The following is a 45,968-nucleotide window of genomic DNA, read 5'->3' on the forward strand; positions in this document are numbered from 1 at the left end:
CGCCGCCCCTGGTGGCGCTGTCGCGCTGGGCCGGGCGCCTGCCCGCCTCGGCCGCGATGCTCGACACCGTCGACGCCAGCACCGCCTGCGATATCGACTTCCGCCCCGGCACCGTGTCGGCCGACGCGCAGCGGCTGTTCGGCGCGACGCGCCTGGCGCGCCGCCATGCCGGCGCCGAGGCGGCCAGCCTGACCGACTACGGCGACCCCAGCGGCGACCCACGCGTGCGCGAGCAGCTCGCCACCTACCTGCGCCGTTCGCGCGGCGCGCGCTGCGAGGCCGACGAGCTGGTGCTGACCACCGGCACGCATCAATCGCTCGACCTGCTGTTCCGGCTGCTGCTCGACGAGGGCCGCACGCATGCCACCGAGGATCCCGGCTTCCCCGCCTCGGCGCGGCTCGCGCGGCTGGCCGGCGCGCGCCTGCACGCGATCGAGGTCGATCGCGAGGGCCTGCGCGTGGACACGCTGCCGGCCGGCCTGAGCACGCTCTACTGCACGCCGAACCATCAGTTCCCGCTCGGCGTGCCGCTCTCGGCGCCACGTCGCGCGGCCCTGCTGGCGCGCGCCGCCGCCGACGGCTTCGTGATCCTCGAGGACGACTACGACTGCGAGTTCCATCACGGCGCCGCGCCCGCGCCCTGCCTGCAGTCGGAGGACCGCGACGGCCGGGTGGTCTATCTCGGCTCGGTCGCCAAGCTGCTGGCGCCGGCGCTGCGCATCGGCTACGTGGTCGCGCCGCCCTGGCTGCGCGAGAGCCTGGTCAAGGCCAAGACGGTCGTGGACCGGCAGACCTCGGCGCACGCGCAGAACGCGCTGTTGCCGCTGCTGGCGAGCGGCGATTTCGCCACCCACCTGCGCCGCATGCGGCGCGAATACGGCCAGCGCCGCGCCCGCCTGCTGGCGGCGATGCGCGGCCCGCTGGCGCGCTGGCTGGCGCCCTGGGCCACCACCTGCGGCCTGCACCTGGCCGCCTCGGTGCGCGCCGGCTACGAGGCCGCCGCGCTGCAACGGCTGGCCGCCTCGGCCGGCGTCGCGGTGCATCGCGCCAGCCGCTTCTCGATCCGCGGCAGCGCGGCCGACGTGCTGGTCTTCGGCTTCGGCCATCTCGAGCTGGCGCGCATCGACGCGGGCGTCGAACGGCTCGCGCGCGCCTGGCACGCGGGCCTGGCGCCGGCGCTCGCCGAGCATTTTTGAGCGGGGCCGGACCACAACAGGGCAAAATACGGGTTTTTCGAGCCCGTGCCGGGCTCCTTCCTTTCCTGCCGCGCCCCTGAGCCGCCGCGCCCCGAGCGCGCGCCGCCGTGCCGGCAGGGCAGCTCGCGCCTCGCCGCGAGCCCACCGGAGTTGTGTGTCATGCCTGAATCGAATCTGTCCTTGCTGGGCCGCCTGTCGGTGGCCATCGGCTCGTTCTTCGCCATCCTCGGCAACGGCAAGCTGGCCGCCGAGGTGCGCGACCTGCGCAATGGCGTCACGCCCGCCGCAGCGCCCGTGGCTCCTGCCGCGCCGCAACCGGCCCCGGCCAAGCCGCAAGCCCCGGCCCCCGTCGCGGCGCAGCCGGCACCGGCGCCCGTGATCGCCGCCGCGAGCCCCGACGCGGCACTGCAATTGCTCGGCCTGCTGCAGAAGAACGCGCGCTTCGTCGATTTCGTCGAGGAAGACATCGCCGCCTATGCCGACGCCGAGATCGGCGCGGCCGCGCGGCTGGTCCACGAAGGCTGCCGCGCCACGCTGCGCGAGCACTTCACGATCCGCCCGGTGCGCGGCGAGGCCGAGGGCGCGCGCGTGACGCTGCCCGCCGGCTTCGACGCCACCGCCAACCGCGTGACCGGCAACGTGGTGGGCGCCGCGCCCTTCACCGGCACGCTGAGCCATCGCGGCTGGCGCGCCGACGAGGTGAAGCTGCCGAAGCTGGTGGCCACGCACGACCTCACGGTGATCGCGCCGGCGGAGGTGGAGCTGTGAGCGAGGCACGTTATTCGATCGGCATCGACCTCGGCACCACCCACTGCGCGCTGTCCTACGTGGACCTGGCCGCCAGCGACGGCGACGCGGCCGCGCAGCAGGTGCTGCCGATCGCGCAGCTCAGCTCGCCGGGCGCGGTGGCCTCGCCCGAGCTGCTGCCCTCCTTCCTCTACCTGCCGCACGAAGGCGAACTGGCCGCGGGCGACCTGAGCCTGCCCTGGACCGCGAGCCGCGACTACGCGGTCGGCGAGATGGCGCGTAGCCGCGGCGCCGGCACGCCGATCCGGCTGGTGTCGAGCGCGAAGAGCTGGCTGTGCCACCCCGGCGTGGACCGCCGCGCGGCGATCCTGCCCAACGACGCGCCGCCCGAGGTGGCGCGCGTCTCGCCGCTGGAAGCCTCGGTGCGCTACCTGAACCACCTGCGCGAGGCCTGGGACCACGCGCATCCCGATGCGCCCTTCGCCGCGCAGGACGTGACGGTGACGATCCCCGCCTCGTTCGACCCGGCCGCGCGCGAGCTGACGGCCGAGGCCGCGCAGGCCGCCGGCTACACCCGCATGACCCTGCTGGAAGAGCCGCAGGCCGCGCTCTACAGCTGGATCCAGAAGAGCGGCGGCGGCTGGCGCAAGGACGTCAAGGTCGGCGACATCATCCTGGTGGTGGACGTCGGCGGCGGCACCACCGATCTCTCGCTGATCGCGGTGGTGGAGCGCGAAGGCAATCTCGAGCTGCATCGCGTGGCGGTGGGCGAGCACATCCTGCTCGGCGGCGACAACATGGACCTGGCCTTGGCCCACGTGGTGGCCCGCAAGCTGGCCGCGCAGGGCACCCAGGCCGATCCGTGGCAGTTGCGCGCGCTGACCTATGCCTGCCGCGGCGCCAAGGAGACCCTGCTGTCCGATCGCAGCGTCGAGACCGTGCCGCTGGTGGTGCCCAGCCGCGGCTCCAAGCTGATCGGCGGCTCGATTCGCACCGAACTGACGCGCGCCGAACTCACTCAGATCCTGCTCGAAGGCTTCTTCCCGCAGGTCGAGGCGAGCGAGCGCCCGGCCGTGCGCACGCGCGCCGGCCTCACGCAGCTGGGCCTGCCCTATGCGCAGGACGCCGGCATCACGCGCCACCTGGCCGCCTTCCTCGGCAAGCAGGTGGGCGCGCTGGCCGAACTCGACGGGCTGCCGGCCGCCGCGCACCACCCCGGCGCGAGCTTCCTGCACCCGACCGCCGTGCTGTTCAACGGCGGCGTGTTCAAGTCCGAGCTGCTGACCGAGCGCATCCTCGCGATCCTGAACGGCTGGCTGGCTGCCGACGGCGCCGCGCCCGCGCGCCTGCTCGGCGGCGCCGATCTCGACCTCGCGGTGGCGCGCGGCGCGGCCTACTACGGCTACGTCAAGCGCGGCCGCGGCGTGCGGATTCGCGGCGGCACGGCGCGCGCCTACTACGTGGCGATCGAATCGGCGATGCCGGCGATCCCCGGCATGGAGCCGCCGATCTCCGCGCTCTGCGTGGCGCCCTTCGGCATGGAGGAAGGCAGCGACGCGGCCCTGCCCGAGCAGGAATTCGGGCTGGTGGTGGGCGAGCCGGTGCAGTTCCGCTTCTTCGGCTCCTCGGTGCGGCGCCAGGACCAGGTGGGCGACATGCTCGACTACTGGTCGCCGGAGGAACTGCAGGAGCTGGAGGCGATCCAGGCCACCCTGCCCGCCGACGGCCGCACGCCGGGCGAGGTGGTGGCCGTGCGCCTGCATGCGCGCGTGACCGAGGCCGGCACGCTCGAACTCGAGGCCGTGCCGCGCGGCAGCGAGGCGCGCTGGAAGGTGGAATTCGACGTGCGCGGCGGCGTGGACGCCTGATGGCGCGATACCACGTCGGGATCGACCTCGGCACCAGCAACACGGTGGTGGCCTATGTCGAGGCGGGTGGCGCGAACGAGGCGGCGATCCGCGTGTTCGAGATCGAGCAGTTGGTGGGGCCCGGCGAGATCGGCGCGGCGCCGCTGCTGCCGTCCTCGCGCTATCACCCGGCGCCGGGCGAACTCGCCGCCGAGGCGCTGGCGCTGCCCTGGCCGGCTGGGGAATCGGCAAATCGCGCAACGGATCGCGCCGCCGGGCAGGCCGCCGGCGGCAGCGCGCCGCCTGCCGCGCCGTCCCCTGTAATCGGCCGCCTGGCCCGCCAGCTCGGCGCGCAGGTGCCGGGGCGCCTGGTCAGCAGTGCCAAGAGCTGGCTGTCGAACGCCTCGGTCGACCGGCTCGCGCCGATCCTCCCCTGGGGCGCGCCCGACGAGGTGGAGAAGGTCTCGCCGGTGGCCGCCAGCGCCTCCTATCTCGCGCATGTGCGCGCCGCCTGGAACCATCGTTTCCCCGAAGCGCCGCTGGAACGCCAGGACCTGGTGCTGACCGTGCCCGCCTCGTTCGACGACGGCGCGCGCGCGCTCACGCTGGAGGCCGCGCGCGCCGCCGGGCTGCCCGCGCCGCGCCTGCTGGAGGAGCCGCAGGCGGCCTTCTACGACTGGCTCTACCAACACCGCGACGGGCTCGACGCCGAGCTGGCCGGCTCGCGGCTGGCGCTGGTCTGCGACGTCGGCGGCGGCACCACCGATCTCACCCTGATCCGCGTCGAGACCGACGAGGGAGGTGCCCCGCGCCTGACCCGGATCGGCGTCGGCAATCACCTGATGCTCGGCGGCGACAACATGGATCTCGCGCTCGCGCACCTGGCCGAGAGCCGGCTCGCGGGCAAGGAAGGCGGCGGCGCGCGCCTGTCGGCGGCAAGCCTGTCGCAACTGGTCGAGCGCTGCCGCGTCGCCAAGGAGCAACTGCTCGGCGAGGCCGCGCCCGATTCGGTGCCGATCACCCTGCTCGGCGCCGGCTCGAAGCTGATCGGCGGGGCGCGCAGCATCCAGCTCGGCCGCGAGGAGGTCGAGCGGATCGTGGTGGACGGCTTCTTCCCGGCCGGCCGCGCCGACGAGCTGCCGCGCCGCTCGCGCGCGGCGATCGTCGAGTTCGGCCTGCCCTACGCGGCCGATCCGGCCGTCACGCGCCACGTGGCGGCCTTCCTGGCACGCTTCGCCGCGTCCTCGAACGAAACCGCTGCGCCCGCAAGCAATGCGCCGGCCGCGCCGCTCGCGATGCCCGACACGCTGCTGCTCAACGGCGGCGTGTTCCGTGCCCAGGCGCTGGCCAAGCGGCTCGCCGACACGCTCGGCGCCTGGCGCGGCGCGCCGCTCAAGCTGCTCAACAACGACCAGCCCGATATCGCCGTGGCGCGCGGCGCGGTGGCCTATGGACTGGCGCGCGCGGGCCGCGCGCCGAGGATCGGCGGTGGCGCGCCGCGCAGCTACTTCCTGGTGCTCGACGAGAACGGCGACACGCGCGGCGCCGGCAAGGGCGGCCAGACGGCCCAAGCCGACGAGGCAGACAACTCGGCCGCCGCTGCCGCCCCCGCGCCGCGCGGCGTCTGCGTGCTGCCGCGCGGCACGCCCGAGGCGCAGGACGTGCGGCTGGACGATCGCACCTTCGCGCTGCGGCTCGGCCATCCCGTGCAGTTCCACCTGGTCTCGACGGTGGCCGAGACAGCCTGGCGGCCCGGCGAGATCGCCGAGCTGTCGGGCGCCGATTTCGTCTGGCTGCCGCCGGTGGCGACCGTGGTGCGCCGGCAAGGCGGCGAACGCCAGCGCGAGCGCAAGGTGCGCCTGACGACGGCGCTGACCGAGCTCGGCACGCTGGAGATGCACTGCGTGGCCACCGACGACGAGGCGCAGCGCTGGCAACTCGAATTCAAGCTCAGGCAGGACGCGCGCGAGGACGGCGGCGAGGCGCTAGACGAAACGCGTCATCCGCGCCTGGACGAGGCGATCGAGTCGATCGATGCGGTGTTCGGCGCGCCGTCAGCGCGCGTCGACCCGAAGGCCGTGAAGCGCCTGCGCGCGCAACTGGAGCAGACGCTCGGGCCTCGCCAGGACTGGGACCTGGCCCTGCTGCGCGAGCTGTTCGGCGCGCTGTGGGAACGCGCCGGCAAGCGCCGCCGCTCGGCCGACCACGAACGGCTCTGGCTCAACCTGGCCGGCTGGTGCATCCGCCCCGGCTTCGGTCATCCGCTCGACGGCTGGCGCGTCGAGCAGCTCTGGACGCTGTTCGACGACGGCATCCAGCACCTCAACGACGCGCAGGTCTGGTCGGAATGGTGGACGCTGTGGCGCCGCGCGGCGGGCGGCCTGCCGGCCGAGGCGCAGCAGCAGGTGCTGGAGGCGCTGAGCTGGTTGGAGCAGGCCGCCTCGCAGAAGCACCACGGCCTGCCCTTCGATCCCTCGAAGCTCGGCCAGGCCGATATGACGCGCCTGTATGCCTCGCTCGAGCAGATCCCCGCCGAGCGCAAGATCGTCATCGCCGAGGCGCTGCTGGCGAAGCTGGAGCGCGCGCCGGGCAACCGCCAGGACTGGTGGGCGATCGGCCGGCTCGGCGCGCGGCTGCCGTTCCACGGCAGCGCGCACGAGGTAGTGCCGGCCGAGGTCGCCACGCGCTGGCTGGAGGCGATCCTCGCGCTCGACTGGAAGAAGGTGGAGCCGGCCATGTTCGCGGCCGCGCAGATCGCGCGCATGACGGGCGACCGCTCGCGCGACCTGCCCGATGCCGTGCGCGAGACGGTGCTGCGCCGGCTGGAGGCCGCGCATGCCTCGCCGAGCTGGGTGGCGATGGTGCGGGACGTGGTGACGCTGGATAGCGCCGATACCGGGCGCGTGTTCGGCGAGGCGCTGCCGGCGGGCTTGAAGCTGATCGGGTAGACGAACGATCGGATGAAGGGGCGCTCGCCTGCCCGCCTTCGCTCAGCCGATCCGCGAGGCATGCCCCGCGATCACGCGCCAGCGCTGCCCGGAAGCGCGCCAGAGCCGCGTATAGGCGAACTGCCCGTCGATCGGCGTGGAGCCGAAATGCCCCGACAGCTCGGCCTTGGTGACCGTCACCACCATCTCGCCGACGCGCCGCGAGCGCGTCTCGATGATGTCGAGCCGATGCAGGCGCAGCAGCCGCGCGCGATGCGCGTCCAGGTCGTCGTCCTTCGACAGCACCTGCCCGTCCGGCGCCGTGAACACCAGGTCGTCGTCGATCAGTTCGGACAAGGTCATGACATCGTTGGCCAGCATCGCGTCGCGCAATGCCGCTTCGTAGCGGGCGATGGTCTCGATTCCGTTCATGCGAGGCTCCTCGGCGGGCGGAGGCTGCGGGTGGTCGCAGCGTACACGAATCCGGGGAGCGCCGTGGAGGCTCCGGACATCGGCGGATACCCTGAGTGATCGGATGAGTGAGGTAAGTGGGTGCTGGCTTTGGCGGGGCTTGTTGCGTGGTGCGAAACAAAACCGCTCGATCATCAGGATTCGACCCATTTGAGATTCAAACCGCCGCTCGCCATCCATGCATCACCCCTCCCGCACCTGCCCCCTGAACACCCGCCGCACGCTCACGAACAGCAGCGGCACGAAGAAGATCCCCAGCACCGTGGCCGCGATCATCCCGCCCAGCACGCCCACCCCGATCGCGTTCTGCGCGCCCGAGCCCGCGCCTCTCGCGAGCGCCAGCGGCAGCACGCCGAGGATGAAGGCGAACGAGGTCATCAGGATCGGCCGCAGGCGCTGCCGCGCGGCGTCGAGCGTGGCTTCCAGCAGGCTCGCGCCGCGCGCCTCGCGTTCCAGCGCGAACTCGACGATCAGGATCGCGTTCTTGGCCGCCAGGCCGATGGTGGTCAACAGGCCGACCTTGAAATAGACGTCGTTGGTCTGCCCGAACAGGAAGGCCCCCGCCAGCGCGCCGGCGATGCCCACCGGCACCGACAGCATCACCGCGAACGGGATCGACCAGCTCTCGTACAAGGCGGCCAGGCACAGGAACACCACCAGCACCGAGATCGCATACAGCGCCGCGGCCTGGTTGCCCGACAGCCGTTCCTCGAAAGACAAGCCGGTCCACTCATGACGGAAGCCCGCCGGCAGCGAGGCCACCAGCCGGTCGATCTCGCGCATCGCGTCGCCAGAGCTCACGCCCGGCGCGGCCTCGCCCTGGATCTCCAGCGCCGACATGCCGTTGTAGCGCTCCAGGCGCGTCGCGCCGAAGCTCCAGCGGCCCGCCGCGAACGAGGAGAACGGCACCATCTCGCCGCCCGAACCACGCACGTACCAGTGATCGAGATCGCTCGGGTGCATGCGAAAGCCCGCGTCGGACTGCACGTAGACGCGCTTGACGCGGCCGCGGTCGATGAAGTCGTTGACGTAGTCGCTGCCCCAGGCCACCGACAGCGTGGTGTTCACGTCGGCCAGGTTCAGCCCCAGCGTGCTGGCCTTCGACTGGTCGACCTCGACGGCGAACTGCGGCGTGTCCTCCTGCCCGTTCGGGCGCGTGTTGGCCAGCAGCGCGCTCTTGCCGGCGGCCGCCAGCAGCCGGTCGCGGATCGCGTTGAGTCGCTCGTGGCCGGCACCGTTCACGTCCTGCAGGAAGAAGTCGAAGCCGTTCGAGGTGCCCATGCCGTCGATCGCGGGCGGCAGCAGCGCATAGACCTGCGCGTCGCGAATCGCCGAGAACGCGGCCTGCGCGCGCTGCGCCACGGCTTGCGCGGACCAATCCGCCTTACGCCGATCCTTGAAGTCCTTCATGCGGATGAAGGCGATGCCGACGTTCTGCCCCGAGCCGCCGAAGCCGTAGCCGGCCACCGTCATCACGCCCTCGACGGCATGCTTCTCGTCCTTCAGGTAGTAATCGGTGACGCGCGAGAGCACCTGCTCGGTGCGATCGCGCATCGCGCCGGCCGGCAACTGCACGGCGGTGATCAGGGTGCCCTGGTCCTCGACCGGCAGGAACGAGCCGGGCAGGCGCACGAACATCCAGCCGGTCACGGCCACCAGCAGCACGAACAGCAGCAGGAAGCGCCGGCCGCGCGCGAGCACGCCCTGCACGCCGCGCCGGTAGGCCAGCGCGCCGCGGTCGAAATTGCGGTTGAACCAGCCGGCCAGGCCGCGCTTGGCGGCATGGTCCTCGCCGCGCCTGAGTAGGGTCGCGCAGAGCGCCGGCGTGAGCACCATCGCCACCAGCACCGACAGCAGCATCGCGGTGACGATGGTCACCGAGAACTGCCGGTAGATGATGCCGGTCGAGCCCGAGAAGAAGGCCATCGGCACGAATACCGCCGACAGCACGGTGGCGATCCCCACCAGCGCGCCGGTGATCTCGCGCATCGACTTGCGGGTGGCCTCGCGCGGCGAGAGCCCTTCCTCGTGCATCACGCGCTCGACGTTCTCCACCACCACGATCGCGTCGTCCACCAGCAGGCCGATCGCCAGCACCATCGCGAACATGGTGAGCGTGTTGATCGAGTAGCCGGCCAGCGCCAGCACGCCGAGCGTGCCGAGCAGCACCACCGGGATCGCCAGCGCCGGGATCAGCGTGGCGCGCACGCTCTGCAGGAACACGAACATCACGATGAACACCAGCACCACGGCCTCGATCAGGGTCTTGACGACCTCCTCGATCGACAGCGTGACGAAGGGCGTGGTGTCGTAGGGATAGAACACCTGCACGCCCTTGGGCATGGTGCCCGCGAGCGAGGCGATGGCGGCCTTCACGGCGCGCGCGGTGTCGATCGCGTTGGCGCCGGGCGCGAGATTGACGCCCAGCCCCGAGGCCGGCATGCCGTTGTAGCGCGATTCGTAGGTGTAGGTTTCCGCGCCCAGCTCGATGCGCGCCACGTCGCGCAGCCGCACGATCGCGCCATCCGCGCCGCTCTTGACGATCACGTTGCCGAACTGCGCCGGCGTCTGCAGGCGGCTCTGCGCGGTGACGGTGGCATTGAGCTGCTGGCCCGGCACGGCCGGCTGCGCGCCGAGCTGGCCGGCCGCCACCTGCGCGTTCTGCGCGCGCAGCGCGTCCTCGATGTCGCCCGGCATCAGCGCGTAGCGGTGCAGCTTCGCGGGATCGAGCCAGATCCGCATCGCGTAGGCGGCGCCGAACAACTGCGTGTTGCCCACGCCCGGCACACGCTTGATGGTGTCGTTCATCGCGCTGACCACGAAGTCGTCGAGGTCGGCCGAATCGAGCTTGCCGTCGGTCGAAGCGAAGCCCACCACCATCAGGAAGCTCGCCGAGGACTTGGTGACGGTCAGGCCCGAGGTCTGCACGATGGTCGGCAACTGCGAGGTGACCAGTTGCAGCTTGTTCTGCACCTGCATCTGCGCGACGTCCGGGTCGGCGCGGTTGGTGAAGGTCAGGCGGATCTCCACCTCCCCCGTCGATTCCGACGAGGCCGACATGTATTGCAGGTTGTCCACCCCGGTCATGCCCTGCTCGATCACGCGCGTGACCGAGTTCTCGACCGTGCGCGCATCGGCGCCGGGATAGGTGGCGAAGATCGAGATGGTGGTGGGCGCAATCTCGGGGTACTGCGCCACCGGCAGCGTGCGCAGCGCGAGCAGCCCGCCCAGCATCACCGTGATCGCCAGCACCCAGGCGAAGATCGGGCGGCGAATGAAGAATTCCGACATCGATGCGGCCTCAGCTGACGGCGACGGCCGAGGCGCCGCGTGCCATCGCGTAAGGGAACGGCGACGGCAGCAGGGTCAGCATTGGGCGCGTGGGCACCGGGTGATAGAGCTTTTCGTCGGCGGCCGAGGCCGTGGCGGCCGGCGCCGCCGACGGCGACTGCGCGACGGGCGGGGCTGTCGTGCCGGCCTGCGGCACGGGCTTCTCGCCCGGGTTCGCGCTGGGGCTCGCGCTCGGACTCGGCAAGGGCCCGGCCGGCGCGGCGGCGGCCGGCACCGTGGCCACCGCCGGCTTGATGCCCGCTGTCTCGGCCTGCGCCACCGCCGTGACGCGCCCCGTGGCCGGGTCGATCGCCACCAGGCTGGCCTTCACCGCGTCGCCGTCGCGCACCGCCAGGCTGCCCTCGACGATCACCTGGTCGCCGTCATGCACGCCGCGCTCGACGATCAGGTCGTTGCCGTGCTCGCGCGCGCCTTCCAGCACCTGCTCGACCACCTTGCCGTCGCGCACGAACAGCGCGGTGGCCTCGCCGCGCGGATTGCGGCCGATCGCGCGCTGCGGCACCAGGAAGGCGTCGCGCACCGCGCCGGTCTCCAGCACCGCGCGCGCGTACATGCCGGGCAGCAGCAGCCGCTGCGGGTTCGGGAACACCGCGCGCAGCGTGACCGTGCCGGTGGCCGCGTTGACGCTCGATTCCGAGAACTGCAGCGTGCCTTCCAGCGGGTAGCTCGCGCCGTTCTCCAGCCGCAGGCGCACCCGCACCTTGCCGCCCGAGGGGCTCACGCGGCCCGCGTCGATCGCCTGGCGCAGGTTCAGCAGGTTCGCGCTGGATTCGGTCAGGTCCACGTTGATCGGGTCGATCAGGCGGATGGTGGTCAGCGCGGTGCCCTGGCTCTCGGTGACGAGCGCGCCCGGCGTCAGCGAGGACTTGTCGATGCGGCCCGAGATCGGCGCGCGGATCGTCGTGTAGGCGAGGTTGATGCGCGCCGTCTCGAGCGCGGCGCGCTCCACCGCCACGCTCGCGCGCGCCTGCGCCAGCGTCTCCACCGAGGTTTCGTACTCCTGCTTGCTCATCGCCTGGGCGCGCGTCAGGATCGCGTTGCGATCGGCGCGGGCCAGGGCCGTCGGCACGGCTGCCTCGGCGCGCTGCAGCGCGGCCTTCGCGCTGTCGTAGGCGGCCTGGTAGGGCGCCGGATCGATCCGGTAGAGCGGCTGGCCGGCCTGCACGTCGCTGCCCTCGACGAACAGGCGCTCGCGCACCACGCCCGAGATCTGCGGGCGCACCTCGGATTCGAGCGAGGCCACCACGCGGCCCGCCAGCTCGGTGCTGAGCGGCACGCTCTGGCGGTGCAGCGCGATCACGCTGACCGGGGTGGCCGGCGCGGCGGCGGCGCCGTCGGCGGGATGCCGGTCGCGGCAGGCCGCGGCGCCCAGCAGCAGGGCCAGCGCGGGCGCGGCGAGAGAAAGGATACGCAGGCGATTCATGATGATCGGGACACGGTGGGTGAGGCGGGCTGGCCACGCTGGCCGCCGGCTGCGCCGCAGTCGGGCGCAAGGAGGCGATGCCGCCAGACTGCCGATCATCGGGCCCCACGATTCAGCGTTTGTGGAGAAGCGATGGAGGTTCGATGGACCCGCGCCTCGCGCCCGCGCGAGGCCGCGACGCGCCGCGCTATCATGTGCCGGCCATCCTTCCATGGCTTCCTGCCCCCGCACGACCACCATGAACGCGCTGATCCTGATCGCCGAAGACGAACCCGAAATCGCCGAGATCCTCGATGCCTACCTGACGCGCGAGGGCTTTCGCACCTATCGGGTGGCCGACGGCCAGACCGCGCTCGACGTCCATCCGGTACTCAAGCCCGACCTGGTGCTGCTCGACGTGAAGATGCCCGGCCTGGACGGCTGGGCGGTGCTGACCGAGCTGCGCCGGCGCGGCGCCACGCCGGTGATCATGCTGACCGCGATGGACCAGGACATCGACCGCCTGCAGGGCCTGCGCTTTGGCGCCGACGACTACATCGTCAAGCCCTTCAATCCGGTGGAGGTGGTGGCGCGCACCCAGGCCGTGCTGCGCCGCGCCGGCACGCAGGGACGCTCGCAGGTGATCCGCGCCGGGCGCATCGAGATCGACACCGAGAGCTACGTGGCGCGCGTGCTCGGCGCGGGCGCGGCGCAAGCCGGGGCCGCCGCGAACGCGGGCGACGTCACGCTGGCGCTGACGCTGACCGAGTTCCGCCTGCTCGCGCACATGGCGAAGTCGCCGCAACGCGTGTTCAGCCGCGGCGAGCTGGTCGATGCCTGCCTGCCCGGCGGCGACGCGCTGGAGCGCACCGTCGACAGCCACGTCAGCAACCTGCGCAAGAAGCTCGAACAGGCCGGCGCCTGCGGGCTGCTGGCGGTGGTGCGCGGCGTGGGCTACCGGCTCGAGAGCGGCGCATGAACCCGCGCCGGCGCCTCGGCCGCCAGATCGTCTGGTCGATGGGGCTGGTGTCGGTGATCACCACCCTGATCGCCTTCGTCGGCTCGTACCTGATCTACGGCCTGCTGTTCACCTACCTGCCGCAACTGCAGCAGCCCGAGGATTCCTGGGTGCCGCGCACGCCCGACTACCTGATCTTCGCCGGCACGCTGCTGGTGGCGCTGGTGGCCGCGATCGTGATCGCGCTGCGCCTGGCGAGGCGCATCCTGGCGCCGCTCAATTCGCTGGCCGAGAGCGCACGCGCCATCGCGGCCGGCGACCTGGCCGCGCGCGCCATCCCCGGCGATCGCACGCTCGGCGAGACCGCCCACCTGGTGGACGACTTCAACTCGATGGCCGGCAAGCTGCAGACCATGGCGGCCGACATGGCGCAATGGAACGCCGCGATCGCGCACGAGCTGCGCACCCCGCTGACGATCCTGCAGGGGCGCCTGCAGGGCCTCGCCGACGGCGTGTTCAAGCCCGACGACGCGCTGATCCGCGGCCTGCTCTCGCATGTCGAGGGGCTTTCGCGGCTGGTCGACGACCTGCGCATCGTGACCCTGCAGGACAGCGGACATTTCGAACTCCGAAGCGCGAGCGCCGATCTTGGCGAGGAAGCGCGCCGCGCGGTGGAATCGATCCGGCCCGCGCTGGAGGAAGCCGGCTTCGTGCTGGAGCTGCGGCTGGCCTCGGCGGTGGCGCGCTGCGACGGCGCGCGCGTGCGCCAGGCCCTGATCGCCCTGCTCGACAATGCCCGTCGCTACGCCACGCCGGGGCCGCTGCGGGTGGCCGTGGCGCGGGCCGGCGAGCTGGTGGTGCTGTCGGTGGAGGATGCGGGGCCGGGCCTTGCCGCCGAATTCGCCAAGCAGGCCTTCGCGCCCTTCACGCGCGCCGACGCCTCGCGCTCGCGGCAGTTGGGCGGCTCCGGGCTGGGGCTGTCGGTGGTGCGCGCCATCGCGATGGCGCACGGCGGCTGGGTACAGTACCGCACCTCCGCGCAAGGCGGGGCCGTGTTCGAGATCGAGCTGCCGATCAAGGGGCGCTGAGGCGGGATCGTCACCTTGTCCTGCGCGAATGCAGCCACGCGAGCGCGACGGCGATCCGCATCCCGCCCTACACTGTCAAGGTTCTCACTCGACGGAGACGCACACGATGCATTACGAACTCTATTACTGGCCCAGCATCCAGGGGCGGGGCGAATACGTCCGCCTGGCCCTCGAGGCCGCCGAGGCCGACTACACCGACGTGGCCCGCCAGCACGGCCGCCAGGGCGACGGCATGTCGGCCATGATGGAACTGCTCGACGCCGAGCTGCCCACGCCGCCGTTCGCGCCGCCCTTCCTGAAGGCGGGTGAGCAGATCATCGGCCAGACCCCGAATATCCTGCTGTTCCTCGGCCCCAAGCTGCACCTCGCGCCGAAGGACGAAGCCGGCCGCCTGTGGGCACATCAATTGCAACTGACGGTGGCCGACTTCGTCACCGAGATCCACGACACGCATCACCCGATCGCGTCCAACCTCTACTACGAGGACCAGAAGGCCGAGGCCTCGATGCGCTCGGAAGACTTCATTCGTCACCGCCTGCCGAAGTTTCTCGGTTATTTCGAGCGTGTGCGCGAGCAGAATCCGCATAAAGGCGGCTTCATGGTGGGCGGGCAGCTCAGTTATGTCGATCTGTCGATCTTTCAGTTGATCGAAGGATTGCGCTACGCGTTTCCGAAGGCGATGGCGCGGGCGGAGAAGAAGTATGGGGGGTTGGTGGAGATTCGTGATCGGGTCGCCGCGCATCCGCCGATTGCGAGTTATCTGGAATCGGACCGGCGGATTGCGTTCAATCAGGAAGGGATTTTCCGTCACTATCTCGAGCTGGATCGCTGAGGGGCTGTGATGAGGCCGTGGGGCGCCGGGGTGTGTCGCTGGCGCCGCGGTTTTGGGATTTTCTACCGGCTCAGCGTAATTGGCTTTGGTTGTAGCTCGATGGCGGCTGCCGGCCATAAACGGTCCTTCACAATCCGTTTGCGAATGTCAACTGTCGGAAGTCGAGCGGCCCTTCGTGGCATCTCCATCACCGCCGGATTGGGCGATCTGCCCTAATATGCTGAATTCGTCAACGCAGCGCTGTGCCAAAACTAGCGCCCAACTTCGCGACCGAGCATGAGCCGAAAGATTCCGAACAAACCCAATAGCCATCTCACTTACCAGGCCGCCGAGAAGTTCAAGGATGTCGCCCTGCTGAACCAGCAGTCGCTGTTCCTTCAGGATAAGACGCTTTGGGTACCCGAGCATTTTGAGCCCCTGCTGACCCATTACGTGCAGGATCCCATCGTAGGGGACGACGAGCGTGGATCAAGTTTCTGGCAGAAGCTGCCGCACCAGATCGGGCGCTGCGCGCCGAAAAGTGTGGCACTAGCCGCCGAAATCTACTGGGTGTTGACGCTCGCCTCGAGCCTGCTCAAGCCTAAGTCGAAGCTTGCCCGGATTGACGAAATCTGGGCCATGGCCGATCCCACCTTACCGCCGATCGACAAGTCGTCCTTCTACTTGCAAGAGCCAACGCTCGAAGGTGTAGGTAGTACTGGGACAGCCTACAATTTGCTTTTGTGGATGGAGTTGGCCTACGGCATCAAGCTATTCAAGGCCCTGGCCGAGAAGCCACGAGCTCAGCGTGACGAGCTGCTCAGCGATCCTTGGGCCTTTGCTACTTGGCTTGACGAGATGGACGAGACCGGAGGCCGTCAGTTCTACCACATCCTTACTCACGCGCTTTTTCCCGACCACTTCGAGCGGATATTTTCAGAAGGCGGCAAGGAGCAGATCGCCCGCGACTCCTCGCTCGGCGTCCCCAAGTCGGCCAGGGCCAGTCGGCCGGAGCGTGACAAGGCGCTCGTCACAGTACGCGAGCGACTCGAGAAAGAGCACCCCGAAACGACGATCGACTACTACATCTTCCCGCCGCTGCTAAAGCGCGACGAAACCACGGCCAAAAAGAAGCGGGCGCAATCTGGTGCTATCGGCTCGACGCCAGGCATGTCGGGCAGTGGTAACACTGGAGTTGGCCTGGACCCCGGTGGGCTCGAAGACGATAGCGACGAGCCACAAGACGGTGCAGATGTCTCCAGCAACCGAGCCTGGAAACCCCGCAATCGTATCTTTTTTGGGCCACCAGGCTCCGGCAAAACGCGGGCGATGGAACTCATCCGCGCTTACCGCTATATGAGGGGCGAGAGTGTCGAGTTCGTCTCATTTCATCCTTCCTACTCCTACGAAGACTTCGTCGAAGGTTACCGACCGGCGCCGGGACAGGGTGGTCGGCTGAGCGAGAAGCCGGTCGCAGGTCCCTTCCGGCGGTTCTGCGAAAGCGCGCACAAGCACCCAGACGTGCGCCACACGCTCTTTGTCGATGAAATCAATCGAGCGAACGTGGCTAAGGTTTTCGGCGAACTCATTACGTTGCTCGAACCAAGTAAGCGCTGCACTCCAACACCCGATCTCGATTTCTCCGAGATCCGTTCGGCCGTGCGGCTGCAATACAGTGGTGACATGCTAGCGGTACCGGCGAACCTCGATATCATCGCGAGTATGAATACGGCGGACCGCTCGGTGCAGTCGATGGACCGGGCGCTGCGCCGCCGCTTCGAGTTCATCGAGACGGCGGCGGACCCCAATGTATTGCCGGCCGAGAAGATTGACGGCGTGGACTTGCGCGCTTTGCTCAAGGCGATCAACGACCGCATCGAATTTCTGATCGACGGTGACCATGCGATTGGGCACGCGCTACTCATGGGAGTTCGCAACCTCTGGGACCTGCGCCGTGCGATTTCGCGCCGCGTGATCCCATTGCTGCAGGAGTACTTCTTTGAGGACCTCTCGAGGGCAAAGCTGGCACTTACAGGATCCTCGAAGCCATCAATCTTCTTTGACGAGCGCAAGCTTGACGCGACAGAGCTATTTGACCCGTCGACGGACGTTCATGCCCTTGACTCGCGCAAGTCCATCCGGGCCGCGGCCGACCAGTCATTGTGGACCGCGGCCGACTTCATCCGGCTCTACCTGCGGGGGGACGAGGCCCAAGCCGCGATCGACTCCTTACCTCCTGCGGTCGCCGTCGACGAGGAGGACGGCGTGGACGAGGAGTTCGAAGACCTCGATGAGCTGGAAGATCCCCCGGGTGAAGGAGCTAACGCCGCCTCTGGACCTTACTAGATGAGCGCCCCACCACTGGTCGCCTTTGAACGCGAGACCATCCGGATCGCTCCCGATGCCGAGGTGGCCGAGCTGCGCCGCTTAGCGCAGCTGTCCGCTGCCGGCCTCGCCTCCGAGGTGAATGCTGGCTTCGACGTCAGCGGCGGGCGGGACGGCTTCGGGCGCCTCGTCGTGACCCAAGCTGAGGCGACAGCCTTGGAGCTACTCAATGTGACGCGTGAGGGATTTTGCTCGCGGACCGCTGGTGGCCTTGCGCTCTCGAAGTACTGCGGGATTGTTCGGATTGGCTCGGTGAGTAGGGCAGGCTCGCTTGCCGATGGCCTCGCCATGGAGATCCTCCCCAAGGTATGGGGTGTCGACGTCGAACCTGGCGCGGAGAGCGCTGGAACGCGAGCTGCCAGCATCGGAGCCGCCAGGCGTGCCTTGCTGCGCATGCTCGCCTTCGCCAACGGACTTCCGATCTCAGAGCTCGACATGGCGCCCCAGTCAGTGGCCGACGTCACGCTTCTAGATCTCTTCGTGCGTTCGTTCCTGCGCGAGGCCCTACGGGTGGCCAAGGGCGGCCTGCTGACGCGCTACGTCGAGGCCATTGACGACCTCAACGCGCTACGAGGTCGGATCCTGCTTGCCGAGACCGAGCGCCTCATCGCTACGCGGCCGGGGCTCTACCGCTGTGCCCACGACGAATTGATCATCGACAACCCCTACAACCAGGTGCTGCTCGCGGCAATCGAAATCTGCCGTTCTCGGATCCTGAAGGCGTCGACCGCGCGCCTCTGGGGTGAAGCGCGCGCCTTCTTTTCGGGCGTGTCCTTCGTCCGAATGCGTGCCCATCAGGTCGCCGCCTTGAAACGCGGCCGCGAGACGGTTAGGTACGGCGAAGCGTTGCGATGGGCCGAGTTACTCTTGGGCCTGCTTTCGCCGTCGCTAGCCGCGGGAACATCGGACGCCCCCGCGCTGCTGTTCAACATGGAGGCGCTTTTCGAGCGCTGGGTCGAGCGCCACGAACGGGGAAACGCCCCCGAGGGCGTGTTGGTCCGCTTCAAGGGTGTCTCTCGAGATCTGGCCCGCGTCGAGCATGATCGAGTCGTTGCTGGAACGCTCGTCTCCTCCAGCGGGCGAACCAGAAGTGCATTTCGCCTTATGCCCGACGTACTGCTCTGGTGCGAAGGCGAAGACCTCGATACGGGCTCGCCCACAGCCATTGTCGATGCGAAATGGAAGGTACTCGATCCGCGTCGACGCGACTGGGGGGTCGACGAGAACGATGCTCACCAGATCTTGGCCTACCTCACTCGCTACGGCTGCCGCGTGGCCCGGCTGGCTTATCCAGTCCTAAAAGTAGCTGTGCCGGCGGAGGGCCCGCCAACCTTCAAAATCGATCTGCCGGGTGGCGACGTCGCAACGATTGGGGTGGAGCTAGTTCCCATCGACGCTTAAGCGCTTAGGCCACACCAGCGTAGGCTTTTCCATCCCTTCGGTATCGAAACTGGACTTTGGATCGATCCCACTCAGCCCCTTTCGTTTTCAAGCGCTTAGAGTTTGGCCGCTCGCCGGGTGAGGGAGGTGGAAAGGTCGTGCCGGCCACTAAATGTCGCCCCCACCCTATAGCTAGCTTTAGGATTGACAGTCGGAAATTGCTCAGTTAGCCGACCTTCACAGGACAACCGCATATGCCCGAGAGGCGTCGGCTAAGGCCGATCACTTCGAACCACCACCCGTTATGAGCGGCAACTAGCGAACGGCCGCGTCTAATCATTGCAAATTGATCGAGTCTGTATGAACCCAATGATGAACGACACCAAGTGGGAGGAACTGCGTGCAGCCATGCACGCGCTTTCCGATGCCCCCCAATGGCGAAACAAGATTGTCGGCACGGGCTATGTGTCACCTTGGGACGGCGAGTGGTTCCATCACTTCAGGAACGGAGGCTACGCCGACCTTGAATGGGTAGAAATCAAGGTGAACTCCCTGTCACAAGAGCAGGCAGTTCTCGCGGCATTGAAGGCGATTCATCTTCCCGGCCATCGCACCGACGTCGGTTTCAAGATCTACGGGCACTTGAAGCCCGGTCAGTTCATAGACTACGTCTGACGACTGCTCCCGAGCGTCCGCAAGGGTCAGCGGAATGGCTGCAATGGGTCGGAAGTTGCCCTTTACATCTACTGGCCGCAACCAATCGCGCCCAACGACATCCTCCTACTTCGACACCGCAGTAACCCACTCGCCCGAACTCCGGCGCCCTGCGCGCCACCCCTCCCCTTCATTCCCCCTACAAACCTTTCCCCATGAAATATTAGAAGCCCACCTTGCAAGTTTGCCTTCCTTTTTATACGATACCGCCCATGACGACCTCCGCCGAATCCGAACGCTCGCTCGAAGCCACCGTTGCCGACCTCACGCTGGCGATCGGGCAATTGGTGCGCCGCGTGCGCTCCGAAGTCGACCCGAGCGACTACAACCTGTCCCAGCTCAGCGTGCTCTCGCGCATCGAACGCCATGGCGCGCTGACCACCGCCGATCTCGCGCGCGCCGAGTCGATGAAGCCGCAATCGATGGGCACGCTGGTGGTCGGGCTCGAACAGGCGGGGCTGGTCGAACGCCAGCCGCATCCGAGCGACGGCCGCCAGTGGCTGATCGCGCTCACGCCGGCCGGCGCGGCCGTCTCGCAGCAGCGGCGCAGCGCCAAGCGCGCCTGGCTTCTGGAAGCGGTGCGCCAGCTAAGCGACGAGGAGCGCCGCGCACTGCGCGCGGCCACGCCCTTGCTGCGCAGGCTCGCCGAACGCTGACGCTGCCGTCCCCACGCACGGCGCGATAACCACGCCATGCATCCCCCCGAGGCGCGGCGCATGCACGCCGCGTCGTTCCACCGAGCCACCGGCTCGCCCCCGTCAACGGCCCCAGGCCGAAGGAGCTTCCCCATGACCGCCACAGTCCTCGATTCCAAGACCGCACTGATCGTCGTCGACCTGCAGAAGGGCATCGTCGCGCTGCCCGTCGCGCACTCGCCGGCCGGCGTGGTCGAGCAATCGGTCAAGCTGATCGATGCGTTCCGCGCGCACCACCTGCCGGTGGTGCTGGTCAACGTCACCGGCATGGCGCCGGGCCGCAACGAGCAGCCGCACAGCGGCGGCGCGCTGCCGGCCGACTGGGCCGAGCTGCTGCCCGAGCTGAAGCAGCAGCCCGACGACCTGCTGGTCACCAAGCGCAGCTGGTGCGCCTTCACCGGCACCGATCTCGACGCGCAACTGAAGCAGGCCGGCGTCACCCAGGTGGTGCTGTGCGGCATCGCCACCAGCATCGGCGTGGAATCGACCGCGCGCGTCGCGCATGCGCTCGGCTACAACGTCACGCTGGCCGTCGACGCGATGACCGACCTGAAGGCCGAGGCGCATGCCAACAGCCTCGAGCGGATCTTCCCGCGCCTCGGCGAGACCGCTACCGCGCAGGAAATCGTCGCCCTGCTCGACGCCCGTCGTGCCTGATCGCACTTCCGGCGGCGGCTCCGCCGACACGGCAAGGCCGTCGCGCGCCGCCGCCTCGCCCGCGCGGCGCGAACCGCCCGAACGCCTGGACCCCTCGGTCTGGCGGATCTGCGCGGTAGCGATGCTCGGCGGCCTGCTCGCGCAGCTCGACGCGACCATCGTCAACGTCTCGCTGTCGAGCCTGGCCGGCGTGATGCGCACCAGCCTGTCGACCATCCAGTGGGTCACCAGCGCCTACCTGCTGGCGCTCACGCTGGCCCTGCCGCTGAGCGGCTGGCTGGTCGACCGGCTCGGCGCCAAGCGCGTCTACCTCGGCTGCTTCGCGGCCTTCACGCTCACTTCCGCCTTGTGCGGCCTGGCCTGGTCGGCCAGCTCGCTGATCGCGTTCCGCGTGCTGCAGGGCGTGAGCGGCGGCCTGCTCGCGCCGATGGCGCAGATGACGATCGCGCGCGTGGCCGGCAAGCAGATGGCGCGCGTGGTCGGCTACACGGCGGTGCCGGTGCTGTTCGCGCCGATCGTCGGGCCGGTGCTGGCCGGCGCGCTGCTCGACTACGCCTCGTGGCGCTGGCTGTTCCTGATGAACCTGCCGATCGGCCTGCTCGGCCTGGCGCTGGCGGTGCGCTTCCTGCCCGCCGACGTGCGCGGCGCCGAACCACGAAGGCTCGACTGGATCGGCTTCGCGCTGCTGTCGCCCTCGCTGGCCCTGCTGCTGTTCGGCTGCGAGCGCCTGGCGCGCCCTGAAGGCGTCGCCTCGATCGCGGCCGGTGCCGTGATGCTGGCTAGTTTCCTCTGGCGCGCGCGGCGCATCGGTCAAGGTGCCCTGATCGATCTCGCGCTGTTCCGCCGACGCGTGTTCGCCACCGCGTCCGTCACGCAATTCGTCTGGAACGGCGCGCTGTTCGTCGGCCAGATGCTGGTGCCGCTCTACCTGATCGACGGCGTCGGCCGCACGCCGGGCGAGATGGGTTGGCTGCTCGCGCCGACGGGGCTCGGCATGCTGGTCACCTATCCCGCGATGGGCGCGCTGACCTCGCGCTTCGGGCTGCGCCGCGTCTCGGCCAGCGGCGCGCTGCTCGCGCTGGCGGCCACGCTGCCGATGATCTGGATGCCGCTGCAAGGCTTCCAGCTCGGCCTGCTGCTGGTCACGCAGTTCCTGCGCGGCATGGGGCAGAGCGCGATCGGCGTGCCGACCATCACGGCCGCCTATGCCGCCGTGCCGCGCGAATCGCTGCCGATGGCCACCACCGCGCTCAACATCGTGCAGCGGCTGGGCGGCCCGGTGCTGACCACGCTCTGCACCACGCTGGTCGCGTGGCGCCTGGCGGGTACCTCGGCGCTATCGTCGAGCGCGGCGCTCGCGCATGCGCCCGCTTACGCCTGGGGCTTCGCGATGCTGGCGGCGATGTACGCGCTGCTGTTCGTCGGGGCGATGAACCTGCCGGCGCGATCGGAAGGCGCGGCGCAGCCGGGCGCGCGATAATCGCCCTTCCCCGAACCCGCCCCGGAGCCCCGCATGACCCCGATCGTCCTCATCCCCGGCCTGCTCTGCACGGCCGAGGTGTTCGCGCCGCAGATTCCCGCGCTCTGGCCATATGGCCCGGTGACGGTCGCCTCGACGCTGGAGGGCGACAGCATCGCCGCGATGGCCGCCGCGATCCTGGCGAGCGCGCCGCCGCGCTTCGCCCTGGCCGGCTTCTCGATGGGCGGCTATCTCGCGCACGAGATCCTGCGCCGCGCGCCCGAGCGCGTGACGCGCCTCGCGCTGCTCAGCACCTCGGCGCGCGCCGACCAGCCGATCCAGGTCGAGATGCGCCGGGGGCTGCTGGAGGCGGCCACGCACGGCGATTACGACACCGTGCTGGCCAACGCCACGCTCAACACCGCCCATGTCTCGCTACGCCGCGATCCGGTGTTCGCGGCCACCAAGCGGCGCATGGCCGCCGACATCGGGCGCGCGGCCTTCGCGCGCCAGACCGCGGCCGTGATCGGCCGGCCCGACTCGCGACGCGAGCTGCCTTCGATCGCGGTGCCGAGCCTGGTGCTGGTGGGCGACAGCGATCCCGTCACGCCGCCCGAGTTCGCGCGCGAGATGGCCGAGGCGATTCCCGGCGCGAAGCTCGTGATCGTGCCCGAGTGCGGCCACACCTCGCCGCTCGAACGTCCCGAGGCGGTCAACGCGGCCTTGCGCGACTGGCTCGCCGCCTGACCCGCGATACCGGGACAAACGGCCCGCCGCTCGCGAAGATTTCTCGCCGACCTGCACAGATGGCGGGATTTCATACCGCAACAGGGCCACGGGTAATTTTCAGTAACACACTCGTGCCCGCGCGCCGATTCACGCCCGTGATGCGTGAATTTCCCGCTAATTCGCGCGATTCGCCAACTTCAGGCGGGACAGCGAATCGCGGGCCGCAACAATCGCCGCGGTCGGTATCGTTTACGCGGGCCGTCGCGGCGGCGCCGGCCGCTTCGCATGCGAATCGCGGGCCCGCCTCACGTATATGCCGGCGCTCTGCTCGTGTATCGTGGCGACGTAACAGGCCATTCCGGAACACCGATGACAAAGATCGATACGACATCGACGACCCATTCCAAGCTGTCCGAAGCGGTATCCAGCACGAACCTGAGCAGATCGAATCCGGCCCACGCCATCCCGCGTCGCGCCTTCCGGCGCCATGCCGCGCGCGCGGCCGTCGCGCTCGCGACCGGCGCCACGCCGCTGCTCTGTCGTGCCGAAGCCGGCGAACTGGGCGGCGTCGGCATGATCGCGATCGTCGCGCTGGCGGCAGGCTGGGTGCTGTTGACGCTATTCCTGTTCACGATGCTGCGGCGCGTGCGGCCGCGCACGCGCTATCTGGCCAGCGGCCTGTTCCTGGCCGCGCCCTTCCTCTGGCTCGCCGTCACCTTCGGCTGGTTCATGATGACCGAGCCGCGCGGCCTCACCCCGCAGGGCTCGGCCACCACGCGCACGGCCGAGGCGCCGGTGCCGATGGGCGGCGCGACCTTCCCCGCCGGCAGCCACGTGCAGTACGCGCCGGTCGACGATCACGGCGAGGCCTCGCAGCCCAGCGCCATCAGCAGCGACCAGCCGGTCGCGCTCGGCACGCTGTCGATCCGCGGCATCGAGCATCGCGACAGCGACGACGACAGCACCTTCGATGTCGCGCTGGCCTATGAGCAGAGCATCGACGGCTGGCCCTGCGCGGCCGTCACCGACATCGGCACGCGCATCGACATCGGCGACGCGCATGCGCCCACCCCGCACCTGATCCAGTGCCGCCTCGCGAAGACGGTGACGATCGGCGACATCGCCTGGCCGCCCGCCACGGTGGTCACGCGCGCCGCCGATTCGCGCGGCTGGTCGCTGCTCTGGTATCACGGCACGTTCTCGCAGGTCGAGCGCGCCAAGGGCTTCTCCTTCGACGTCGATTCGATGTCGGCCGACTACGACGAGGCCCACGCGCTGCAGTCATGGCAGGGCACGCTGGCGGTGGACGGCGATGTCGGCGTGGGCAGCGTCACCTTCGCCGGCGATCCGAAGCCGGAGCTGCACTGGAACCGCCTGGACGGCACCGTGCAGGTGACGGGCCATCGCGCCGGCCCCGCCTCGGGCGTCACGGCCTGCGTGGCGGTGGCCAGCACCAAGCCGCGCTACCGGCCCTGCGCGGTACCGGTGAAACCGGCCACGCGCCCGGCATCGAGCTGAGGCTCGCGGCACCCTCGCGCCATCGTTCGCAGCCCAAATGAAAATCGGGCATCCAGCCTGAGCTGGATGCCCGATTTTCAATTCGAGGCGCCGTGCCGCCTAAGGCCGGCTCAATGCAGCGCCGCCGCGGCGGCAGCAGCGGCAGGCGCATCGCTGGCCGCCACGCGCGCCTGCGACAGGCGCCGGTAACGCGCCAGCGCCCACAGCGGGAAGTAGGCGGTATAGCCGTGGTACTTGAGGTAATAGATGCGCGGGAAACCCGGCGCATTGTGCGAGCGGTGCCACCAGAAGCCGTCGCCCTGCTGCACCGACAGCAGGTAGCGTATCCCGCGCTGCACCGATTCCGATTGCCAGTCGCCGAAGGCCATCTGCGCCAGCAGCGCCCAGGCCGTGAAATTGGAGGCGCTCTCGCCGCCGTTGGTGCCGGCCAGCGCCGGGTCGACATAGCTGTCGTTGGTCTCGCCCCAACCGCCGTCGGCGTTCTGGCGCGCGCGCAGCCAGTCGATCGCGCGCGCGATGTAGGGCTGCGAGCGATCCTCGCCGGCCAGCGCGAGCCCGGCCAGCACGCTCCAGGTGCCGTAGATGTAGTTGGTGCCCCAGCGGCCCCACCAGCTGCCGTCCTCGCGCTGGGTGCGCTTCACGTAGTCGATCGCGCGCGCCAGCGCCGGCCGGTCCTCGGCGCGGCCGGTCACGCCGAAGCACAGCAGCACGCGGCCCGAGACGTCCTCGGTGGGCGGGTCGAGCAGCGCGCCGTGATCGGCGAAGGGGATCAGGTTCAGGTAGAGGCGATCGCAATCGGCATCGAAGGCGCCGAAGCCGCCGTTGCGCGACTGCAGCCCGCGGATCCAGTCCAAGCCCCGCGTGACCACCTCGGCATAGGGATCGGTGCCGGTCAGGCGCGCCATCGCGCGGCCGCGCTGGTGCAGCATGGCTGCCACCACGGCGCTGTCGTCGATGTCGGGATAATAGGGGTTCTCGTACTGGAAGGCCCAGCCGCCCGCCGGCGTCTCGGCCGGCGCGTTCTCGATCCAGTCGCCCTTGAGCTCGGTCACCTGCTTGCCGGCCATCCAGTCGTAGGCGCGCGTGATGCCGGCCTGCAAGTCCGCCTCGGAGACGGCCGGCCGATCGCGCGTGTCGGGCACCGCGCGCGCCTGCTCGAGCGCCATGGTGGCCCAGGCCGTGTCCCAGACCGGCGACAGGCAGGGCTGGCAGTACATGCTGCCGTCGGGTCGCTCGACCAGCAGCTTCTCCAGCGCGTCCTCGCAATCGCGGCGCAGCGGGTGATCCTCGGCGTAGCCGAGCACGTCCATCATCTGGTAGCTGTAGACGATCGGCGGGAAGATGCCGCCCATGCCGTCCTCGCCGTTCATGCGCTCGGCGCACCAGGCTTCGGCATGGCGGATCGCGCGGCGGCGCAGCGCCTTCGGGATCAGCGCGTCGAGCGGGCGCAGCGTGCGGTCGATGCCGAGGAACAGGTTGCGCACGAAACCACCTCGCGCGAAGTAGTTGCGCTCGTCCTCGGGCGCGGTCACGAACAGCTCGCGGATCGCGATGCCGCGCGGGTTCTTCGCGCGCGCCTTCAGCGAGCAGAGCACCAGCAGCGGCACCATGGTCGTGCGCGCCCAGTAGGCGACCTTGTACATCGAGATCGGCACCCACTTCGGGAACAGCACGAATTCGATCGGCATGAAGGGCGTGGCGCGCCACGGCACCTGGCCGAAGGTGGCCAGCAGGATGCGCGTGAACACATTGCATTTGGCGGCGCCGCCCAGGCGCAGGATGGTGTCGCGCGCACGCGCCATGTGCGGCGCGTGCTCGCTGTCGCCGGCCGCCTTCAGCGCGAAATAGGCCTTGACGCTGGCCGACACGTCGGGCGCGCCGTCCACGTACAGGTCCCAGCCGCCGTGCGTGGCCAGCCGCTGGATCTCGCGCAGGTAGCGCGCCATGCGGGCCTGGCGCGCATCGTCGATCTTCCCCATGAAGTGCATCATCAGGATGTATTCGGCGGTGATCGTGGCGTCGGATTCGAGCTCGAAGCACCAGCTACCGTCGGCATTCTGGCGCTGCGCGAGCGCATCCCGGCCGCGCAGGATCGCGGCATCGAGCATCGATGGAAGGGGAAGATCGGAATTTTTCATCGGCCGGATCATACCATCCGGCCGGATTGTTTGGATGGGAACGACGATGCTAAGATGCGCGGATGAATCCCATCCGGCCTTCCGCGCCCGGCACGCCGCCCGACAGCCGCGCCGCCGCGCCCGCCTCCTCCTCGCCAGCGCCGGGTCCTGCATCCGCCGCCGCGTCCGACGACGCCGCCTTCGCCCCGGCTTCCGCCTCCAGCCCCGCCGCTTCCGCCAACGCAGCCTCCGCCGCCGACCCGCGCGCAGCCGCCGGCGACGACGCGCGCGGCAACCGCCGCAAGAAAGCCCCGGCGCACGTGCGCGCGCAACTGCTGCAGGCCGCCGCCGAGATCGCCACCGAGCTGGGCGTGCAGGCCGTCACGCTCGACGCGGTGGCCGAGCGGGCCGGCGTCAGCAAGGGCGGGCTGCAATACCATTTCCGCAGCAAGCAGGCGCTGTTCGACGCGCTGTTCGGCCAGACCCTGGAGCGCTTCGAGCAGACCATGCAGGCGCACCTCGCGAGCGATCCGCATCCGCCGGGCGCGAACGCGCGCGCCTACCTGCACGCGGCGATGAACGAGACCTCGCCGGCCGCCAGCACCAACCTGCTGCGCGTGCTGGTCTCGTCGATGATGACCGATCCCGAGGCGCGCGAGCGCTGGGCCCAGCCGATGCGCGAGATCGCGCGGCCCGATCCGCTGCCGCTCGAGCAGGCCGCGCGGCTGATGATCTGCCGGCTCGCCGCCGACGGGCTGTGGATCTCGGAGCTGCTCGGCTACCAGAACCTGCCGAGCGGGCTGCGCGACGAGATCGTGCGCCAGCTCGAGACCATGACCCTGTCGGGAGCCTGAAAGCCGGGCTGCCGCGCCGTCCTTCCCCGCTGTCCCGCCTTGCCGGCGCCACGCGCCATGAAGCCCCCCCGTCCCACCCGCATTTGACTTTCTCGTTTCCGGAGCCCGCCGATGTCTACCCCGATCCCGTTCGACACGATCCGCGCGATCGCCTTCGATTTCGATGGCGTGATCCTCGATTCGGTGTGGATGAAGGTCCACCTGTTCTTCGAGTGCTACGACGAGCCGATCAGCGAGGCGCAGAAGGCCGAGATGCTGGCGCACCTGACGCATCACGGCGGCGTCGGCCGCGTCGCGAAGATGGCCTACTACGAGCGCGCGATCTTCAATCGCGAGCCGGATCCGGCGGCGGTGGAGGCGCGGGCGCGCCGCTACAGCGAGCTGCTGATGGCGCGCATCGGCGACTGCCCAGAACTGCCCGGCGCGCGCGCCTTCCTGGAGCGGATGCAGGCACGGCTGTCGCTGCACCTGATCTCGGGCACCACCGACGACGACCTGCAACGCATCACGCGCGAACGCGATTTCGCGCGCTACTTCCAGACCATCACCGGCTCGCCGACCACCAAGCCGGTGGCCTTCGCCAAGGTGCTGCGCCATGGCGACTGGACCAGCGATCAAGTGCTGGCGATCGGCGATTCGTTCACGGAATACGACGCGGCGCGCGAGCTGGGCATGCCCTTCGCGGGCATCGTCGCGCCCGGCGAGGAGAACCCGTTCCCGCCTGAGATTCCGGTGTGGACCGACATGGCCGCGTTCGACGCGGCCTGGCGCGAAAGCGAGACGGCCGGCGGCGCGGCGCGCTGAGCGCCGCCACGCCACGGCTCGGCGGCTCGGCGGCGACAGCGCTCACCCCGCGAAGCCGCCCCCGCCGGCGGCTCATGGACAGCCGGCGCCGCCTCCCGACTCAGCCCTGCCGCTTGTCCGTGCGCGCCTCGATCGCGCGCACCACGGCGGCCATGTCCTCGCCGCCGTGCCCGAGCTTCAAGGTCTCGGTATAGAGCTCGAAGCAGGTATCGAGCAGCGGCGAGGCCAGGTTCGCGTTGCGCGCGGCCTCGGCGGCCAGCCGGTTGTTCTTCAGCACGTCGGCGATCGAGGCCTGCACCTCGAAATCCTCCCTCACCAGCTTGTCGATCTTCACGCGCGACACCGCGCTGGCCATCGGGCCCGCGTCGAGCACCTTCTGGAACTGCTGCATGTCGAGCCCGTAGCGGCGCGCCAGGTGCGAGGCCTCGGCCACCGCGGTGACCATCGGGATCAGGAAGGTATTGACCGAGAGCTTCATCAGCAGGCCCGTCGGCACCGGCCCGCACACCACCGACTCGTGGCACATCGGCTTGAGCAGCGGCCGCACTTCCTCCACGTCGGCCGGCTCGCCGGCCAGCATCGCCACCAGCTGGCCCGCCTCGGCCGGCTTGCGCGAGCCCGACACGGGCGCTTCCACGTAACGGCCGCCGGCAGCGCGGATATCGGCATCGAGCCCGCGCGAATACTCGGCGGACACGGTGCCCATGTGCACGATCAGGTGATCGGCCACGCGCGCGGCGAAGGCCGGCGTGCCGCGGCCGAGCACGGCATCGAGCGCCTCGTCGGTGGCCATCATCAGGATCACGATGCGCGCCTGCCGATACACCTCGTCGAGCGTGTCGGCCACCTGCGCGCCGGCTTCGCGCAAGGGCGCGCAGCGCTCGGGCGAGCGGTTCCAGATCACGAGTTCGATGCCGGCGCGGGCGAGGTTGAGCGCCATCGGCTGTCCCATCACGCCGATGCCGATGAATCCGACTTTCATGGAATGTCTCCGTATCATGCGCGCCGCTCGTGGCGGCGCTCAGGTGGTGATGGCGGGGAACGGCGGAAAGCGGTCGAACGGTCGAACGCGGGCGGGTTGCCCCGGGTACGGCCCGGTGTGTCCCCGCTTTGCCTCCCCGCTCGGGCGGCGGCGATCGGCCGCGCGCGCTGCCCAGTGTATCTAAATCGCCGCCACCTGTGCGGCCGCCGCGTGGCGGCTCTCGCGATACGGCAGGCCGAGGTGGTCGCGCAGCGTGCGCCCGCGCAGCAGCGGGTCGAAATACCCGCGCTCGGTCAGCACCGGCAGCACGTGGCGGATCATGTCGTCGAGCCCGAAGCCGACCACCGGCAGCCCCAGCATGAAGCCGTCGGCGGCGCCCTCCTCCACCCAGCGGATCATCTCGTCGGCCACCTGGCCCGGCGTGCCGATGAAGGCTTCCGAGGTGCCGATGTTGGAGCGCCGCGTGGCCACCTCGTAGGCCACCTCGCGCAGCGTCAGGCCGCGCTCGCGCGCGAGCTTCTTGATGTTGTCGGTGGTGGAGCGGAAGCCGTCGTTGCCCAGTTCGCCGATCTCGGGGAACGGCCCGTCGAGCGGATAGACGCTGAAGTCGTGCTGCTGGAAGAAGTGGCCGAGATAGGCCAGCGCCTCCTGCGGCGAGAGAAGGTCCCGCACCTGGCGATACTTGTCGTCGGCCTCGGCCTGGCTCGCGCCGACGATCGGGCCGATGCCGGGAAACACCTTGACGTGGTCCGGATCGCGCCCGGCCGCCGCCGCGGCCGTCTTGACGCGCCGATAGAAGTTGCGCGCATCCTCGAAGCTGCCGCCGTTGGAGAACACCGCGTCGGCGTAGCGGCCCGCGAAGGCCACGCCGTCGCCCGAGGAACCGGCCTGGAAGATCACCGGCTGGCCCTGCTGCGAGCGGCGGATGTTGAGCGGGCCGTCGACCGTGTAGTGGCGCCCGCGATGATCGAGCCGATGCAGCTTGGCCGGGTCGAAGAAACGGCCGCTGGCGCGATCGCGGATCAGCGCGTCGTCGTCCCAGCTGTCCCACAGGCCCTGCACCACGTCGAGATGCTCGGCGGCGATCTCGTAGCGCTCGGCGTGGTCGGGATGCGCGCGGCCGTAGTTGCGCGCGGTGCCCTCCAGCGAGGATGTCACCACGTTCCAGCCGGCGCGGCCGCGGCTGATCAGGTCCAGCGAGGCGAACTGGCGCGCCACGTTGTAGGGCTCGCTGTAGGGCGAGGACACCGTGCCGACCAGGCCGATCTTCGTGGTCAGCGCGGCCAGCGCCGAGAGCAGCGCGATCGGCTCGAAGCGGTTCAGGAAGTGCGGCGCCGATTTCTCGGTGATGAACAAGCCGTCGGCGATGAAGGCGAAGGCGATGCCGGCGGCTTCGGCGCGGCGCGCGCGATCGACGTAGAAATCGAAGTTGACGCTGGCATCGGGCGGCACGCTCGGGTGCTTCCAGGCGTTCATGTTGGCGCCGGGCCCCTGGATCAGGATGCCGAAATTGATCTTGCGTTGGTTCTGCATGGCCATGCTTCCTCGCGGGATGGGAATGGGCCGCGCGCGACCGGCGCGGAGCCGGCGGGCGCGGGTGATCGATTCAGCGGCGCGGCTCGGGCACGCACTCGCGCCAGCGCAGCCGCATCGGCGGCGCCGGGCCGCGGCGCAGCCCGAGCGCGAGCCGGTAGCGCGAGTCGAGTGCGAAGCGTTCGAATTGCCAGTCGCGCGCGGTATCGCCGGTTGCTGCCGCGAAGCGCGGGCGCGAGGCACTGCGCGCGTGGCGCGGCAAGCTGAAGGAACAATCATCGAGCGGCGCCGACAGGCCGACGCCGCGCGCCTTCAGATACGCCTCCTTGAGCGTCCAGAGCGCGAAGAAACGCTCGCGGCGCAGCGGCGTCGGCAACGCGCGCAGGGCGCGTCGTTCGTCGCGCGTGAAGAAGGCGGCGGCGATGCCGTCGATATCCACGCGACGATGGCTGTCCTCGATGTCGATGCCGGCATCGACGCGGCGCGTGATCACGCAGGCCACCACCCCGCCCGCGTTCGACAGGTTGAAACGCAGCGGCGACTCGTCCGTGCCGGCCAGTTCGGGGCGGCCGTGCTCGCCCGTGCGAAAGCGCCAGGCAGCCGGCGCCACAGCGGGTTGGTAGGCCGACAATACCGAGCGGCACAGCGCGCGCGTGAGCAGGTATTCGAAGCGCAGCGCGTCGGTGGCGAGCCTCGCGTGGCGCTCGGCCTCGGCCGCGTCGAGCAACGCGAGGTAGCGCGCGCGGCGACGCGGCGTATCGCAGGCGGCGACGCGCGCGATCCAGATATGAGCTTCGTTGTCGGGCAGCGGCACGGGCCGGGATCGATCGGCGGCAAGCGAGAAGCGTTCGATGCCGCCGGCATATCGGCGCGTCGGCGAGCTCGCCTCGACGGGCACGTCGGCGCGATCGAGATGCCGACGCGACGACCAACGCCCGCCACGCCGCCTGGCCGCCGCCTCGCGCCCCAGCCCGAACCCGCGCGCGCCGCCGCTCATGCGCCGATCGCCCGCGCGGCGGCCGGTGCGCCGTCCTGCCAGAGCAGCGGCGCCACCGCCTGCGCGGCCGTCACCGCCTCGACGCGCCCGATCACCAGGTCGTGGCTGCCATAGGCGTGCAGCGCATCGACGCGACACAGCAAGGTGGCTTGCGCGCCGGCCAGCACCGGCAGCCCGCGCGCCTCGCGCCAGTCGCCGAAGCCGAAGCGCGCCGCGTGCTCGAGCTTGCCGCTGAACGGCGCCACCAGTTCGTGCTGCCCGGCGTTCAGCAGGCTGACCGCGAAGCGCCGCGTGCGCGACAGCGGCAGGTACAGGCTCGCGTTGCGGTTGATGCAGACCACGATCGAGGGCGGCTCGGTGCACAGCGCGCTGAGCGCGGTGGCCGTCATGCCATAGCGCGAACCGTGTTCGCGCGTCGCCACGATCGCCACCGAGGCCGTCAGCCGCCGCATCGCGTGGCGGAACTGCTGCGCGAGTTCGCGGCCGGCGGCGGCATCGCGATCGACGTCACGAGCCGCAACCGCGGCCTCGACGGCGGCCTTCGCCTCGCCACCCGCCGCCGCGCGTCTCGCACGCGCGGCCAGCGCCGTGTCATCCATCCAGGGGCTTGCCATCATCTCTCCTTGTCGTGTCGGTTCGTCGGGCTCAGCTCTTGAGGATCGAGTACATCAGCGTCCCCGAGAACATCAGCAGCACCAGCGAGGCGCCGCGCAGCAGGGTGGAGGTGCGCTCGGCCCAGGCGCGCCGCGAGGTGATCAGCCCGCCCAGGCAGGACCAGCCCAGGCCGATCGGCGCCAGCACCACCAGGAACAGCGCGAACGCGGTGAAGTAGACCTGCGAGGAACGGAAGGCCTCGATCGGGAACAGCGTGCTGGCGAACAGCAGCGCCTTGGGGTTCATCAGCGTGGCCACGAACTGGTCGCGGAAGCTGATCGGGCGGATCGACAGGTCCTCCATCACGCGGCTGCGGGTCCACATCTTCACGGCCAGGAAGAAGATGTAGGCCGAGCTGGCCAGCTTCACCGCGTCGTAGAGCCAGGGGCGCGTAGCCGCGAAGGTGCAGAGGAAGAAGCCCCACACCGAGATCGCCACGGTATAGCCGAGCGCCTCGGCGATCACCAGCGGCCAGGTTCCGCGCAGGCCCACCTTCAGCCCCGAGGACAGCAACAGCGTATTGGTCGGCCCCGGCACCACCAGCACCAGGGACACGTACATCACCATCTTCATCAGCGCGGCTTCGAGCAGCACGATGTCTCTCCTTGTGTTCTCTCTCAGGTTCGTTCGGGTTCGCCGCGGAGCGCGAGGCTCAGGCCCGGGCGCCGGCGAAGTAGCGGTTGCCGTCGGGCTCCAGCCAGTCGGCGCGCGGCGGCGTGAAGATGTCGAGATCGACGGCATCCTCCAGGCACAACGCGTTGTGGGGCAGGTTGGCCGGCAGGTGCAGGATGCCGCCGGGGCCCACCTCGGCCTCGTGTTCGAGCCGCTCGCCGTAGCGGAACAGCAGGCGCCCCGAGAGGATCAGCGTGAACTGCTCGTTCGGATGCGAATGGGTGGCCACGAAGGCGCCCTTCTTCAGGAACAGCCGGGCCATCATCAGCGCGTCGCCGTTCACCACCTGCCGCTCGATGTCGGGCGTCAGCACCTCGCGCTCGATGCCCTCCCAATGGCCCTGGCCTTGCGGGTTCAGTCCTGTCATGTGCTTGTCTCCATGCTGTTCGTCTTGTATCGATGCGCGGCGAGCGCGCGGCTCAGGCCGACAGCTCGCCGGCCGTCTCGCGGCGCCGGGCGGCCGGGCCGGTGCCGGCTGCTCCGGCGGCCCCGCTCGCTGTCGCTGCTGCCGCCTCGCCGGCCGCCGCCCCGCCACCTGCCCCGCTCGCTCCGCCTGCCTCCGGCGAGCGCGCCAGCCGGCTCGCCTCCTCGGTGATGATGTCCTCCTGCCCCGCCACCAGCCGCCGCTCGGCCAGCCGCCGGTACAGCTCGAACTCGTTCACGCCGAATTCGAGCGCGGCCTTCTGGATATGCGGCACGTAGCCGGAGAACAGCCCGTACAAGCCGCTGGCGATGTTGGCGGCGGCGATATGCGGCGTCTTCGGGCTCAGGAAGGCCTCGCTCTCGCGCGCCAGCGCCGTCACGCGCTCGAAACTGGTGTTCGCGGCATGCCCCTCGCGCTCCATCGCGGCCACCAGCGTCTCCAGCTGGGTATTGCCGGCGCCGGCGCCGAAGCCCTTCACGCAAGCGTCGACGATGCGCGCGCCCTGCTCCAGCGCCACCAGGCTGTTGGCCACCGCCAGGCCGAGGTTGTTGTGGGCGTGGAAGCCCACGTCGATGCGCAGCGCCTCCACCAGCAGGCGCACCTTCTCGCGCACCAGGTTCGGCGTCGAATAACCGGCGCTGTCCATCAGGATCACCGCCTGCGCGCCGTAGTCCTGCATCAGCCGCGCCTGGGCCAGCAGCACTTCGGGCGGCGCCATGTGCGACATCATCAGCACGCCGTAGGCCACCCGCCCCGCGCGCCGCGTCTGCTCGATGAAGCGCCGCGCGACATTGGCCTCGGTGCAGTGGGTGGCCACCCGCACCACGTCCACGCCGGCCTCGATCGCCAGCTCGATGTCGGTGGCCTTGCCCAGCCCCGGGATGAAATGCACGCCGAGCCAGCTGGTGGTGAGCGCCGCGCGCGCCGTCTCCAGCATCAGGGCATCGTCGATCGGGGTCTGGCCGAGCAGGCAGGACGAACCGCCCAGCCCGTTGCCGTGGCCGACCTCGACGATGTCGATGCCGGCCGCGTTGGCCGCGCGCGCGTAGTCGGCGATCTGCTCGCGGCCGAGCTGGTGGCGGATCGCGTGATTGCCGTCGCGCAGGGTGGCGTCGCTGATCAGGTTCATGATGGGACTCCCGTGCTGAGGGTTGCATGCCGATGCGTGGCCACCGCCAGCGCCGCGCAGTTGATGATGTCGAGATTGCCGGCGTATTCGGGCAGGTAGTCGCCGCGCCCGCGCACGGTCAGGCTCATGGTGATGCGCCCCTGGCTCTCGAGCGGCGCCACCACCAGCTGGTAGCCCGGCACGTACTCGCGCACCCGGGCCGCCATCGCCTCGACGCGCTCGCGCACCCGCTCGAAATCCCGGTAGCGCGCCTGCGCATAGAGCGTGGTCTGCATGCGGATGCCGGGCTCGGCCGGGTTGATGTTGAGGATCGCCTTGGTGCGCTTGGCGCCGCTGAACTTCGCCAGCGCGTACTCGGTGGTGGCCTGGTACTCGCTGATGTTCTCGCGGGTGGCCATGCCGGCGCTGCGCGAGGCGATCGCCGACACCACCTCCAGGTAGTCGATCGAATCGACCGCCTGGCGCAGCGCCCAGGCCAGCGGCAGGCTGGCCTGCCCGCCGCAGGTGATCAGGTTGACGTTCTGCACCGCCTGCGTGTCGGGCAGGTTGATGCAGGGCACGCAGAGCCGCCCGAGCTTGGCCGGCGTGAGGTCGATCGCGAACTTGCCGGCTTCGGCGAAGAAGCGGTTGTGGATCGTGTGGGCCGCGGCCGAGGTGGCGTCGAACACCAGGTCGTAGCCGTCGACCTGGTCCTTCATGAAATCGAGCCCGTCGCTCGAGGTGGCGACGCCGCATTCGCGCGCCAGGCGCAGGCCGTCGCTGTCGGCGTTGCGGCCGACCACCCAGGCCAGCTCGAACTGCTCGCACGCCTTCACCTTGAACATCAGGTCGATGCCGATGCTGCCCGAGCCGAGGATGGCGACGCGGGTGCGTGGGGTTCGCTGCTTCATCTGCCGTTCTCCTCCATGGTTTGTGCAACCCGCGCGGGCGATGCCGACGATCCGTGCGATCCGGACGGCACCACCTCGGCCAGCGCGCGGCCGAGCTCGGCCAGCACGCACGCCTCGTCGCTGTGCAGGAAAAAGTGATTGCCGGGATAACGCACGTAGCGGATCGGCCCGCGGCTCTCCTCGCGCCAGCCGGCCAGCCCCTCGTCGCTGACCAGGCCGTCGTCGGTGCCGTGCAGCACCAGCAGCGGGCAGGCCAGCGGCGGCGCATCCGTGTAGCGATAGCAGGCCGAGATGGTCAGGTCGGCGCGCAGCCGGGGCAGCCACAGATCGCGCATCGACGGCTCGTCGATCAGCGCGTCGGGCGTGCCGTTGTAGTCGCGCACCGCCGCGATGAAGGGCTCGTCGGGCAGCGCCTGGATGCCGGCGTCGCGCCAGCGGAAACGCGGCGCGTTGCGGCCCGAGGCGACGAACAGCGCCGGCTCGCCGCGGCCGCGCTCGCGCAGCAGCCGCGCCAGGTCGAAGGCGATCAGCGCGCCCATGCTGTGGCCGAAGAAGGCGAACGGCAGGTCGAGCCAGCTATCGATCTCCTCGGCCAGCGCGGCGGCGATCGGCTGCGCGTCCTCCACCAGCGGCTCGGCGAGCCGGTATTCGCGGCCCGGCAGTTGCACTGCCACCGGCTCGATCCAATCCGGCAAGCCCTCGCGCCAGTTGCGGAAGATCGAGGCCGTGGCGCCCGCGTAGTGGAAGCAGAACAGCCGCAAGCGCGCCGGCCGGCCGTTCGGCGCCGGCTGGGGGATCAGCCAGGGCGTCTCGCGCGGCGCGCTCATGAGGCCGCCCCGGCACGCGCCGGCTGGTCGGCGGCCTCGCCGGCCAGCGGCACCGGCACGGTGGTAAGCCAGTTCCACTTGTCGGCATGGGTGCCGCGCACGATGCCGAAGTAGCGGTCCTGGATCGCGCGCGTCACCGGCCCGCGCACGCCGTTGCCCACCGGCATGCGATCGACCGAGCGCACCGGGCAGATCTCGACGGCGGTGCCGGTGAAGAAGATCTCGTCGGCCAGGTAGAGCATCTCGCGCGGAATGCTGGTTTCGGTGACGGTGTAGCCGAGGTCGCGCGCGATGCGCATCACGCACTGCCGCGTGATCCCGCTCAGGATGCTGCTGCCCACCGAGGGCGTGAAGATCTCGCCGCGATGCACCAGGAACACGTTCTCGCCGCTGCCCTCGCTGACGAAGCCGTTGCCGTCGAGCGCGATGCCCTCGCTCATGCCGTTCTCGCGCGCCTCCATCACGATCGCCTGGCCGTTGATGTACTGGCCGCCGATCTTGGCCATGGTGCTGGCCGCGCCGGGGCCGTTGCGACGCCAGCTGCTGACCTGCACGTCGACGCCCAGCGTGAGCGCCTCCTCGCCCAGGTAGGCGCCCCAGGGCGTGGCGGCCAGCAGCGCCTCGGCCGGGTGCTGGCGCGCGTCGAGCCCGAGCGAGGGCCCCGCGCCGCGATACACCAGCGGGCGCAGATAGGCGCTGCGCAGCCCGTTGGCGCGCAGCGTGTCGGCGCTCACCGCCATCCACTGCTCGACCGTCAGCGGCGAGGGAATGCGCGCCACCTTGCAGCTGAACAGCAGCCGCTCGTAATGCTCGCGGCCGCACAGGATCGCCGCCTTGTCGCCGATCGCGTAGGCGCGGATTCCCTCGAACACGCTGGTGCCGTAATGCAGCGCATGGCTCATCACGTGCACCTGCGCGCGCTCCCACGGCAGCATCTCGCCGTTCTTCCAGATCATGCCTGCCTGCTTGCTGGTTTGGCTCACGGGCCGTCTCCTCACATCACGCTGTATTCGTTGAAGGCATCCACCACGCTGCGCCCGGCGCCCACCGCCTCGCGCACCTTGCGCTCCAGGCGGTTCTTGGCCAGCGCGCGCGTCACCGCCTCGTGCTCGACCTCGCGCGGGATCACGCAGACTCCGTCGTTGTCGCCGAACAGCAGGTCGCCGGGGCGCACCCGCACCTGGCCGACCTGGATCGAGCAGCGGTAGTCGACCACGTTGTGGCGCCCCTGCAGCCCGTAGGCATAGGTGCCGCGCGAGAACACCGGCAGCCCCAGCTCGCCGATCGCGTTGGCGTCGCGCACGCGGGCGTTGAGCACCACGCCGGCCGCGCCGATCTTCTTCACGCGCGCGCTGAGCAGGTCGCCGATGCGCGCCGCGTCCACCGGGCCGCCGCTGGCGATATAGACCTCGCCGGGCCGCAGCGCCTCGATCGACTCGAACAGCAGGCCGAAGGGCTTGGCGTCGAAGCGCCTGAGGCCGCCATGCGGCACCGGCGGATCGTCCTGCACCGGCATCGCGCGGCCGACCATCACCATCCCGGGCGACAGCGGCCGGATCTCGGGCGGCAGCATCGGATGGCCGAAGCCCAGCTGCTCGAGCACGTCGCTCAAGGGGCAGGTGGCCAGCTCGGCGCGCATCAGCGCGAACAGCTCCTCATCCGTATTCCATTGCGTCATGGTGTGTCTCATCCGATAGGAAGGGCGCTGGGCTCGTCGAGCAGCACGGCCAGCTCCCGGTTGATCTCGTCCAGCACCGCCGCCTGCTGCTCGTGGACGAAGAAGTGGCCGCCGCCGAACTCGCGGCGCCGGAACCCACCGCGCGTCTCGCGGGCCCAGCGCGCCAGCCCCGCCTCGTCGACCATCGCGTCGCGCGTGCCGTGGAACAGCACGATCGGGCAGTCGAGCGGCGCCTCCTCGAGGTAGCGGTAGGTCTCGAACACCGCGCCGTCGGCGCGGATGCGCGGCAGCAGCAGGTCGAGCAGCACCGGATCGTCGAGGATCGCCTCGGGGGTGCCGCGGCAGCCGCGCAGCACCTCCACGAAGGCCGCGTCGTCGAGCACGTGGCGGATCACCGGCGGCTTCACGTCCGGCGCGTTCTGCGCCGAGGCGATCAGCACGCGCGGCGGCGGCAGCGCGCGCCGGCGCAGGCGCCGCGCCACGTCGAAGGCGATCAGCGCGCCGGTGCTGTGCCCGAACATCGCGTAGGGCAGGTCCAGCCAGGGCGCGAGCGCCTCGGCCAGCGGCGGCGCGACCTCCTCCATCGCGTGGCGCAGCGGCTCATCGAGCCGGGTCTCGCGGCCCGGCAGCTGCACCGCCAGCAGCTCCACCTCGTCGGGCAGGGCCGCCGCCCAGGGCGCGAACATCGAGGCGCCGCTGCCCGCGTAGTGGAAGCACACCAGCCGCGCGCGCGGCGCGGGGCCCCCGGCGGGCCGGGGCTGGCCGGCGCCGGGCAGCAGCCAGTCGGAACGGGGCCTGGCCATCTCGGCGCCGGCCATCGCTCAGGCCGTGGCCGCCGCTTTCGCGGCGAGCGGCTGGGCCACGCGGTTATGCCCGTAGCGATCCTCGCCGGCCACCAGCACCGTGGAGTAGCGATCGAGCGGGAGCACCTCGCCGAAGTGGTGGAACGAGTCCTGGCCCGAGTACACCTTCACGTGGGTCGGCACGAAGCGCGTGGCCCAGCCGAAGCGCACCGAATCCTTGGTCGAGTTCGAGTTCGAGCCGTGCATGCAGCGCGAGGTGAAGATGAAGAACTGGCCCGGCTTGACCTCCATGTGCACGGCGCGCGCCTCGTCGGGCTTCCACTTCGGGTCGAGCTTGAGCTTCTCGTAGTCGTAGCCGTAGAAGCCGGACTTCTGGCCGTCGTCGAGCACGCGCTTGTTGAAGTTCTCCGGCTCGAAGGGGATGTTGCGCTTCTCGTCGAAGTACCAGGTGCGGTGGCTGCCCGGCATCAGCTTCAGGCAGCCGTTGGCCTTGGTGGCCTCGCTCATCGCCACCCAGGCGGTCAGCTCCCAGGGGCGGCCTTCCTCGGCCGCGGTCGGCTCCAGCTTCTCGGTGCCCTCGAACTCGACGAAGCTCTCGGCCTGGTGCCAGTCGGTGCCCTCGTCGCCGGGGTACTTCGGGAACCACTCGGTGCGCCAGCTCAGCACGTCCGGCCCGAGGATGCTGGAGATCCGGTCGACGATCGCCGGGTGGCTGATCATGCGGTTCAGGTTCGGCATGTCGAGGTGCCGGTCGTAGTTCAGCTTGCTGTCCGGGAAGGCCGCATTGGTGGTGTCCAGCAGGTCCATGCGGACCTCCTCCCACACGCGCGTCATCTCCTCCGGCTCGTAGAGCGTGAACGGGCCGGCATAACCGTTCTCGTAAAAGAACTTCTTTTCTTCCTCGGACAGATGGAAACGCTTCTGCATCTCAGTTCTCCTGATCAATAGGGAAGACCGTCGCGGGCTCGCTCGGGTCGTCACGGCTCACTGCATGGGGTCGGGGCTCGCGCCCTGTCGGGTGTCGTTACGGGTCGCTACGGGTTGCCGGGTATCGCCGCCGGGTGCCGCTGCCGGCGAGGCTCAGCCGGCCGCCTCGGCGGGGCTGCGGCTGGCCTCGCGCAGCGCGTCGGTGGCCGCGGCCAGCTCGGCGACGGTCGAGCGCGTGCGGTCGAAGAACAGCCGCGGCGGCGGCGTGATGCCGAGCTTCGCCTTGAGCTGCTTGAGCACTTCGACGAGGTTCAGCGAATTGCCGCCGATGTCGAGAAAGCGCGCCTCGGGCGTCACGTGCTTCGCGCCGATCACGTTCTCCAGCACCTGAATCAAGATATCTACGGTCTTCATGAATTGACTTCCTCCTGGTGGCTTGCGTTGATGCGTTGCTGCAATATCGACAGAAGCGCCTTGCGATCCGTCTTTCCCGACGAGAGCTGCGGAAACCGGTCGAGAACCGCCAGATGGCGCGGCACCATGTAGGCCGGCAGCTCGCCCGCGAGGCGCTGCCGGATCGTGTCGGTCTGCCGCTCGGCGTCGACCGGCCTGCCCTGCTCGAACAGCACCCCGGCGGCCAGTACCTTCTCGCCGTGGCGCGTGTCGAGCAGCACGATCTCGCTGGCGTGCACGTGCGGCACGCTGTTGATGACCCGCTGGATTTCGTTGAGATGGATGCGATAGCCGCCGAGCTTGATCTCGTTGTCGCGGCGGCACTGGTAGAACAGGCTGCCGTCCTCGAGCCAGTGGCAGAGGTCGCCGGTGCGATAGAAGGGCACGCCGTCGATGCGCAGCAGCCGCGCGGCGGTTTCCTCGGGCAGGTGCCAGTAGCCCTCCATCACCTGGCTGCCGCCGATCAGCAGCTCGCCGGGCACGTGGGGCGCGTCGATCGCGCGGCCGTCCTCGCCCACCAGCAGCACGCGCACGTGGGCCAGCGGCTTGCCGATCGGGTAGAGCGTGCGGCGCTCGGGCTCGATCTCGCCGATCAGGTGGGCGGTGGACGCGCAGGTCACCTCGGTGGGCCCGTAGGCGTTGATCACCTGCATGCCGGGCGTCTTGCGCAGCCAGCGCTGGATGGTCTTGATGTCGGGCACGTCGGTGCCGGTCAGGATCCGGCGCAAGGCCGGCAGGCGCGCCGCCTCGAAACCCTCGGCCTGGGCGATCAGGCCCAGCATCATGCCCCAGGCCGAGAAGTGGGTGACGTCATGCGCCACCAGCGCGTCGAGCATGATGTCCGGCACGATCACGTCGTCGTGCACGTACAGGTGGGCGCCCTGCGCGAGCGGGAACAGCATGTCCATCAGGTAGACGTCGAAGTGCAGCGGCGAGAAGCTGGCGCAGCGCGAGGCCATCTTCACGTCGTACACCTCGCGCGTGCCCTCGAAGAAATCGACGATGCTGCGATGATTGATCAGCACACCCTTGGGCCGCCCGGTGGAACCCGAGGTGTAGATGCAGTAGGCGGTGGCCGAGCCGTCCAGCTCGGGCAGCGGCAGCGCGCGCACGCAGGCGTCGCTGGGGGTGGCCTCGTCGTGGTCGCGCAGCCGCTCCAGGTCGGCCAGGCGCAGCACCGGGATCGCGCCGGGCAGCACCGCGCGCGCCTCGGCCTCCAGTTCGTCGTCGACGATCACCAGGGCCGGCGCGATGTCGTTGAGGATGTAGCGCAGCCGCTCGGCGGGCATCCCGGGATCGAGCGGCACGTGCACGCAGCCGGCCTTGAAACTGCCGACGATGGCCGCCACCAGCAGCGCGCGGCGGCTCGCCGCCATCACCACGCGGTCGCCCGGCGCGCAGCCGTAGGACTGCAGGCGCAGCGCGAAACGCGTGCTGAAGCTGTCGAGTTCGGCGTAACTGAAATCGTCGCGGCTGTCGGTCAGCGCCGGTCGATACGGCGTGCCGAGCGCGTGGGTCTGGATCGCGTGAACGATGTGTCCTGGCTGCTCCATGTCGCCTCCTCCGATGTGTCTCTGCGGGCACCTTCGGCAGCAAGGCGGGCGGCATCGCGCGCCGGTTCGCCGGCGAGCGCGCAGGCTGGATTGCATGCGCCATGGCTCGCGGCCGCGACCGGCCCCTCGGTTTGTCGTGGCGACCCCGCCGCGAGCCTCGGCCGCCTCTCTCCTGGCGGCCCCTCGCGGCGGGGTCGTATCTCTCGTGTCTATCGTGTTTCTGGTGTTCGACTGCTGAGACGAACAGTAACGGGATTGCCGTGCGTAAGGACTTAGATCGTTTACTGCATATGCATGCATTTTGTTATCGCTCCGCGATATAACCGTCGCCGAGCAAGCCGAGCTGGCGCGCCTTGTTGGCGCTGACGCGGATGTGCTCGCTGTCGAGCTTGCGGTTGATCGCGCTGAACAGCTGGTAGACCGCGCGCTCGCCCACGCCGAGCTCCTCGGCCACGTGACGCGCATTGCCGCCGCGCGCCACCAGCCGCAGCGCCTGCACCTCGCGCGTCTCCAGGGCCAGCGTGTCGGCCAGTTCGCGGCGGCGGCGCAGCACCTGCCACTCGAGCAGCTCGTTGGCCAGCCCGCGCAACTGGCGGCGATGCGCCCACAGCCGGTCCTCGCCGGCAGGCGGCGGATGCGGCGTGCTCACGTGCAGCACGCCCACGGTGGCCACGTCGCGGCGGTGCGCCGGGTGGAACTGGTGGCTGCCCATGCCGTGCGCCGCGCCGTGACGCGGCAGCCAGTGGCCGGCCGGCAGCGCCAGCGCGCTGCCGCGCATCGGCCGCGTGTCCTCGCGCGCGGCCGCCAGCGCCGGGTCGTTCAGGTACCAGTGGCCGCCCGTGTAGCGCTGCGCCCAGGCCGGATCGCCGCCCACCAGCAGGTGATGGACGGCGGGTTCGCCGCTCGGCTCGTCGAACACGAACCAGTGGAAGAAGCATTGCGCGGCATCGCATGCCGCCGTGACGCGCCGCATCAGCGCGATCAGCTCGGCGTCGCTCTCGCATTCGGAGGCATAGGCGGGCTCGTCCAGGCGCGGCGCGCCGCCGGCCCGCGCGAGCCCCGCCTCGAGCGCGTCGAGCACCGCGCGATATTCGTTGGCCAGCGGCGCGGCGAACGGGTCATGCGCGACGAAGGCGGCCAGCGCCGCGCGCTCGCTCGCGTCGAGACGCTGGATCGAGACCGGCTCGCCGGGCGCGCGGCGATGCCGCTCGAACACGAAGCCGCGCTCGGCGTCGCCGCGCGCGACCAGCGAGAGACGAACCCCGCCCACCACGCCGTGCCGGATCTGCAGGGCATCGTCGTAATGGGGATCGGGGGAGAGATAGGAAGGCAAAGCGGAGTGTCGAGCCATGAGCGCCGGACCACCTGTGCAGGGAGTGGAAGGCGATGGCGGGCCGTCCCGCCGGCATCGCGGCGGGAGCGGTTTGCGTACGGGCGTGAACGCCTCGAACGACGGGGACGAATAGGTGGGTCGGCAAGCCTCGCTCCGCGTCACACGCACCGACGGCCATCGGTGGGATCAACCGCGCGGCGGGCGTGCCGACGCGCGCAGGGGATCTCGGGCGACGAGAAAAGGCGGATCGCGAAACCGGCGCGGGCGAGGCGCTGCCTCGTCCTGGCCGGGATGCGAGCCGATCGAAACGGACTGATGGGCCGCCGGGAAGGCGGCACGCGACGCAGCGGCGCCGCGGCCGAGGCCGGGCACCGCCGCCGCATGGATGGCCAGGGCGGCCCGCATGCGGCGAACGTCAGGCGGCGAACCAATGGAGCGCGGCGGCACGGCGCCGCGCGCGACACGCGCGGCCGCAGCCTGGGGCCGCGGCACACGGTGCCGGTTCGCTCGGGCGGCCCGAGGCGTCTCCTGGACTCGGGCCGGATTGCAGAGACGATGACGGCGGGTGCGAGCCCGGCCGTGAGCGCGGTTGCCCGCGCCACGGCCTGCTCGCCCCGCCGTTCCTTGGTCGTCAGTTCAGACTTCGCACTCTCTCGTCGTCGAATGCCTGATCGCCGGGTCCGCCAGGCGTCCCGGCCTTGTTGTTCAAGGCTTGCTGCAGCCGGCCGTCACGCGCCGTCGCGCGCGACGGCCGGTTCGTTTCAGATATGCAGGGCGTGGCCGAGCGCCCGCAAGGCGGCCTCCATCACCGCCTCGCCGAGCGTCGGATGGGCGTGGATGGTGCCGCCCACGTCCTCCAGCCGCGCGCCCATCTCCAGCGACTGCGCGAAGGCGGCGGACAGCTCCGAGACACCGCGGCCCACGGCCTGCCAGCCGAGGATCAGGTGATCGTCGCGGCGCGCCACCACGCGCACGAAACCGTCGCTGCTCTCCAGCGTCATGGCGCGGCTGTTGACCGACAGCGGGAAGCTGGCCACCAGCGCGTCCTCGGGCGTGGCCGCGTCGTGCGGCGCGAGGCCGACCGACACCACCTCGGGATCGGTGAAGCAGACCGCCGGGATCGCGGCCGGCATGAAGCGCCGCCGCTTGCCCGAGACGATCTCGGCCACCATCTCGCCCTGCGCCATGGCGCGATGGGCGAGCATCGGCTCGCCGGTCAGGTCGCCGATCGCCCAGACGTTGCGCATCGAGGTACGGCACTGGTCGTCGATCTTCAGGGCATGGCCCTCGCGATCGAGCTGCAGCGCCTCCAGCCCCCAGCCCTGGGTGCGGGGCCGGCGGCCAACCGCCACCAGCACGCGATCGGCCGGCAGCGCGTGTTCCGCGCCGGCCGCGTCCTGGATGCGCACGGCGTCGCCGCCCGCGTTCAGGCCCAGCACCTTGCGCTCCAGGTGCAGCGCGACGCCGAGCTTGCCGAGCGAGGCGGCGACCGGCTTGGTCAGCGCCTCGTCCCAGGCCGGCAAGATGCGCGCCTGGGCCTCGACCACGGCCACCTCGACGCCGAGCTTGCGATAGGCGATCGCCAGCTCCAGGCCGATATAACCGGCGCCCACCACCACCAGGCGCCGGGGCAGGCTACTCGGCGAGAGCGCCTCGGTGGACGATTGCACGATGCCGCCGAACGGCATCGAGGGCAGCGCGACCGGCTCGGAGCCGGCCGCCAGCAGCAGGTGCTCGCCGCGCACGCGCAGCGGCTCGCCGCCCTCGCGCGCGACCTCGACGGTCTTGCCGTCGATCACCCGCGCCTCGCCCTGCAGCACGTCCACGCCGTGGCGCTTCATCAGCGTGCCGATGCCGCCGGTCAGCCTGGCGACGATGCCGTCCTTCCAGGCCACGGTGCGGCCGATGTCGATCGCCGGCGAGGCCACGCTGATGCCCAGCGGCGATTCCTTCGCGTAATGGCGGGCCTTGTCGAATTCCTCGGCCGCGTGGATCAGCGCCTTGGAGGGGATGCAGCCGATGTTCAGGCAGGTGCCGCCCAGCCGCGCGCGCTCGACCAGCACGGTCGGCACGCCGAGCTGCGCGGCGCGGATCGCGGCCACGTAGCCGCCGGGCCCGCCGCCGATCACCAGCAAGGTGGTGTTGATGGGTTCGCTCATCGGCTCAGTCCACGAATAGCAGGGCGGGTTGTTCGAGCAGCGCGCGCACCGACTGGATGAACTCGGCCGCGTCCATGCCGTCCACCACGCGATGGTCGAACGAGGACGACAGGTTCATCAGCTTGCGCGCCACCACCAGGCCGTTGCGGATCATCGGCCGCTCGACGATGCGGTTCACGCCGACGATGCCCACCTCGGGATGGTTGATGACGGGCGTGGATACCACCCCGCCCAGCGGCCCCAGGCTGCTCAGCGTGATGGTCGAGCCGCTCAGTTCCTCGCGCGAGGCCTTGCCGGCGCGCGCCGCCTCGGCCAGCCGCGCCACCTCGGCGGCCAGCGCCCAGACGTCGCGCGCCTCGGCATGGCGCACCACCGGCACCATCAGCCCGCCCTTGCTCTGGGTGGCCACGCCCAGGTGCACGGCGCCGTGGCGCGTCACCACGCCGGCCTCGTCGTCGTAGCGCGCGTTGATCTGCGGGAAGTCGCGCAGCGCGACCACCATCGCGCGCGCGATGAAGGGCAGCATGGTGAGCTTGCCGCGCGTCTCGCCGTGACGGCGGTTCAACTCGGCGCGCAGCGTCTCCAGCTCGGTCACGTCGATCTCCTCGACGTAGCTGAAATGCGGGATGCGGCGCTTGGCTTCCTGCATCTTCTCGGCGATCTTGCGGCGCAGGCCGATCACCGGCACCGCCTCCTCATCGTGGCGCTCGGCATAGGCCGCGCGCGCGCCGGCCGGCGCCGCGGCGGCGCCGCTGCCCTGCAGCCAGGCGTCGAGATCCTCGTGCAGGATCCGGCCCGCCTCGCCCGAGCCGCGCACGAAGCGCAGCTCGATGCCGAGATCCCA

General features: G+C 70.2%; 39 protein-coding genes. 17 read left to right on the forward strand and 22 right to left on the reverse strand.

Going from position 1 to position 45,968, the window contains the following annotated elements; translation table 11 throughout:
* The 4 genes from F3J10_RS14095 to F3J10_RS14110 form a co-directional block, all read left to right on the forward strand.
* A partial coding sequence (locus F3J10_RS14095; RefSeq protein WP_167242325.1) for a PLP-dependent aminotransferase family protein occupies nt 1–1,196 on the forward strand: 1,196 nt, incomplete at its 5' end.
* A 159-nt stretch (nt 1,197–1,355) separates the two neighbouring features.
* A complete protein-coding gene (locus tag F3J10_RS14100) occupies nt 1,356–1,964 on the forward strand; it encodes a DUF2760 domain-containing protein (protein WP_042284737.1) in 609 nt (202 codons plus the stop codon).
* Nucleotides 1,961–3,811, forward strand: a complete 1,851-nt coding sequence (locus F3J10_RS14105; protein ID WP_167242326.1) for an Hsp70 family protein — start codon at nt 1,961–1,963, stop codon at nt 3,809–3,811. Before F3J10_RS14100 ends, F3J10_RS14105 begins: the two co-directional genes overlap by 4 nt.
* Nucleotides 3,811–6,738: an Hsp70 family protein gene (locus F3J10_RS14110; protein ID WP_167242327.1), complete on the forward strand. Its 2,928-nt coding sequence runs from the start codon at nt 3,811–3,813 to the stop codon at nt 6,736–6,738. Before F3J10_RS14105 ends, F3J10_RS14110 begins: the two co-directional genes overlap by 1 nt.
* 42 nt (nt 6,739–6,780) lie before the next feature.
* Here the strand turns inward: F3J10_RS14110 and F3J10_RS14115 are convergent, their stop codons facing one another.
* The 3 genes from F3J10_RS14115 to F3J10_RS14125 all read right to left on the reverse strand — a co-directional run bounded on the left by F3J10_RS14115 (nt 6,781) and on the right by F3J10_RS14125 (nt 11,962).
* A complete protein-coding gene (locus F3J10_RS14115) occupies nt 6,781–7,149 on the reverse strand; it encodes a nuclear transport factor 2 family protein (RefSeq protein ID WP_025098227.1) in 369 nt (122 codons plus the stop codon).
* Between the two features lie 222 nt (nt 7,150–7,371).
* Nucleotides 7,372–10,479 (reverse strand): efflux RND transporter permease subunit, encoded by a 3,108-nt coding sequence (locus tag F3J10_RS14120; protein ID WP_167242328.1) that lies wholly within the window; start codon nt 10,477–10,479, stop codon nt 7,372–7,374.
* A 10-nt stretch (nt 10,480–10,489) separates the two neighbouring features.
* A complete protein-coding gene (locus F3J10_RS14125) occupies nt 10,490–11,962 on the reverse strand; it encodes an efflux RND transporter periplasmic adaptor subunit (protein WP_205194253.1) in 1,473 nt (490 codons plus the stop codon).
* 238 nt (nt 11,963–12,200) lie between these two features.
* Here F3J10_RS14125 and F3J10_RS14130 point away from each other — a divergent pair, with 238 nt between their 5' ends.
* The 11 genes from F3J10_RS14130 to F3J10_RS14180 all read left to right on the forward strand — a co-directional run bounded on the left by F3J10_RS14130 (nt 12,201) and on the right by F3J10_RS14180 (nt 24,335).
* Nucleotides 12,201–12,920 (forward strand): response regulator, encoded by a 720-nt coding sequence (locus F3J10_RS14130; protein WP_025098225.1) that lies wholly within the window; start codon nt 12,201–12,203, stop codon nt 12,918–12,920.
* Nucleotides 12,917–13,987 carry an ATP-binding protein gene (locus F3J10_RS14135; RefSeq protein WP_167242329.1) on the forward strand — a complete coding sequence of 357 codons (1,071 nt, stop codon included), beginning with the start codon at nt 12,917–12,919 and terminating at the stop codon, nt 13,985–13,987. Before F3J10_RS14130 ends, F3J10_RS14135 begins: the two co-directional genes overlap by 4 nt.
* Nucleotides 13,988–14,093: 106 nt before the next feature.
* Nucleotides 14,094–14,819 (forward strand): glutathione S-transferase, encoded by a 726-nt coding sequence (locus tag F3J10_RS14140; protein ID WP_167233268.1) that lies wholly within the window; start codon nt 14,094–14,096, stop codon nt 14,817–14,819.
* Nucleotides 14,820–15,095: 276 nt separating this feature from the next.
* Entirely contained in the window at nt 15,096–17,144 is a 2,049-nt protein-coding gene (locus F3J10_RS14145; RefSeq protein WP_167242330.1) for an AAA family ATPase, read from the forward strand.
* Entirely contained in the window at nt 17,145–18,584 is a 1,440-nt protein-coding gene (locus F3J10_RS14150; protein WP_167242331.1) for a hypothetical protein, read from the forward strand.
* A gap of 339 nt (nt 18,585–18,923) precedes the next feature.
* Nucleotides 18,924–19,238, forward strand: a complete 315-nt coding sequence (locus tag F3J10_RS14155; protein ID WP_205200289.1) for a DUF6678 family protein — start codon at nt 18,924–18,926, stop codon at nt 19,236–19,238.
* A gap of 251 nt (nt 19,239–19,489) precedes the next feature.
* The gene (locus F3J10_RS14160; RefSeq protein ID WP_167242332.1) at nt 19,490–19,933 is read left to right on the forward strand and encodes a MarR family transcriptional regulator; all 444 of its coding nucleotides are present in this window, start codon (nt 19,490–19,492) and stop codon (nt 19,931–19,933) included.
* Nucleotides 19,934–20,065: 132 nt separating this feature from the next.
* Nucleotides 20,066–20,629, forward strand: a complete 564-nt coding sequence (locus tag F3J10_RS14165) for an isochorismatase family protein (RefSeq protein ID WP_166913513.1) — start codon at nt 20,066–20,068, stop codon at nt 20,627–20,629.
* Between the two features lie 85 nt (nt 20,630–20,714).
* Entirely contained in the window at nt 20,715–22,109 is a 1,395-nt protein-coding gene (locus tag F3J10_RS14170; RefSeq protein WP_167242344.1) for a DHA2 family efflux MFS transporter permease subunit, read from the forward strand.
* A 33-nt stretch (nt 22,110–22,142) separates the two neighbouring features.
* Nucleotides 22,143–22,835 (forward strand): alpha/beta fold hydrolase, encoded by a 693-nt coding sequence (locus tag F3J10_RS14175; protein ID WP_167233267.1) that lies wholly within the window; start codon nt 22,143–22,145, stop codon nt 22,833–22,835.
* Between the two features lie 351 nt (nt 22,836–23,186).
* Nucleotides 23,187–24,335: a hypothetical protein gene (locus F3J10_RS14180; protein ID WP_240154692.1), complete on the forward strand. Its 1,149-nt coding sequence runs from the start codon at nt 23,187–23,189 to the stop codon at nt 24,333–24,335.
* 110 nt (nt 24,336–24,445) lie between these two features.
* On the opposite strand, the gene shc is transcribed toward F3J10_RS14180, so the two are convergent.
* Nucleotides 24,446–26,485, reverse strand: a complete 2,040-nt coding sequence (gene shc / locus F3J10_RS14185; protein WP_166913510.1) for a squalene--hopene cyclase — start codon at nt 26,483–26,485, stop codon at nt 24,446–24,448.
* A 50-nt stretch (nt 26,486–26,535) separates the two neighbouring features.
* On the opposite strand from shc, the gene F3J10_RS14190 reads away from it, so the two are divergent.
* Both F3J10_RS14190 and F3J10_RS14195 read left to right on the forward strand, forming a co-directional pair.
* Nucleotides 26,536–27,306, forward strand: a complete 771-nt coding sequence (locus tag F3J10_RS14190) for a TetR/AcrR family transcriptional regulator (protein WP_167242333.1) — start codon at nt 26,536–26,538, stop codon at nt 27,304–27,306.
* A gap of 111 nt (nt 27,307–27,417) precedes the next feature.
* A complete protein-coding gene (locus F3J10_RS14195) occupies nt 27,418–28,110 on the forward strand; it encodes an HAD family hydrolase (protein WP_167242334.1) in 693 nt (230 codons plus the stop codon).
* Between the two features lie 100 nt (nt 28,111–28,210).
* Here F3J10_RS14195 and F3J10_RS14200 read toward each other — a convergent pair whose 3' ends face one another.
* From F3J10_RS14200 to F3J10_RS14285, 18 genes are all read right to left on the reverse strand, one after another.
* The gene (locus F3J10_RS14200; RefSeq protein ID WP_326494097.1) at nt 28,211–29,110 is read right to left on the reverse strand and encodes an NAD(P)-dependent oxidoreductase; all 900 of its coding nucleotides are present in this window, start codon (nt 29,108–29,110) and stop codon (nt 28,211–28,213) included.
* A gap of 162 nt (nt 29,111–29,272) precedes the next feature.
* Nucleotides 29,273–30,625, reverse strand: coding sequence for an LLM class flavin-dependent oxidoreductase (locus F3J10_RS14205; RefSeq protein WP_167242335.1), 1,353 nt, complete (start codon nt 30,623–30,625; stop codon nt 29,273–29,275).
* Between the two features lie 73 nt (nt 30,626–30,698).
* On the reverse strand, nt 30,699–31,622 hold the full coding sequence (locus tag F3J10_RS14210; protein ID WP_167242336.1) for a 4'-phosphopantetheinyl transferase superfamily protein: 924 nt from the start codon (nt 31,620–31,622) through the stop codon (nt 30,699–30,701).
* On the reverse strand, nt 31,619–32,236 hold the full coding sequence (locus F3J10_RS14215) for a flavin reductase family protein (protein ID WP_025101665.1): 618 nt from the start codon (nt 32,234–32,236) through the stop codon (nt 31,619–31,621). Before F3J10_RS14215 ends, F3J10_RS14210 begins: the two co-directional genes overlap by 4 nt.
* A gap of 31 nt (nt 32,237–32,267) precedes the next feature.
* The gene (locus F3J10_RS14220; protein ID WP_025101664.1) at nt 32,268–32,870 is read right to left on the reverse strand and encodes a LysE family translocator; all 603 of its coding nucleotides are present in this window, start codon (nt 32,868–32,870) and stop codon (nt 32,268–32,270) included.
* Between the two features lie 58 nt (nt 32,871–32,928).
* Nucleotides 32,929–33,315 carry a cupin domain-containing protein gene (locus F3J10_RS14225; protein WP_025101663.1) on the reverse strand — a complete coding sequence of 129 codons (387 nt, stop codon included), beginning with the start codon at nt 33,313–33,315 and terminating at the stop codon, nt 32,929–32,931.
* Nucleotides 33,316–33,367: 52 nt separating this feature from the next.
* Nucleotides 33,368–34,501, reverse strand: a complete 1,134-nt coding sequence (dmpG, locus tag F3J10_RS14230; protein WP_167242337.1) for a 4-hydroxy-2-oxovalerate aldolase — start codon at nt 34,499–34,501, stop codon at nt 33,368–33,370.
* The gene (locus tag F3J10_RS14235) at nt 34,498–35,391 is read right to left on the reverse strand and encodes an acetaldehyde dehydrogenase (acetylating) (protein WP_013689124.1); all 894 of its coding nucleotides are present in this window, start codon (nt 35,389–35,391) and stop codon (nt 34,498–34,500) included. Before F3J10_RS14235 ends, dmpG begins: the two co-directional genes overlap by 4 nt.
* Nucleotides 35,388–36,218: an alpha/beta fold hydrolase gene (locus F3J10_RS14240; protein ID WP_166913504.1), complete on the reverse strand. Its 831-nt coding sequence runs from the start codon at nt 36,216–36,218 to the stop codon at nt 35,388–35,390. Before F3J10_RS14240 ends, F3J10_RS14235 begins: the two co-directional genes overlap by 4 nt.
* Nucleotides 36,215–37,201, reverse strand: a complete 987-nt coding sequence (locus tag F3J10_RS14245) for a branched-chain amino acid transaminase (protein ID WP_345791209.1) — start codon at nt 37,199–37,201, stop codon at nt 36,215–36,217. The genes F3J10_RS14240 and F3J10_RS14245 overlap by 4 nt, the downstream gene beginning before the upstream one ends.
* Before the next feature lie 11 nt (nt 37,202–37,212).
* Nucleotides 37,213–37,896: an RraA family protein gene (locus tag F3J10_RS14250; protein ID WP_167242338.1), complete on the reverse strand. Its 684-nt coding sequence runs from the start codon at nt 37,894–37,896 to the stop codon at nt 37,213–37,215.
* 8 nt (nt 37,897–37,904) lie between these two features.
* Nucleotides 37,905–38,714 (reverse strand): alpha/beta fold hydrolase, encoded by an 810-nt coding sequence (locus F3J10_RS14255; protein ID WP_166913503.1) that lies wholly within the window; start codon nt 38,712–38,714, stop codon nt 37,905–37,907.
* 3 nt (nt 38,715–38,717) lie between these two features.
* Complete coding sequence (locus tag F3J10_RS14260; RefSeq protein ID WP_025101657.1) at nt 38,718–39,626, reverse strand: chlorinating enzyme; 909 nt, start codon at nt 39,624–39,626, stop codon at nt 38,718–38,720.
* Nucleotides 39,627–39,779: 153 nt separating this feature from the next.
* The gene (locus tag F3J10_RS14265; protein ID WP_025101656.1) at nt 39,780–40,040 is read right to left on the reverse strand and encodes an acyl carrier protein; all 261 of its coding nucleotides are present in this window, start codon (nt 40,038–40,040) and stop codon (nt 39,780–39,782) included.
* On the reverse strand, nt 40,037–41,632 hold the full coding sequence (locus F3J10_RS14270) for an amino acid adenylation domain-containing protein (protein WP_167242339.1): 1,596 nt from the start codon (nt 41,630–41,632) through the stop codon (nt 40,037–40,039). The genes F3J10_RS14265 and F3J10_RS14270 overlap by 4 nt, the downstream gene beginning before the upstream one ends.
* 304 nt (nt 41,633–41,936) lie before the next feature.
* Nucleotides 41,937–42,983, reverse strand: coding sequence for an autoinducer binding domain-containing protein (locus F3J10_RS14275; protein ID WP_167242340.1), 1,047 nt, complete (start codon nt 42,981–42,983; stop codon nt 41,937–41,939).
* A 743-nt stretch (nt 42,984–43,726) separates the two neighbouring features.
* On the reverse strand, nt 43,727–45,124 hold the full coding sequence (gene lpdA, locus F3J10_RS14280; protein WP_167242341.1) for a dihydrolipoyl dehydrogenase: 1,398 nt from the start codon (nt 45,122–45,124) through the stop codon (nt 43,727–43,729).
* 4 nt (nt 45,125–45,128) lie between these two features.
* A partial coding sequence (locus F3J10_RS14285; RefSeq protein ID WP_167242342.1) for a dihydrolipoamide acetyltransferase family protein occupies nt 45,129–45,968 on the reverse strand: 840 nt, incomplete at its 5' end.

Origin of the sequence: Burkholderia sp. Cy-637, assembly GCF_011753175.1 — a bacterium.
GTDB lineage: Bacteria > Pseudomonadota > Gammaproteobacteria > Burkholderiales > Burkholderiaceae > Burkholderia > Burkholderia gladioli.

What these genes read in the sequence shown, in the direction of transcription:
- F3J10_RS14115 (WP_025098227.1), bottom strand. Translation starts at nt 7,149, where the DNA reads ATGAACGGAATCGAGACCATCGCCCGCTACGAAGCGGCATTGCGCGAC.
- F3J10_RS14175 (WP_167233267.1), top strand. Translation starts at nt 22,143, where the DNA reads ATGACCCCGATCGTCCTCATCCCCGGCCTGCTCTGCACGGCCGAGGTG.
- F3J10_RS14120 (WP_167242328.1), bottom strand. Translation starts at nt 10,479, where the DNA reads ATGTCGGAATTCTTCATTCGCCGCCCGATCTTCGCCTGGGTGCTGGCG.
- dmpG (WP_167242337.1), bottom strand. Translation starts at nt 34,501, where the DNA reads ATGAACCTGATCAGCGACGCCACCCTGCGCGACGGCAATCACGCGATC.
- F3J10_RS14235 (WP_013689124.1), bottom strand. Translation starts at nt 35,391, where the DNA reads ATGAAGCAGCGAACCCCACGCACCCGCGTCGCCATCCTCGGCTCGGGC.
- F3J10_RS14225 (WP_025101663.1), bottom strand. Translation starts at nt 33,315, where the DNA reads ATGACAGGACTGAACCCGCAAGGCCAGGGCCATTGGGAGGGCATCGAG.
- F3J10_RS14100 (WP_042284737.1), top strand. Translation starts at nt 1,356, where the DNA reads ATGCCTGAATCGAATCTGTCCTTGCTGGGCCGCCTGTCGGTGGCCATC.
- F3J10_RS14130 (WP_025098225.1), top strand. Translation starts at nt 12,201, where the DNA reads ATGAACGCGCTGATCCTGATCGCCGAAGACGAACCCGAAATCGCCGAG.
- F3J10_RS14150 (WP_167242331.1), top strand. Translation starts at nt 17,145, where the DNA reads ATGAGCGCCCCACCACTGGTCGCCTTTGAACGCGAGACCATCCGGATC.
- F3J10_RS14275 (WP_167242340.1), bottom strand. Translation starts at nt 42,983, where the DNA reads ATGGCTCGACACTCCGCTTTGCCTTCCTATCTCTCCCCCGATCCCCAT.
- F3J10_RS14215 (WP_025101665.1), bottom strand. Translation starts at nt 32,236, where the DNA reads ATGGCAAGCCCCTGGATGGATGACACGGCGCTGGCCGCGCGTGCGAGA.
- F3J10_RS14260 (WP_025101657.1), bottom strand. Translation starts at nt 39,626, where the DNA reads ATGCAGAAGCGTTTCCATCTGTCCGAGGAAGAAAAGAAGTTCTTTTAC.
- F3J10_RS14265 (WP_025101656.1), bottom strand. Translation starts at nt 40,040, where the DNA reads ATGAAGACCGTAGATATCTTGATTCAGGTGCTGGAGAACGTGATCGGC.
- lpdA (WP_167242341.1), bottom strand. Translation starts at nt 45,124, where the DNA reads ATGAGCGAACCCATCAACACCACCTTGCTGGTGATCGGCGGCGGGCCC.
- F3J10_RS14270 (WP_167242339.1), bottom strand. Translation starts at nt 41,632, where the DNA reads ATGGAGCAGCCAGGACACATCGTTCACGCGATCCAGACCCACGCGCTC.
- F3J10_RS14190 (WP_167242333.1), top strand. Translation starts at nt 26,536, where the DNA reads ATGAATCCCATCCGGCCTTCCGCGCCCGGCACGCCGCCCGACAGCCGC.
- F3J10_RS14210 (WP_167242336.1), bottom strand. Translation starts at nt 31,622, where the DNA reads ATGAGCGGCGGCGCGCGCGGGTTCGGGCTGGGGCGCGAGGCGGCGGCC.
- F3J10_RS14255 (WP_166913503.1), bottom strand. Translation starts at nt 38,714, where the DNA reads ATGGCCGGCGCCGAGATGGCCAGGCCCCGTTCCGACTGGCTGCTGCCC.
- F3J10_RS14200 (WP_326494097.1), bottom strand. Translation starts at nt 29,110, where the DNA reads ATGATACGGAGACATTCCATGAAAGTCGGATTCATCGGCATCGGCGTG.
- F3J10_RS14145 (WP_167242330.1), top strand. Translation starts at nt 15,096, where the DNA reads ATGAGCCGAAAGATTCCGAACAAACCCAATAGCCATCTCACTTACCAG.
- F3J10_RS14205 (WP_167242335.1), bottom strand. Translation starts at nt 30,625, where the DNA reads ATGCAGAACCAACGCAAGATCAATTTCGGCATCCTGATCCAGGGGCCC.
- F3J10_RS14195 (WP_167242334.1), top strand. Translation starts at nt 27,418, where the DNA reads ATGTCTACCCCGATCCCGTTCGACACGATCCGCGCGATCGCCTTCGAT.
- shc (WP_166913510.1), bottom strand. Translation starts at nt 26,485, where the DNA reads ATGATCCGGCCGATGAAAAATTCCGATCTTCCCCTTCCATCGATGCTC.
- F3J10_RS14180 (WP_240154692.1), top strand. Translation starts at nt 23,187, where the DNA reads ATGACAAAGATCGATACGACATCGACGACCCATTCCAAGCTGTCCGAA.
- F3J10_RS14125 (WP_205194253.1), bottom strand. Translation starts at nt 11,962, where the DNA reads ATGAATCGCCTGCGTATCCTTTCTCTCGCCGCGCCCGCGCTGGCCCTG.
- F3J10_RS14165 (WP_166913513.1), top strand. Translation starts at nt 20,066, where the DNA reads ATGACCGCCACAGTCCTCGATTCCAAGACCGCACTGATCGTCGTCGAC.
- F3J10_RS14140 (WP_167233268.1), top strand. Translation starts at nt 14,094, where the DNA reads ATGCATTACGAACTCTATTACTGGCCCAGCATCCAGGGGCGGGGCGAA.
- F3J10_RS14110 (WP_167242327.1), top strand. Translation starts at nt 3,811, where the DNA reads ATGGCGCGATACCACGTCGGGATCGACCTCGGCACCAGCAACACGGTG.
- F3J10_RS14250 (WP_167242338.1), bottom strand. Translation starts at nt 37,896, where the DNA reads ATGACGCAATGGAATACGGATGAGGAGCTGTTCGCGCTGATGCGCGCC.
- F3J10_RS14160 (WP_167242332.1), top strand. Translation starts at nt 19,490, where the DNA reads ATGACGACCTCCGCCGAATCCGAACGCTCGCTCGAAGCCACCGTTGCC.
- F3J10_RS14240 (WP_166913504.1), bottom strand. Translation starts at nt 36,218, where the DNA reads ATGAGCGCGCCGCGCGAGACGCCCTGGCTGATCCCCCAGCCGGCGCCG.
- F3J10_RS14135 (WP_167242329.1), top strand. Translation starts at nt 12,917, where the DNA reads ATGAACCCGCGCCGGCGCCTCGGCCGCCAGATCGTCTGGTCGATGGGG.
- F3J10_RS14155 (WP_205200289.1), top strand. Translation starts at nt 18,924, where the DNA reads ATGAACCCAATGATGAACGACACCAAGTGGGAGGAACTGCGTGCAGCC.